General features: G+C 54.6%; 43 protein-coding genes (2 of these 43 running past the window's edge). 24 read left to right on the top strand and 19 right to left on the bottom strand.

All coding sequences use genetic code 11. The features are described from left to right. Nucleotides 1-230, top strand: the final stretch of a protein-coding gene (locus tag JO972_RS11730; RefSeq protein ID WP_309490244.1) for a hypothetical protein. It extends 469 nt beyond the left edge of the window; only the last 230 of its 699 coding nucleotides appear in the window; its start codon lies beyond the left edge, outside the window; its stop codon occupies nt 228-230. Between the two features lie 68 nt (nt 231-298). On the opposite strand, the gene JO972_RS11725 is transcribed toward JO972_RS11730, so the two are convergent. Both JO972_RS11725 and JO972_RS11720 read right to left on the bottom strand, forming a co-directional pair. Next, entirely contained in the window at nt 299-436 is a 138-nt protein-coding gene (locus tag JO972_RS11725) for a PEP-CTERM sorting domain-containing protein (protein WP_309490243.1), read from the bottom strand. 953 nt (nt 437-1,389) lie between these two features. Further along, complete coding sequence (locus tag JO972_RS11720) at nt 1,390-2,379, bottom strand: hypothetical protein (protein WP_309490242.1); 990 nt, start codon at nt 2,377-2,379, stop codon at nt 1,390-1,392. 881 nt (nt 2,380-3,260) lie between these two features. On the opposite strand from JO972_RS11720, the gene JO972_RS11715 reads away from it, so the two are divergent. Next, nucleotides 3,261-6,845 carry a Ser-Thr-rich GPI-anchored membrane family protein gene (locus JO972_RS11715; RefSeq protein ID WP_309490241.1) on the top strand — a complete coding sequence of 1,195 codons (3,585 nt, stop codon included), beginning with the start codon at nt 3,261-3,263 and terminating at the stop codon, nt 6,843-6,845. A gap of 257 nt (nt 6,846-7,102) precedes the next feature. On the opposite strand, the gene JO972_RS11710 is transcribed toward JO972_RS11715, so the two are convergent. From JO972_RS11710 to JO972_RS11675, 8 genes are all read right to left on the bottom strand, one after another. Beyond that, nucleotides 7,103-7,597, bottom strand: coding sequence for a hypothetical protein (locus tag JO972_RS11710; RefSeq protein ID WP_309490240.1), 495 nt, complete (start codon nt 7,595-7,597; stop codon nt 7,103-7,105). A gap of 566 nt (nt 7,598-8,163) precedes the next feature. Next, complete coding sequence (locus tag JO972_RS11705; RefSeq protein ID WP_309490239.1) at nt 8,164-9,753, bottom strand: hypothetical protein; 1,590 nt, start codon at nt 9,751-9,753, stop codon at nt 8,164-8,166. A 235-nt stretch (nt 9,754-9,988) separates the two neighbouring features. Continuing rightward, complete coding sequence (locus JO972_RS11700) at nt 9,989-10,606, bottom strand: PEP-CTERM sorting domain-containing protein (protein ID WP_309490238.1); 618 nt, start codon at nt 10,604-10,606, stop codon at nt 9,989-9,991. 502 nt (nt 10,607-11,108) lie between these two features. Further along, nucleotides 11,109-11,951: a hypothetical protein gene (locus JO972_RS11695; RefSeq protein WP_309490237.1), complete on the bottom strand. Its 843-nt coding sequence runs from the start codon at nt 11,949-11,951 to the stop codon at nt 11,109-11,111. 343 nt (nt 11,952-12,294) lie between these two features. Then, nucleotides 12,295-13,500, bottom strand: coding sequence for a zinc metallochaperone GTPase ZigA (gene zigA / locus JO972_RS11690; RefSeq protein ID WP_309490236.1), 1,206 nt, complete (start codon nt 13,498-13,500; stop codon nt 12,295-12,297). After that, nucleotides 13,497-14,696, bottom strand: coding sequence for an NAD(P)/FAD-dependent oxidoreductase (locus JO972_RS11685; protein ID WP_309490235.1), 1,200 nt, complete (start codon nt 14,694-14,696; stop codon nt 13,497-13,499). Before JO972_RS11685 ends, zigA begins: the two co-directional genes overlap by 4 nt. Beyond that, nucleotides 14,693-14,899, bottom strand: a complete 207-nt coding sequence (locus JO972_RS11680) for a hypothetical protein (RefSeq protein WP_309490234.1) — start codon at nt 14,897-14,899, stop codon at nt 14,693-14,695. Before JO972_RS11680 ends, JO972_RS11685 begins: the two co-directional genes overlap by 4 nt. A gap of 20 nt (nt 14,900-14,919) precedes the next feature. Further along, entirely contained in the window at nt 14,920-16,653 is a 1,734-nt protein-coding gene (locus JO972_RS11675) for a nucleoside recognition domain-containing protein (protein ID WP_309490233.1), read from the bottom strand. 296 nt (nt 16,654-16,949) lie between these two features. Between JO972_RS11675 and JO972_RS11670 the strand changes: the two genes are divergently transcribed. From JO972_RS11670 to JO972_RS11655, 4 genes are all read left to right on the top strand, one after another. Further along, the gene (locus JO972_RS11670) at nt 16,950-17,999 is read left to right on the top strand and encodes a DUF2891 domain-containing protein (protein ID WP_309490232.1); all 1,050 of its coding nucleotides are present in this window, start codon (nt 16,950-16,952) and stop codon (nt 17,997-17,999) included. Nucleotides 18,000-18,203: 204 nt separating this feature from the next. Then, complete coding sequence (locus JO972_RS11665; protein ID WP_309490231.1) at nt 18,204-18,491, top strand: ArsR/SmtB family transcription factor; 288 nt, start codon at nt 18,204-18,206, stop codon at nt 18,489-18,491. Nucleotides 18,492-18,499: 8 nt separating this feature from the next. Next, nucleotides 18,500-19,795: a permease gene (locus tag JO972_RS11660; RefSeq protein ID WP_309490230.1), complete on the top strand. Its 1,296-nt coding sequence runs from the start codon at nt 18,500-18,502 to the stop codon at nt 19,793-19,795. Between the two features lie 34 nt (nt 19,796-19,829). Further along, nucleotides 19,830-20,063, top strand: a complete 234-nt coding sequence (locus tag JO972_RS11655) for a thioredoxin family protein (protein ID WP_309490229.1) — start codon at nt 19,830-19,832, stop codon at nt 20,061-20,063. A 33-nt stretch (nt 20,064-20,096) separates the two neighbouring features. On the opposite strand, the gene JO972_RS11650 is transcribed toward JO972_RS11655, so the two are convergent. Continuing rightward, nucleotides 20,097-21,722, bottom strand: coding sequence for a cation:proton antiporter domain-containing protein (locus JO972_RS11650; RefSeq protein WP_309490228.1), 1,626 nt, complete (start codon nt 21,720-21,722; stop codon nt 20,097-20,099). Between the two features lie 144 nt (nt 21,723-21,866). On the opposite strand from JO972_RS11650, the gene JO972_RS11645 reads away from it, so the two are divergent. From JO972_RS11645 to JO972_RS11635, 3 genes are all read left to right on the top strand, one after another. After that, nucleotides 21,867-22,979 carry a GNAT family N-acetyltransferase gene (locus tag JO972_RS11645; RefSeq protein WP_309490227.1) on the top strand — a complete coding sequence of 371 codons (1,113 nt, stop codon included), beginning with the start codon at nt 21,867-21,869 and terminating at the stop codon, nt 22,977-22,979. A 172-nt stretch (nt 22,980-23,151) separates the two neighbouring features. Further along, nucleotides 23,152-23,949: a PEP-CTERM sorting domain-containing protein gene (locus JO972_RS11640; RefSeq protein ID WP_309490226.1), complete on the top strand. Its 798-nt coding sequence runs from the start codon at nt 23,152-23,154 to the stop codon at nt 23,947-23,949. A gap of 205 nt (nt 23,950-24,154) precedes the next feature. Then, a complete protein-coding gene (locus JO972_RS11635; RefSeq protein WP_309490225.1) occupies nt 24,155-25,375 on the top strand; it encodes an FKBP-type peptidyl-prolyl cis-trans isomerase in 1,221 nt (406 codons plus the stop codon). Between the two features lie 127 nt (nt 25,376-25,502). Here JO972_RS11635 and JO972_RS11630 read toward each other — a convergent pair whose 3' ends face one another. Beyond that, nucleotides 25,503-26,066 (bottom strand): DsrE family protein, encoded by a 564-nt coding sequence (locus JO972_RS11630; protein WP_309490224.1) that lies wholly within the window; start codon nt 26,064-26,066, stop codon nt 25,503-25,505. 227 nt (nt 26,067-26,293) lie between these two features. On the opposite strand from JO972_RS11630, the gene JO972_RS11625 reads away from it, so the two are divergent. Together JO972_RS11625 and JO972_RS11620 are read left to right on the top strand one after the other, a co-directional pair. Next, a complete protein-coding gene (locus JO972_RS11625; RefSeq protein WP_309490223.1) occupies nt 26,294-26,662 on the top strand; it encodes a putative quinol monooxygenase in 369 nt (122 codons plus the stop codon). Nucleotides 26,663-27,070: 408 nt separating this feature from the next. Further along, the gene (locus tag JO972_RS11620; protein ID WP_309490222.1) at nt 27,071-31,030 is read left to right on the top strand and encodes a choice-of-anchor Q domain-containing protein; all 3,960 of its coding nucleotides are present in this window, start codon (nt 27,071-27,073) and stop codon (nt 31,028-31,030) included. A 147-nt stretch (nt 31,031-31,177) separates the two neighbouring features. Here the strand turns inward: JO972_RS11620 and JO972_RS11615 are convergent, their stop codons facing one another. Then, the gene (locus tag JO972_RS11615; RefSeq protein ID WP_309490221.1) at nt 31,178-32,179 is read right to left on the bottom strand and encodes a family 43 glycosylhydrolase; all 1,002 of its coding nucleotides are present in this window, start codon (nt 32,177-32,179) and stop codon (nt 31,178-31,180) included. Nucleotides 32,180-32,409: 230 nt separating this feature from the next. Here JO972_RS11615 and JO972_RS11610 point away from each other — a divergent pair, with 230 nt between their 5' ends. From JO972_RS11610 to JO972_RS11570, 9 genes are all read left to right on the top strand, one after another. Then, nucleotides 32,410-32,955: a sigma-70 family RNA polymerase sigma factor gene (locus JO972_RS11610; RefSeq protein WP_309490220.1), complete on the top strand. Its 546-nt coding sequence runs from the start codon at nt 32,410-32,412 to the stop codon at nt 32,953-32,955. Continuing rightward, on the top strand, nt 32,952-34,295 hold the full coding sequence (locus tag JO972_RS11605) for a FecR family protein (protein ID WP_309490219.1): 1,344 nt from the start codon (nt 32,952-32,954) through the stop codon (nt 34,293-34,295). Before JO972_RS11610 ends, JO972_RS11605 begins: the two co-directional genes overlap by 4 nt. 360 nt (nt 34,296-34,655) lie before the next feature. Further along, complete coding sequence (locus JO972_RS11600; RefSeq protein WP_309490218.1) at nt 34,656-35,498, top strand: PEP-CTERM sorting domain-containing protein; 843 nt, start codon at nt 34,656-34,658, stop codon at nt 35,496-35,498. 329 nt (nt 35,499-35,827) lie between these two features. Next, complete coding sequence (locus tag JO972_RS11595) at nt 35,828-39,094, top strand: helix-hairpin-helix domain-containing protein (protein ID WP_309490217.1); 3,267 nt, start codon at nt 35,828-35,830, stop codon at nt 39,092-39,094. Between the two features lie 6 nt (nt 39,095-39,100). After that, nucleotides 39,101-39,793 carry a hypothetical protein gene (locus tag JO972_RS11590; RefSeq protein WP_309490216.1) on the top strand — a complete coding sequence of 231 codons (693 nt, stop codon included), beginning with the start codon at nt 39,101-39,103 and terminating at the stop codon, nt 39,791-39,793. A 191-nt stretch (nt 39,794-39,984) separates the two neighbouring features. Further along, nucleotides 39,985-40,758 (top strand): PEP-CTERM sorting domain-containing protein, encoded by a 774-nt coding sequence (locus tag JO972_RS11585; RefSeq protein ID WP_309490215.1) that lies wholly within the window; start codon nt 39,985-39,987, stop codon nt 40,756-40,758. 88 nt (nt 40,759-40,846) lie between these two features. Beyond that, nucleotides 40,847-41,548, top strand: coding sequence for a PEP-CTERM sorting domain-containing protein (locus JO972_RS11580; protein ID WP_309490214.1), 702 nt, complete (start codon nt 40,847-40,849; stop codon nt 41,546-41,548). Between the two features lie 137 nt (nt 41,549-41,685). Next, on the top strand, nt 41,686-44,922 hold the full coding sequence (locus tag JO972_RS11575) for a GH116 family glycosyl-hydrolase (protein ID WP_309490213.1): 3,237 nt from the start codon (nt 41,686-41,688) through the stop codon (nt 44,920-44,922). A 154-nt stretch (nt 44,923-45,076) separates the two neighbouring features. Further along, entirely contained in the window at nt 45,077-46,570 is a 1,494-nt protein-coding gene (locus tag JO972_RS11570; protein WP_309490212.1) for a hypothetical protein, read from the top strand. A gap of 168 nt (nt 46,571-46,738) precedes the next feature. On the opposite strand, the gene JO972_RS11565 is transcribed toward JO972_RS11570, so the two are convergent. Together JO972_RS11565 and JO972_RS11560 are read right to left on the bottom strand one after the other, a co-directional pair. Next, nucleotides 46,739-47,194 (bottom strand): hypothetical protein, encoded by a 456-nt coding sequence (locus JO972_RS11565; protein WP_309490211.1) that lies wholly within the window; start codon nt 47,192-47,194, stop codon nt 46,739-46,741. A gap of 159 nt (nt 47,195-47,353) precedes the next feature. Continuing rightward, on the bottom strand, nt 47,354-48,148 hold the full coding sequence (locus JO972_RS11560) for a hypothetical protein (protein WP_309490210.1): 795 nt from the start codon (nt 48,146-48,148) through the stop codon (nt 47,354-47,356). Nucleotides 48,149-48,530: 382 nt separating this feature from the next. On the opposite strand from JO972_RS11560, the gene JO972_RS11555 reads away from it, so the two are divergent. The 4 genes from JO972_RS11555 (at nt 48,531) to JO972_RS11540 (ending at nt 51,633) form a co-directional block, all read left to right on the top strand. Beyond that, nucleotides 48,531-49,130 (top strand): MerC domain-containing protein, encoded by a 600-nt coding sequence (locus JO972_RS11555; RefSeq protein ID WP_309490209.1) that lies wholly within the window; start codon nt 48,531-48,533, stop codon nt 49,128-49,130. Between the two features lie 19 nt (nt 49,131-49,149). After that, nucleotides 49,150-49,713, top strand: a complete 564-nt coding sequence (locus JO972_RS11550) for a hypothetical protein (protein ID WP_309490208.1) — start codon at nt 49,150-49,152, stop codon at nt 49,711-49,713. Next, nucleotides 49,714-50,691, top strand: coding sequence for a CobW family GTP-binding protein (locus JO972_RS11545; RefSeq protein ID WP_309490207.1), 978 nt, complete (start codon nt 49,714-49,716; stop codon nt 50,689-50,691). It abuts the gene before it with no gap. Between the two features lie 144 nt (nt 50,692-50,835). Then, nucleotides 50,836-51,633: a PEP-CTERM sorting domain-containing protein gene (locus tag JO972_RS11540; RefSeq protein WP_309490206.1), complete on the top strand. Its 798-nt coding sequence runs from the start codon at nt 50,836-50,838 to the stop codon at nt 51,631-51,633. Nucleotides 51,634-51,811: 178 nt separating this feature from the next. On the opposite strand, the gene JO972_RS11535 is transcribed toward JO972_RS11540, so the two are convergent. From JO972_RS11535 to metE, 4 genes are all read right to left on the bottom strand, one after another. Further along, nucleotides 51,812-52,603 carry a PEP-CTERM sorting domain-containing protein gene (locus JO972_RS11535; RefSeq protein ID WP_309490205.1) on the bottom strand — a complete coding sequence of 264 codons (792 nt, stop codon included), beginning with the start codon at nt 52,601-52,603 and terminating at the stop codon, nt 51,812-51,814. Nucleotides 52,604-52,976: 373 nt separating this feature from the next. Continuing rightward, the gene (locus tag JO972_RS11530; protein ID WP_309490204.1) at nt 52,977-54,266 is read right to left on the bottom strand and encodes a glutamate-5-semialdehyde dehydrogenase; all 1,290 of its coding nucleotides are present in this window, start codon (nt 54,264-54,266) and stop codon (nt 52,977-52,979) included. Between the two features lie 22 nt (nt 54,267-54,288). Further along, on the bottom strand, nt 54,289-55,068 hold the full coding sequence (proB, locus tag JO972_RS11525; RefSeq protein WP_309490203.1) for a glutamate 5-kinase: 780 nt from the start codon (nt 55,066-55,068) through the stop codon (nt 54,289-54,291). Nucleotides 55,069-55,547: 479 nt separating this feature from the next. Beyond that, nucleotides 55,548-57,671, bottom strand: partial view of a 5-methyltetrahydropteroyltriglutamate--homocysteine S-methyltransferase gene (gene metE / locus JO972_RS11520; RefSeq protein ID WP_309490202.1) — the 3' portion only. The gene runs 171 nt beyond the window's last position; the window shows 2,124 of its 2,295 coding nt (coding positions 172-2,295); its start codon lies beyond the right edge, outside the window — the gene reads right to left on this strand; it ends in the stop codon at nt 55,548-55,550.

Here is a 57,671-nt window from a genome sequence, read left to right as displayed (position 1 = left end):
AGATCATGCCTTCTGATGCCGGCTCCTCCATTCAATTTACCTTCAACGAAGACGGCCTGAACTACCTCCGCTCTGCATCTAGCTCATCCATCAGCACGCTCAAACTCATCGCCAGCATTGGAACTGCTGATTACCCGCGTATTAAGGGACAGACCCTACCGCCCCTGGACGCTACCGCGCAGACTCTACCGCGCATGCCCTTCTGGGAGGACGCGACCAGGGTCCCCTAAACAATACAGCGCAGACTCCGGAAGAGTCTGCGCTGGTCTAAGTGATCAGGATTAGCTTAGGCCTCCGGCTATTTCCTGCGGCGACGGGTGAAGAGGGCGATTGCGCTCATGCCTAACAAGGCTGTGGATGATGGCTCCGGCACAACAGTCATATTGATCCCCTGGTTCCCGGAGTCCCAGCGGATTTCGTAGCTGCCTGTGGACATCCCGAGATCTTCTAAGGTCGTATCCTCCCAAATGGAGGTGCCGGAGTAGGATACGGATTCATAGGGTAGTTCATTAATATTATCGTATGGCAGGTATAATCTAATGCTTCCACTAGTACTTAAACGAGCATGGGTTGCGCCTGTCCCGACGATACCGGTACTGTCAGCCTCCATAAAAACCACAGTGGGAGCAGAAGTTGCTATCACCGAATCGTCTATGCGATTCAGGGTGAAATCTAATACTCTTACAACGTCACCGCTTCCACCCACCGCTCCTGAGTAGAAATAAGTATCTGAACCGGCAGGGTAAGATATGGAAACGGTTGGAACGCCTCCGGTCGAAGAGATTGTGAGACCGGTCAAATTATCATAGCTTCCGGATGCGGTTAACACGACGTCATCTCCCACCTGAGCATAGGTGAACTGAACTACAGCATGGAGACTAGAGCTGCTTAAGAGCGCACAAGCAAATGAGGCGAGTAGACAGCGCGATTTTTGGATATTTAAGTGCATTGTTATTTTTGGTTGTGTGAAGAGCTACACCACAGATACCCGGCAGAATAGACAGGCATGCCTGATGTCTAAGAGCTCCAAAAAATCAATATCTCTGAAGCGAACCGTAAAAAAAACTATGGGGGGAATCAGCACAAGAGTTTTAAATGTCGGAAGCACTTGGGCCACATGCTTCTTAGTCTCTAAGACACAATGTCAAAGATGTCTGAAGGGGTTACTCATGGGAGTAGACAGAGAAAGGATTGGCGAATGAGGTTCCAAAATGGTGGACTAATGAATCGAACTAAGAGACGGACCTTTCATCTGTTCATCTGTCTGTCTTTAGCAAAAAGGGGTCAGGAAAAGATTCGCTGTATTGGCTACTTATCGCTCGTAAGGGTGTTAGACATAGATGTGACTCATAGTCTCCTTGTTACGCCAAAGACAGGTCACTGAAATCATCAATCTCGACTCCCATCTAATATTCCGCCAACAGCCTTTTCTAAATCTCGTAGCCCTTGGTCGGGGATGTTTTGTAGGTTTTGGAAGCGGTTCGGGACCGATGTTCTGGCTCCGAGCAAGTGATCGAATTGTTTGAACTTGGTTAATGAGGGGACTTTCCCTGTGATGACCGAAAAGGTCACTGTCTCAGTCATGAACCTAGGATGGTGGCCTCCAGACCATGCAGTTTGCCACATGGGGTCGAGCTGGAGGCAGGCCTCGCGCACTTCGTAGACAGGGACGATTTTCCATTGATCCAGACCTTCGATAAATCGGCGCACCTTCTTGTCTTCTTTGCTAGGAGGAACGATGACAGGTTTGGAATCATCGGGTTCTTTCTTATACAGCTCAGGTGGGTTTGTTCCGGAAGGGTGGATCATCAGAAGTTCCACGTGATGAGTTTTTGCATACGCCTCCCACTTCTTGATACGACTGAGGAAATTCTTCTTATCGTTCGCCAATTCCTTGCGAGAGTTCAAAAGATTCACGGGCGCGCACATGACCATAACGTGCTTTGACCCGGGGTGTTGTTCGAAGTGCTGTGTAATTTTTCCAATCTCGTCATCTAGACCGTGGCCAGGGTCTTTGTAAGTAGTGAGCTCGATGTGATGCATCTTCCCAAGGATCTCCAAATAACGTCGTGCGCCACCTGAGTAGATTCCCGAGGAGCCCAAGTGACGGTCATAGGCTACCAGGAGAGGTTTGGACTGTAGCGCGGTTAGATTGAGGTGGTGGAGGTCTTTTGCTGATAGCTGATTTTTCAGAACGTTGATTTCCCTGCCTTGGTCGGTTCGTAGAGTGACTGACTGACCGTTCATAGAGACCAACTGTCCCCAGATGGTAGTCCCCTTGGTGGACGTCCATGTCCTCATCTCCTTGGCTTCATTAGGCACTTCGGCAAAACAGAAAGAGGTCACTAACAGATAAATGGCGAGGCTGAGGAGTTTCATGGGATGGAGGTTATGTGAATTCTGGTCTGGGAGTGTGTCACACAGCGTCTGAGTAGAGGCACTGGAAGATATTCATGTTCAACTGGAGTCGCTTTGCAAGGCGACTTTTCTCATCCGGGTGGACGAATAGCTACGGATCAGCTTCACCCTTTGTGACTGTCAGGTGTCGGACGCCCTAGTCTAAGGATGAAGACCTTTTCCGTGGAGGTGGATCATCCTTGCCGTGATTCGGAGACGGTTGTTTTTTCACAGTGCTAGACCATTGGCTGGCTTTCCGTCCCCCTGCGCCATTGAAAATTCGCAAAAGGAAGCGCCATTTGTTTCTGCACTCATTTTCCCCTCGGCCATGTCGTTAGAAGAATCTCCTTGGAACAGCGGTGGAGGAAACTATATTAGCAGCTGTTGAATATAAATACATGAAGCATATATCATGTTCCATCATCGACTCAGGAGAGAGGTGACCCTGCATTTTTTCCTTATGCGACCAGTCATTCTCAATGAAACCCAGCACACTGCAAACCCCTAGAAATCAATCAATGAAACTGTATTCACGCCGTAACCTGTGCTTTGTCATCCTGTTTCTGATCACAGCATTCCTCTGTTTTCAGCTTACTCAGCAGACTGATTCTACTGCAGATGCTAATTCTCGAGCCGATTCCCGAGCTCGATCCCATACCGCAACGACGCGGCAAGACCGAAATGGGATGGTTGTCACCCGGCGTGCTCCCGTCCGTGCTGTTGAGAACAAAGGGGGAATTTGGAAAATCGGTCGGCCCGGCCCCAGACCAGCTGTGATCCGTGGCGCCGATCATCAGCGCCGGTTCGGCACAGCGGTTACCCGCAAAATTCCGGATGTGATCAGGTATAGTAGACCTTCCGTGATGGCGATGATTCCTGCCGATGGTCGTGAGGAGCTCCTGCCTCAGGAAATCGATGCGCACACTCTGAAAAGTAGACGCATGGTTCTCGATACAGCATCACTGGACCGTATTGTTAATGGAGAGAGCAACCATCTACTTGCACCTACTCCCGGGAATGAAGTGCTGGATCTCAAGATCGAAAAAATCCGCACTCGCACGGAGCAAACCCACTCACTGATGGGCAAGATCGCAGGGGAGGAACTGAGTATGGTCAACATCGTTTACCACGATGGCATCGTGCATGGCACCGTAGCTCGCTACGATAAGAATCAGCACTTTGAATACCGTGTCCTGCTGGACGGACACATGATGGTGCGCGAACTCGATGTAGCCAGCATCCCCTGGCGCTGTGGTAAAGCGGACGAGGGTGCGGAAGCCGCAGACAACGCTGGTGCAGATCAAGGGCATACCTGTGGTCCAAACTGCAGTCACGGAGACGAAGAAATCACCATTGTTCCGGCTCCTGAATTGGTTTCGCAGGAGACCCCTGTGGAGTCTGCTGACACCTCAGGCTGGACCACCATTGATGTAGTTGTCGGCTACGGTGCGCAAGCTAGATCCAATCAGGGTGGAGTTTCCGCGATGGAAGCTCACATCATCGCCGCCGTGGACCGGATGACCAATGCCTTCGCCAACAGCCAGGTGACCAGCACCGAGCTCATGCTTCTGGGCACGATCGAGGATCCCAGCTACGCCTTCCCCGGTGACGACGCCGGTGATATGGGCAGTGTGGACGAACTCGGAGATTTGAGCGATGGCAACGATGGGAAACTCGATGATGTCACCGACTATGCCACGACTCTTGGCGCCGACCTCATCGCCTTTGTCTGCGATGCCTCTCAGGGCAACACCGCTGGTATCGCCAATCGCCCAGGCCGCTACAGCATTTGTGCGCGCACTGCGATGTCCAGCTCCAGCTTTACCTTCAGCCATGAGCTCGGTCATAATTTGGGGGCGAGGCACAGTTGGGGGGATTCAGACGATACGACCACCAACACATCACGCTTTGGTTTACGTTTCGAGGGGAGTGGAGGAAACCGCTACCGCACGATCATGGCATACAGCAACAGCCCGTCATACTCCACCAGCCGCATCCCTCATTACGCCAATACCAATGTCTTGTATGATGGCACTCCGACAGGTCTTGCAGACGGCAGTAACCAGACCGGTAATGGCGACATCGACCCTGTTTACATTTCAGGCGGTTTTGACGGCTCAAACCCGAGTCTCGGTGCCAGAAATGGCGAAATGTTCCTGGTGCAGTCTGGAAACAACGGCGCAGTCTACGCCTCCAATCGAGCGACCCGGACAGCCTTAGACGTGACCAGCCCCACCCTCGGGTTGCAATGGGCCGCAGGCTCCACCCAGACCATCAGCTTCACTGGTGGCGACATGGACTACACGGCCGACATCGACCTCTATCAAGGTGGCGTTTTCCAATACAAGATCGCGGATGACATCGAAGCCATCGACCACAACTATTCCTGGACCATCCCACTCGCTCAGGATGGTGGTAATAATTTCACCATCCGGGTGACCCTCAACCATAAGGACGATCCGGTATCCTCTTATGCGGAAAGCTTGAACTTTGTAATTCAGGGAACGAATGATCTTATTCTGAACACCCCAATCGGTGGCGAAACCTGGACTCGCAACACCGTCCAGAACATCACCTGGTCCTCGAGTTACGGCGGCAATGTAAGCATCGAATACATCAAGGGTGGGGGCAGTCCGGTCACCATCGTCGCCAGCACTCCGGACGACGGCACTTACGAGTGGACCATTCCTTACGATTTCCCGACGGATACGGATTACATCATCCGGGTCACCAGCGATGTCTCACCTTTCGACTCAAGCCAGAGTGCCGCCAGTTTCAGTATTGTCGCACCCAGTAACACGATTCTTTCTGAAAATTTAGACACAGACCCCGGTTTCACCGCTAGTGGCGTGTTCGAGTTCGGTGCTCCCGGTGGCTCCAATGATGCAGACAGTGCCAACACCGGCACCAACATCTATGATACCGATCTCGATGACACGGCATACTCCCCAAGCACCCTGACCACTCAGGCTATAGACTGCTCCAACCACACCAATATCATGTTGGAGTTCTACGCCCACGTCTTTGTCTACTCAGGATATACCGTGTCGTTTGAAATCTCCACCGATGGCAGCAACTGGTCCACGCTTTATTCAGAAGACGGAATGGAGGCCCGGAATTGGAGTCGATACAGCTATGACATCACCTCTGTCGCATCGGGGGAATCCACTGTTTACGTCAGATGGGCCATGTCGGGCGGCGGCTCCCAGTGGACCGGTGGCGGACTTGCTATCGATGACATCACCATCACCGGAGATTTCATCCCAGCCGATGATGTCTCGCTAGTTTCACCCAATGGCAGTGAGAGCTGGGTGCGCGGAGATTCGAAGCCGATAACGTGGGTTTCCTCCATGTCCGGCAACGTCGATATCGAGCTCTTCAAAGGGGGAGTGAGTGCAGGCATGATCGCCACGGAGACCGCGAATGACGGACAGTTCAACTGGCTGCTACCCACCTCTCTGACGGCGGGCAGCGATTACAGCGTCAGGATCACCAGCACGACCCAAGCTTCACGAACGGATGAAAGTGATTCCGATTTCCAAATCGTGATTCCAGGCGGGGCTTTCTACACTGAAAACCTAGATACTGACCCGGGCTACACCGCATCGGGCGAATTCGAGTATGGTAGTCCAAGTGGCAACAATAGGCCTTCTTCAGCTCAATCAGGGAGTAATATGTATGACACCATTCTGGACAGCACCTCATATTTCACGGGCTCCCTGAGATCAGTTGCGATCGATTGTTCGAGTTACGAAAATGTGAGTCTGCAGTTTTGGTCGCACATTTATATCACAAGTAATTACCAGATTGTCTTCGAGGTTTCCAATGACAACAGCACCTGGCACAATCTTTACACCTCATCCGGAGTCATCACGAATAACTCCTGGGTGCAGCGGGATTACGACATTTCTGATTGGGCGGATGGCAAATCCGCGGTCTACATCCGCTGGTCAATGAACAATCCTACCGAGACGTATTCCCCGTACAATGGTGGAGGTCTAGCCATCGATGACATCAGTCTCAGTGGCGACTTCATTCCCAGCCAACCCACCTACGATTCCTGGGCCGCGGGGCCTGGAGTGGAAGTGGACTCTAACGGCGACGGTGTCCAGAACGGCATCGCATGGGTGTTAGGCGCCGCCAGTCCTGCTACCAGTGCAACTTCAATCCTACCCACGGTGGATAACACTTCGGAACCCGACTATATGATCTTCAATTATCGGCGCGCTGATGTAGCTCATGATGCTCTCAACACGACCATTGAAGTTGAGTATGGTAGCGATTTGTTGGGATGGACCACTGCGGTTCACGACAATGACAACGTCAAGATCAGTGTGGACGATGACTTCTACGGCACAGGAATCGATCGGGTCCAAGTCAAACTGAAGCAAAGCCTCGGCGCTGAAGACCGTTTATTCTGTCGCCTAAGAGTCACTGTAGACGAGTAATCGACCACTGGATCAGCGCTCTCATTGCGAACGAAAAAGGGACATTCAAGAAACAGGGAATAGAAATGGAGGATTGGCCGCAGTGCGCCTTCTTCTTGATGGAACGTGAAGTCGTTTAGCGGCTGTTCTGTAGCCAGAAAAAAGCCGGCGTGGACGAATCCACGACGGCTTTTTGGTTGAATGATTGTTGAGTCGTAAGATCAGTCGGAAAGCTCTGCTTGAGCCCGGTAATTTTGATAAAGACGACGTGGTAGAGTTTACTTCATCACGTAAACATCCATGTATTCCGGAAGTTGATTCGCATATTTTCTCCGCTGTGCCGGAGTGACATACACATCAAAGACGTAGTATTTGCCTTTCGAAGCAGTTTTGCGTGTCACGGCACTTCCGCGGTCTTGGACGAGAAAATTTCCGTCGCCTACGATCCCTTTCAATTTTGGAATGGATAGTTTAGTTCCGAATTTGAATTTGGGGTGGGCGGCTACGGTGACTCCGATCTTGGACCGCTTGGTTTTAGGACAGGCATTTCGTGAGCCCCATTTGTCCTGTCCAATCGAATAGTAGGTAATTCTGGCCCGGATTTTCACTCGTTTTGGCTTGGAGGCGGTATCGGATAAATCGTGCAGTGCCGGAGATGGCTGCGTGGTGCTGTTGGCTTGAGACACCTGTGTGAATACGGGGGAAAACAGCAACAAGATGATTGCTGTGATACGGCTGGATATGGGCTTCTTGGCTGAGGTATTTGAAGGCATTGTATTGGGGGTTTGGTGATAAAATGACTAGTGAGAGGAGCGACGTTTTTTCGCGTCGAGAGGCTTGGGGGAGGGGCGTGTAATCTCTTAAGTCATTGTGAGTCAACTCTCATTTCTATTTTTTTTAGTGTCGAGGGGGGCTAATGACCATGCTTGAGACGTGGTTTAGCTACCCAGAGAGGGGGCGAGCCGTGAATGGTGGCTCGATGCCAAAAGGCTCAGAAAAACACGGCCTGAACCTTGTTTTATCTACCGCTATGGCGCTTCAGCAGCGTGCGTCCAGACACGAAAAAGGATCGTGGAGACGCAAGGCATGGACAGGGTGCATTTGATCCATTTCGGTCAAATATCGACACAATGGTGCCCATCAAGGGGGATTGCAGGACGACTAGGCTAGGGATTTTTTACCGCCAAATACGCCAAAGAAGCGAAAATTTCATATCCTGATACAACATTCCTGATGATTCCCATGAAGCTTTTAGAGCAGCACAGTGACCGCGCTCTAAAAAGACCCTATTTTCGCGTAATTGGCGTATTTCGCGGTCTAATCTGTGCCTACTGTGTTTTTATTCTCCCTGGCTTGAGTGGCCTGGGGTGATGTTGTGGAATACGGTGATCGATAGCGGAGGTAGTGTTGCAGTCACGCTGCCGTCACGCACTTCGACATCTTTGCCCGCGCCCCAGGTAGGTTGTTCATCGTACGGAGACTTGCCGGCGAACGACCAGCTGGACAGTTGATCGGTCGCTTGAAAACCCGGGATGTTGAGGGTCGTTTCCTGGGCCTGCTGGGTGCGATTGACCACCCAGATGGCGAGCTTCGAGGAGTCTTTCGAGGAGCTGGCCCAGCAGCGGATGGGGCCATCGGGGCAATCGACCGCCACCATTCTGTCCTGCAAAAAACGTCCCATGATCTCGATGGCACGGCCTTGTGGTAAAATGGAGTTATCCGGAGCGAAGGCGTTGGCATAGTCGGTTGGGTTATTTTTGCCCCACGGATTGTGGGTCACCCAGAAATGCAGGAAACGCACGCGATCATCCATCGCCACACCGGTGGCTAACATTTCAAAGGTAATCATCGCGCTGGTGATGCTGTTCTTCTCACGATCAGCAGGCACGTCCTTGACCCCGGCGCAGAAACTCGAGAATTCGGTGATGAGAATCTCGGTGCTTTGCTTCCGGTCATCCGGTGCCACCTTGTCGATGATCGAGAGCACCTTAGCAGAATCCTTCATGAATGATCCCGTGCTATTCAGATAGTCTTCATAGGTCTTCATCCAGCCCATGTAGTGATGGACGACAACAAAGTCCACGAGCTCTGGAAATTGTGCGAGGGCTTCGGTGGCGTAAGCCTTGCCGCTGAAAGTTCCAAGACCGACCCGGATGCTGGGATCGACCTTCTTCATCCGTGTGGCCATTTTCTGATAGAGTTTTAAGTATTGCTCCTTGGGCATCAGCTTGCGCAGCTGGGGGAGATCCACTTCGTTTCCTATCTCCCAGTATTTGATACCGAGCTTGCGCGTGACGTTGGCGTAGCGAACCCATTCCTCGGCATTGCGGAGGATGTCTTCCTCCGTGAACTCGGCACCGGGGAAAAGGTGTCCATGGCTGGAAACGAGCACCACTGGCTCCGTGTTGCTCGCACGACACATGGTGATGAACTCATCGAAATCGAGTGTTTCTGCCTTGTAGCTTCCATCCGGGTTCACAGCCCACGACCACGGACCTGGGTATTTTTTCTTGGTGATGACCCGAGGTTGCAAAGCGACCTCCTTGGGGGCTCCCAGACGCAAGTCGTGGAACAGGTAGTTCTCGGCAAGCGTTCCCATTGGAAAGCGTAATGAGCCTGTGCGCATGGACTTGAACACCCCTGCAAACGGTTTGATGTCCGGACCTGTCGCATCGTCGTTGAGAAAACTCATGCAATAGCCAGTGGGATTGACCTCGATCCGCCGTGTGGTCTTGCTGCTATCAATGCCGATCACAACGCCTGTCGCGTCCGCTTTTTCTGACTCAACAGCCCCGAGGGGTTCAATCAGACCCGCCGAGAGCAGCACCGTCAAACAGGCAGACAAGGCCCCGGAAAGCAGTCCTCTGCGGGGTTGAACTTTCGTTCTGCTGGCAAATGCTTGAAGTGAGGTGGTAGCGCGTGCTGTCATGGGATGGGTTAATGGACGAGTGATGGGGCCGAGGGAAGCGATGTCCCAGCCTCCCTACTAAACGGTGATGAAGTGGCACTTGTATCAAAATCGATCGATTTCATTAAAAATGGGCTGCGTCCTGTTTGTTGCACCGCCATGGTGAAGTCTCTGCGCTTGGCGCATGAGAATAAAAAACGCCGCATCCCTGGTCAGGAGCGGCGCTTTGTTGAAGTCGTATTGGAAAGTCTAGAGGTTAACGACGCCGGCGAAGCAAACCAAGACCGCCGGCCAATCCGAGTAGCGCCAATGAGCTGGGCTCTGGAACTGCTTGTAGGGTAACTCCTGCGTAGCTGAAGTAGTAACTGGATTGATTATTTCCTGTCCCATCGTCCGCGAATACCTGAAGTTCACCTGCAGAGTTGGCTGTCGCTTCGCCGAGGCTTAAGTAGTAGGCTGTAACGCCTGAGGTGATGTCTAGATCGGTAAAGACGCTGCCAGTATCAGTAGGGTTCGTTACTGGAGCCTGAGTGAGTGCCGTTGGGGTCAAGCCGGCGGAAAAGTTGGTGTTGAAATAGTATAGATTCGTGTAAATGGCTCCGACATTATAAGATTGATTCGGAATCAAGTTTGTAATCGTGGTGACAGCGATTTCAGGAATAAGGCTGTGGTTGAATCCAGTTGAGGCGTCAATGGTTGTGTTTGAGATGGACCACCCATGGTCGGTTACAGCTTCGCCAGTCGATAAATCAACGGTATTACCAGTATTGGCATCGATGAATGTTCCAGCTTCAGCAAGTGTAATGGCCGATGCAGTTCCTGCTGTCATCGAGACAATGGATATGAGGGTCATCAATCTGAACGTGTTTTTCATAGTAGTGATAATAATTTTTTAAGTTTAATTTTAGAACTAGATTGGGGCCTGAAATCTAATACACATATTAGATGATAATATGTAGATTAGCTCTTTCTATACACTATTGAAAAGAAGTGATAATGCTCAGACAGTCAACGACTTTTGATAGTGTAGGATACTCATGGGAATACTTATTATTTTATAACTTGCTTATGTCGAGTCACTTGGTTGTTAGCCTTTCACTGAAACAATTTGTATGTGTATTTGATGGGTTCTGTCACGAGATGCTTGGAAAGCAGTTTTTATCATAATAGAAACTAAAAATTCACGGTGGAAGAGCGAGGTCGAGTGATGCACTATGGTTTGCGAAATTCGCTGTCACACGGTTAGTTTTTCTAACGAATTTTGAACCTGTTAGCAGAGACTCCAAAGACGGGTGTTGGATGGCTGCTCTTGTTAATTTCTTTGAGGAATTGGAGCAAGAGAGACGGCAGCTCAACATTCTGGTCAGAATGAGCTCTTAGCTTTCTCCCTTCGAGGTCGAGGCGGCGAGGACTTTGAGGAGCATAACCCAGATGGTAATGGCGAGGATGGCAAGCGGGAGCTGAAGTTCCGGCGGGAAGGAATAGACCATGAAGGCCATCGGAATCCAGAACGCCCAGTTGGCGATCAGGACAGGCAGCATCTGGGTTCCCCAAAATGTTCTGAAGGGGAAGATACGTTTGCGCACGGCCTCGAAGGAGAAGCCTTGGTTTTTCCAAAGATAGGAAAAACATTGATAGGGGTTGGCTAGGAGAACGGTCCAGACGAACTGATCAAAGGCGACCTTGGTCGCGAGCACGCCGAGGGTATTCCCCGCTCCGAACCACTCGTTCTGCAAGGGATAGCGATAGTAGGTCGAGAGCCCCATGAGACCGAAGAGAGCAAAATTGAAGACCGCGTTCAGGCTGTTCTCACGTGTCCACTGCCTCGTCTCAGAAGACATGACACTAACAAATTCCACCAAGAACCCAACAGATAAGCCCATACCGATCATGGGAAAGAGGGGCCCCATGATTTCCTGAGCCGTGACCAAACCAGCAAAGATGAAATGCGTTGCTGGCACGGTGTAATAGAGGATGGAAATAGCCGCCATCAGGGTCCAGACTATCAAGGCTGGCTTGAAGGTCATCTTAGCAGCCTGAACACCCAGACGGATGCTGCCGCTGATCATGTCATCCCAGTATGGCGGGTCGGCAGCGACCTGATGGGCGTCGTAATTCCAGACCAACGACTCCTCAGAGAGCTGATTGCGGCCACGGTAATGTCGGCGTCCGCTGCTGGATGAAGCCAGTGGCTGGTCGAGTGTCAGTTGGTAAAACATGGCAGGGAAAGGGTGAAGAATGACTGAATGAGAAGAACTTCGAAAAAGCAGAAGTGTTCTGGATAGCGATGCGTATCGGGGAGCAGGGAGTCCTGGTTCTTTTGCCGCGAAGCTAGCAGCCCATGTGCCAACGCGTATGAAAGGCACTCATCGAATGAAGCCATGTATTTAAGGTGGCAGTGAAGAGACTCAACAATCTGCCGTTATCCCCCTAGATTGATGCAGAATCTCCCCTCATCGCACAAGGGCGAGAGGGGAGATGTAAGGGGGGCTTGCGTGGGTGTTAGATCTCCATATCATGAATGCATTAGCTGTGTTCATGTGGGGAAATCGGCTCAATCAATTAGTATCCTAACATTTTCATGTCCCATTCAGGGAAGGGGTCTGTCATGTTTTCCGTCCACTTTTTTCGATCCATTGCGATCTCTGTTTCCGTGAGCAGGCATGCGTCTAACATGTCTGTCAGCGCTTTCTGATCCATGTTTCTGCCGATGAGAACGATTTCTTGTCGGCAGTCGCCGTTGTTGCCTTTCCAGACGCGCTCGATGTGTGCCCGGTCGTCCGGCCAATATTCCTCGGGGATGGCCGCCCAAAAATAGCCGGCGCATTGGTGGCGGGAGACGGCTCCCGACTGCGACCAGAAACCGGCATGCATCAGGCGAGTCGCTAACCAAAAGACACCTTTTGAACGAATCACTCCCGGCCACTCTTGTTGCAGGCAGTGGTAAAAGCGCTCGGGATGAAATGGGACGCGGCGTTCGTAGATGAAGTTAGAGATACCGTATTCCTCGGTTTCCGGAGTGTGCTCGACCAGTGAATCGAGCCAGCCTTTTTGCGCGGAAGCCTGGTCGGGATCATAGAGCCCGGTGCCGATGACGGCATCGAGTGGGATTTGAGCTTCCTGGGTATCGTAGACTTTCGCCTGTGGGTTGAGGGCGCGAATCATGCCGTGAACGGTGTTCAATTCCTCAGGGGAAACGAGGTCCGTCTTGTTGACGAGAATGACATTGGCGAAGTCCACTTGATCGGTGAGCAGGTCGACAATGCTGCGCTCGTCTTCATCGCCGACCGCTTCGCCCCGGTCATCGAGAGACTCGGTGCTGCTGTAATCGTGCAGGAAGTTAGGCGCATCCACCACGGTCACCATGGTATCGAGCCTGGCAATATCGCCGAGCGACTGACCATTTTCGTCCTCGAAGGTGAAGGTCTCGGCAACTGGCATCGGCTCGGACACACCGGTAGATTCGATGACGAGGTGATCGAAGCGGTTCTCGCGCGCGAGCTTACCCACTTCCACCAGGAGGTCTTCACGCAGGGTGCAGCAGATGCATCCATTGGACATCTCGACCATTTTTTCCTCGGTCTGGGAAAGCGAGGCGTCGCTCGAGCGAATCAGGTCGGCATCGATATTGACCTCCGACATGTCATTGACGATGACGGCAATTCGCTTGCCCTCGCGGTTGCGTAGGAGGTGGTTGAGTAGGGTGGTTTTTCCTGCTCCGAGGAAGCCGGAGAGGACGGTCACGGGTAGTTCTTTTTTCGCATTCATAACTGAGCAAAGGAGGCGGGTTCTGGAGTTTCGGCATCGTCTGGATCGATCGCGCACTCGCAGTTGGTGCAGCAGTCGAGGTCACGATTCATAAAGCCGGCATCGGCGTAGGTTTTGAGGTTTGCTTCGACTTCCGGTAGCCCCAGTCGGGTGGCAATCTCGGCGGCGATGACTCCGAAGCGTGCACGGAATTTGTAGATGAAGCAGAAGAGCGCGTTGCGATGCACGAGCGCAGGCCCGCTGTAAAAGAGTCCCGGAGTCCGTGTCGATTCATCGGCTTCCTCGGTGAAAATCGGGTTGTTTGATTCGTCATATTCGAAGTGGTCGGAGACGATTCCGAGACCATTGTGGAAGCCATTGGCGAGGATGGGTCGAGTGGTTGTTGCCAACGGTATCTCGTCCTGGTCACGCAAGGTCCAAAAGCCCGGGCCCTTTTCAATGCTCTTGATGGTGGTGTTTTTCACAAACTCGATCAGCCCAGCTTTCTCGGGCGTTTTCAGAAGCTCGCGGAGCCGATCCAGGGTGCGTGGACTGAGTGAACGTGAAGGATCAGGATCGTCCGACGCCCACGGCTCACCTCGCGAAATCAGACGCACGGATTTCCCCAGATGAACTAGGTTCAAGGCGGCATCAACACCACTTTCGTATCCTCCGATCACGGTGAACTCGTCACCCTCAAGCGCCGACCAATCTGGCACGCGCGAGCTGTGCAGGGCGTGTTCAGCTCCGGGGAAATCATGGTCGCGCGGGTGGAAGAACTGTCCGGCGGCCCAGACCACGTAGTCGGCATGAATCTCGCCTTGCTCGGACTGCACGATAAATCTAGCCGATTCCTTTTTCACACTAGTGACTTTCACCCCCGGGCGGACGGGAAGCTGAAAGTGAGAAACGATTGCTTCCAGATACTTGGCGTAGCCTTCTCCGTTAGGGTGCTGGGTATGGAGAAAATCAGCCGGGGAGGTGTCGGGATCGATGGAGTTCAGATCGGTGAGGCCGAATGCGTTCGAGTAAAACGAGGGCGTCAGCAGGGACATCGTGTTTGGCCAGGCGCGAAACGCGGCTCCGACTTCTCGCGCGTCGATGACAAGTTGGTCGGTCACTCCGGCGCGCTGCAGTGCGAGCGATACGCCCAGTCCAGCTGGGCCAGCGCCGACAATGAGGACTCGGGTGTGTGTGATGTGGAGATGTTTTTTCATGCTTCGGAGAGTGCTTGTTGGAACCAGCCGACGACCTTTTGGTGATAAGGCGCGCCGTAGAGACGGATGAAGGTTTGCGTTTCTGCGGCGTTCTCGTCCTCGAGCACGGACAGGCGTTCGCTGCAGTAATCGTGATTGAGAGTGAGCCCGGCGCGATCGATCATCGTGCTGCGCCAATCGTGGTAGTTGGTGAACAGGTTCATGGTTGTTAGGTTTGAGTTAGTTAAAAAATGAGAGCGCCGCCCCAAGCGATGATGAGGGCAAAACCGGAGGCCCAGGCCATCTGCCGAGCGCAGAGTTTTGCCGCGAATTTCCAACGCATTTCGCGGATGATGGTGAACACCGTCACCAGGCAGGGTAGGAGAACTCCGGCGAGGTAAACGGTTGTGAGCACTTGCGCCGGCGTGCTCAGCGCCACCTTCAGTGAGCCGCTGGTGCTATCCAACAGACCGATCGCGATACCGTCTTTGCGGATCGATCCGAGAATCACCGCAGGGGCGGCTTCGCCGGGAAGATGAAAGATGGCGAGCATCGGAGCGAGCAGCTTGGAGAGACCGTGAAGCACCCCCAGCCAATCCAACAACGCGGCGGCAAGGCAGATCACGATGAAGACCGGAAAGGCCATGACGACAAAGGATTTCAAGCTGCTGGCGACCTCGCGCAACACCGAGCGCCATGAGGGTGGCGCGAGCGAGTCAGGCTTCGTCAGGATGAGTTGATTGCTGGCTAACCGAAGGATCTTTGGCGTGGTGAAGCGCAAGTAAACCAAGGTGGTCAGCGCGAGCACGATGAGGTAAACCACCCCCATCCCTGTCATCCCCGCAGCCGCAAAAACGGCGAGAGTGGCGGGCAGCTGATAGGAACAGGCCGAGCCGAAGGAAATGGCGGACACACAAGCACCACGCGAGCAGCTGTGACATGACCGACTGGAAACAATGGCCGGAACCTTGCAGCCAAAACCCATCACCACCCGCACGAGGTCACGCCCGCCAATGCCAAAGGGCCGCAGCCATGGGTGCACGGCCAGCGAGATCCGATCGATCAAGCCACTCGACTTGTAGACCGCCAACATCAGCGAAAAACTCAGAATGGTCGGCACGGCATAGAGGATGAGAAACGGCAGCATCGCCAACAGTCCGTAGTTTCCTCCAAACAGGGCACTGGGCAAACTCGGCCAGGCGGCCACCATCGTGAGCCCAGGCTCTAGCAGAGTGGCGAGAGGGTCGTAGAGCCAGTTGGCAAAGCGATTGGTATAGATCATCGAAACGACCGCTGGAGCGAAGAGCAGCAAAAGTGCCACGAGAGGCTGTGAACTGGCACGCTCGAGCAGGCTCTCGCGTTGATCTTTCGAAGGGGCCGGAAGATCGAGCTGCGCAGGAAGTGATTCAGGAAAGCGGCCGAGTGTGCTCGAGGGCGCGGAAGCGACGGCGCGGATGGCATCGGCCTGCTGAGCCTGTAACTGGCGCGCATTGAGCAGGAAAACAGGCACCCCAAGTCGCTCCGAAAGTTCCTTGGTTTGAACCTGGTGCTCGGGGTCCAAGCGGTCTTGAAACGTGAGTGCGATAAAGCCTCGTTTTCCGGCAATGGACGGCAGCAGCGCCGGGAGCTCTTCGGCGGCGCGGTCGGCGCGGGCGACCAACATCACGCGATCGGAGTCGACAACCTGAGCCATGGCCGATCGACTCGCCGAGCTCTCGGACTCACGCAAAATCCCAGGGGTATCGGTCCATGCGATCTCTCCATCGCGATACGTCTCACAGGCAATCGTGGACCCTCGAAAGTTTTCAGGGAATGGCAACTTACCAGTGAGTGAGGCCAGAAGCTGAGTCTTCCCCACACTCTCCCCGCCACACACCACACAGGTGCAAGTGGGAGATGTACAAGAACCTACCTTGCGTGCCTCGGCACGATGGCGAGACGATGAGGCTAGCGGTGAATGGGGCGTGAGATTGATCATTGGGAGACGAGGAAATCGCGATGAAGCCGCCGCTGAATCAGCACGCAACGCGCATGGCTTATCGATGGAACTGCGAGACGGCGGCGAACTAGATTCTCTGCCAGAAGCGTGTGGATCAGTTGGCGTCTCGCTAACGCAACTAAGTTGCAAAAGTGGTCAGTGACAAGAACTAATGCAACAAAGTTGCGTTTGTGGATGGCCTTAGTTCGCTGAGTGCCCCTTGTGGCCGATGTTTTTTCAGTGCAAATCGGTCGTGTTGCGCTAGTTCATGGAGCAGCGCGATCGATATGTGACCGATGAAAATTTACCTAATCCTAATGATGATGTGTTCAAGTTTACTGGCTGAAAATGGAATGTCTGAGAAGCAGGCTGAAGAATTGGTGGAGCTGGCTTTGGCTGGTTTGAACCGAGAATACCCGAACAAACCAGGCCAGGTGATGAAGACGGCCGAGGATGTGATTTCGCCGCGTGAGATGTCGCCTGTATTTTTCGGACACTTCGACTGGCATTCGTCGGTGCACGGTCACTGGACCTTGGTGCGGATGCTGCGGCACTTTCCCAAGGCGGAATGGAATGCCAAGGTGAGGGCGGCATTGGATGCCAAGCTGACCAAGCAGGGGCTGCAGAAAGAGGCGGACCGACTTGCCGAGCATCCATCGTTCGAGCGCATGTATGGCTGGGCCTGGGCGCTGCGTCTGGGGCTGGAACTGCGTGCACTGGAGGACGAGCAGGGGAAACGATGGGCGGCTGCCTACCTGCCGCTGGAGCAAGTGATCGTGGGGCATGCCAAGGCTTATTTGCCGAAGCTCGACTGGCCGGTGCGCTGCGGTTTTCACCCGGAGTCCGGTTTTCCCCTGAGCCAGATGCTCGATTGGGCACGCGGCACGGGCGACGATGCATTTGAAAAATTGTTAGTTTCCAAAGCGCGCCAATTCTACGGCAAGGACAGCGCCTACCCAGTGCGCTACGAGCCGAGCGGAAACGACTTCTTTTCCCCGGGATTGAACGAAGCGGATCTGATGCGGCGCGTGCTGCCTACCGCTGAATTCCGCCAGTGGTTGGCGGCCTTTTTCCCGAACTTTGATCTGGGAAATCTCAGCCAGCCGGTATCGGTGAGTGACTTGGACGACGGGCACCTGGTGCACCTTGTCGGGCTCAACCTGAGTCGGGCGTGGACCATGCGCGGCATCGCCGGAGTGCTCGATGGACCGGAAAAAGCGACCCTGCTCGAAGCCGCCAAAAAGCACCAGGAAGCCGGCCTGAAAGACACCTTCAGCGGCAGCTACGAAGGCGAGCATTGGTTAGGATCCTTTGCGGTCTACCTGCTGACCGGTGTCGGGCAGTAAGGGGCGGACATCGCAGGGATGTCATGGTGCGATCCCCGGCAGCCTAGGGATCGCGCGTGCTGGTTAGGCCTTCTGATAGGGATACCCAACACTCCCATCAATCAGCCAAAGCTTGGCGTTTGGGCGCTTTGTGGCCGCTCCACTAACAAGAAACCTTAAAAAATCCACTTGATGTATTTAGTTATTTAGCTAATTAAAGAATAGATGGAATTGAGAAAACGAGCGATGGTATTCAAGGCCCTAGGGCATCCGGCACGATTGGCAGTGGTGGAGCGGCTTGGTCGGGGGGAATGCTGCGTGTGCGAGATTCTCGACGGCACCGAGTTCGCGAGCTTGAGTGGCGCGACGCTTTCCCAACATTTGTTAGTGTTGAAAAACGCGGGAGTGATCGGCGCAGAAAAGCGGGGCATCAAGATTTTCTATCGTCTGCTGATGCCCTGCGTGGCGCAGATTTCACTCTGTGTGGGCGATGCAACAGAGCTTCAAACCTAATCGTCACCATGAAAATTCCAACAGAAGAGCTTAAAACCGCCGGCTGGTTGGTCGGTATCTTATCGGCATTGTATTTTCTGCCGGTCGGCACCCCGCGCTTTGACAGCGCGGTGAACGAATCGCTTGAGCTCGCCAAGTGGTATGCCCGCGAGCATGTCATCCTCTGTTTGGTTCCTGCTTTTTTCATCGCTGGAGCGATCGGGGCATTCATCAGCCAGAACTCTGTGATCCGCTACCTCGGGGGCAAGGCGAAGTCGGTAGTCGCTTACTCCGTAGCTGCGGTATCAGGCACGATTCTCGCGGTGTGTTCCTGCACGGTGCTACCGCTCTTTGCTGGAATTTATCGTCTTGGGGCTGGCATTGGTCCGGCGACTGCTTTTTTGTATTCCGGTCCGGCGATCAATGCGCTCGCCATCATTCTAACGGCTCGGGTGCTGGGCTGGGAACTGGGGCTCGCTCGTGCCATCTGCGCCATCGTATTTTCCGTGGTGATTGGCGTTGCCATGGCCTGGTTGTTCCGCAAGGAGGAGGCCGAACGTCAGTCGCAGGTGGCCCAAATGCCAGAAGAAGAACCCTCTCGCCCGCTGTGGCAAACGGCGTCTTTTGTAGGCGCACTGATTGGAATTTTAGTCTTTGCCAACTGGGGTGGCGCTGGAGACCCGGGGTTTTTCGGAAAAGTTTACACGCTCAAATGGCTGATCACCTCCACCTTTGCGCTACTGCTGGGGCTGATGCTGTGGCGTTGGCATGCATGTTCGGCGCTGAAGATTGCCGTCACCGCGCTGGCCACAGCCGCCGCTGGCCTCATCTTTGGAAAACCGGAAGCCGCCTTCCTCGCTGCCACGGCTGGGCTGGCATGGATGACGGCCGGACGTGACGGCGAGATTGGCGAATGGTTCGATCAAACCTGGTCGTTTGCGAAACAAATCATCCCTTTACTTGTCGGCGGTGTGCTGGTCGCAGGACTGCTGCTCGGGCGCCCTGGCCAAGAAGGGCTGATTCCATCCGAATGGATTGCTTCCCTGCTCGGCGGCAATTCGCTTGGAGCCAATGCCTTCGCCTCTGTCGCTGGCACCTTGATGTATTTCGCCACCCTCACGGAGATTCCGGTGATCCAAGGCCTGGTGGGGAACGGCATGGGCAAAGGCCCGGCGCTGGCCCTGTTACTGGCCGGGCCTGCCCTGAGTTTGCCAAACATGTTAGTGATTCGCTCCATCCTTGGAACCCGCAAGACCCTCTCATTTGTGGCGCTCACGGTGGTTCTTTCCACGGTCACCGGCTGGGCATTCGGCATGCTTTTTTGAGCGATTTCTTACTCACCATCAACCCATTGATACCATGAAAATACAAATACTCGGCACCGGTTGTGCCAAATGCAAAGCCTTGACCTCCGCCACCCAAGCGGCTGCCGACCGTCTAGGTCTCGACTATGAACTTGAAAAGATCACCGATTTCATGCGCTTCGCCGACTTCGGCGTGATGATCACGCCGGCACTCTGCGTCGATGGCCAACTGAAGGTATCCGGAAAGGTTCCGTCGGAGAGCGAGCTGGAAAAATATCTGCAGTCTTAATCTGCACACTGACCGGCGGCTGCGCTGGAAAAATCAGCTGTCCCTGACTTCGTTGGCGGCGCGCCAGGAGGCGACGAGGTCCGGGCGCTGCTGCAGGAAGACGTTGTAGATGTGATTGGCGAAGTTCACCCCCGCCTGGGCGTAGAGGTTGAAGGCGGCGTCCACGCCTGTGTCTCGTAACTCCTGCACCTCGTAGTCCTGCTTGCCACTGACGATCACGACTCCGGAATAATGGTGCCGTTTGAGGGTTTCGATGGCGTGGAGGTGGGCTTTGTGGGACGGCATCGCCAGCACCACCATGTCGAGGTCATCGTTCGGGCAGACCCGTTCCCAGAAATCGGAGTCGGTGGCATCGGCCAGTCGGACGTTGCGCTCGGCTTCTTGGTGAATGGCGATTTTTTCCGGGCTGCGGTCGAAACCGATGATGTGTCCTGGGAAGCGATGTTCCAGTGTGTGGTAAGCGGCCAGACCGACCCGACCCATGCCAAAGATGGCGACCCGCTCCCGGCCCTTGATGGCGGCGAAATCGCCCTCGTGCTCACCGGGGCGCTCGAAGCGTTTCAGCCAATCGCTGATGGGATCGTAGAGGCTCTCGGCGCGTCGGTTCAGGGGTGCGGCGATGAGGAAACTGAGGGAGAGAGCAAGGGCCACGGCGATTAGCCACTCGGTTCCCATCCACCCCTTGGCGACACCGAGCGAGGCGACGATCAGGCCGAACTCGCTGTAGGTGGAAAGTGAAAACGAGGTCATCCACGCCGTGCGTGCGCGCATGTGAAACCGGGTCAGCAGGAAAAAGAAGCCGATGCTTTTCAGAGGCAACAGCACCAGCGCCATCAGCCCCCAGCCGAGCGCCTGCAAGGTGAGCGCCCCCTCGAGGCCGACTTGCAGGAAGAAGCCGACTAATAATAGATCGGTGACGTGGTTCAGCGACTTCTTGAGCTCGCTGGCCCGCGGATGCCAGCCGACCATCACCCCGATGAACAGCGCGCCGAGGTCTGCTTTCAGCCCTACCAGATCAAAGCCCTTGGCGCCAATGACCAGGGCGAGCATCAGTCCGCAGAGTGACAGCAGTTCGCCGTGACCCGCCCGGTTCATGATCCAGCCCAACACGGGCCGACCGATAATCAACGCAGGCACGAGGATCAGGCTCCAGGTGCTGGGGAACTTGCCGGTGGAGACGGTCAAGAACAGCACCGCGATGATATCTTGCATCACCAGGATCCCCACCGCGGCCTTGCCATGCAGCGCACCGAGGTCGCCATTTTCCACCAGGGATTTGATGGCAAAGACGGTGCTGGAAAAACTCAGCGCGAAGGCGAGCAGCAGGGCGGTCTGCCATTCCATGCCCAAGTCCGGCGTGGCCAGTGCCGCGATGCCGAGAATCACCGGGGCAAAAAGCAGCAGGACCAGCGTGGCATGTAGACTCGTGCCCGCCCAGATTTCCGGTCGGCCAAGCGACTTAACCTGCAGCTTCAAACCGATGCTGAAAAGTAAAAGTGTCACCCCGAGGTTGGCGATGACTTCCAGTCCCTCGCCGCCTTTTTGCCCCATCGCCTGGAGCACGAAGCCGGCGATCAAAAAGCCCACCATCGGCGGCAAACGGAACTGCTGGGCGATCAACCCAAAAACAAAAGCAACGGCGATAAGTAAGGAATCCATGCGACGGCACGAACTAAGCAGTAATCATACCCATTTCCAATCCACTTTCGTTTGCTTGAGCGCTTATCGGCAAAGTGCGCTTGTTGACAGAGCGAGGCTGGATGTGGCAGGGTCTGCTACGCGAAGACTGTTAGGTTCGATCCCATGCCCTCCACCCAATCCATCTCTCTGATCACTTCCTGGTCAGAAGTTCGCCAACAGCTCGCTCCACACTGGGACGAAATTCTCGAGCGCAGCGCCTACCCAAGCGTTTTCCAAACCTGGGATTATATCGATGCTTGGATGGGTCAGGCCGGTGTGGCTTTCGCTCCGCAAGTCATTGTTGTGGAGGAAAACGGGGAGCCGATCGCGATCGCGCCGATGACGCTGGGGCCGATGATGGTGATGGGAAAACCACTGCTCCGTCAGCTCACCTTCCTCGGTTGCGGTGGTTTTGGTCTCTCCGAGTACTTGGATTTCCTGATCCCCGAGGGGCGCGAGCAGGAACTGCTGCCAGCGATCTTTGCGGAGCTCAAGGGGGCGACCGGCGGGCAGTGGGACGTGATCAATTTCCCCCTGATGCGTGCAGAGGCTGCCAGCACCTCCTGGCTGCGCGAGCACCTGACCGCACACATGGGAGTCAGGCTGGAACCCGAGGACCGCTGCGACTCACCCTACCTGCCACTGCCTGCCAGCTGGGATGATTTTATGGGCTCGCGCTCGCCGAGCTTCCGCAAAGCCTTTAAGCGGAAGTGGAACAAGCTGCACCGGGAGCATGAGGTGAAGCTGCTCGAGGTTGGCGTGGATTGCTCGGTGGAGGATGGCATCGAACACATCGTGCATCTCCATAACCAACGCTGGGGCGAAGAGAGTCAGGCATTTTCAGACGCTCAATTCGCCGCCTTGCATCGCGAGCTGGCCCCACGACTGCATGCTGCGCAGCGATTGTGTATCATCTTGTTAGAAATCGATGGCGAGATCGCAGCCGGCCGCTATGACTTTGTCTATCGCGGTGTGCTGTGGAATTACCAAAGTGGCTGGCTGCCGAAATACCAGAAGCTTTCTCCGGGCGTAGTCATGTTAGGTCACTCCCTGCAATGGGCGATGCGACACGGCCTGAAGGAATATGACTTCCTGATCGGCGAGTCGGCCTACAAGGCATCGTGGTCGTCGGCCGAACGCCAGCTAGCCTCCCTCCAGGCCTTTCACCCACAGAGCATGCGCGCCAAGGCCTTTCAAGTCGTCAGAGCGTTGAAAAGAATGGCCCGACGAAATTGAGGCCTGGCGGTGCTTCTCGATGATCATTGTTCCAGAGGATGTCCGGAACTGTCATATACCAGAATCCTCTTGGCACGGCGGATGGGTGGTCTATATTAGCTAATACCTTGGTATCTTTCGTTGACCCTTCGACGTGTCGCCAAGTGAATCACACACACACAATTGAAACACTATGAAACCTCTTAATCAGCTTCTACTGGTTCCCACCCTTGGCGCCGTCAGCTTGCTTCATAGCGCCCATGCAGCCATCATTTACAATGCCTCGACCAGCAACTCAGGCATTGTTGGCAATGCTGTAAATCTGACATCGAATAGCTTTACCGGCACGACTGGGGCTCTTACTGTGACAACAGACGCCTCGGGGAACAATAACGCCTCTGGCATTGCGAGTAACGACGACATCAACACCCTCAAAGGATCTGCGTTGCTAGCCACCGATACGGTAACGATGAAGATGATTGTTACCAACACGACGGGTGTCAACAACCTGAGAGCCAACGGAATTGAGTTTGGCATGTCACCCAACGGCACTGGCTTCCGCCCAGCTGAAAATCTGATCTTTCAAATTGATGCGGATAACGACGACAGTGGAATGGCGATTGATAATTTTTACGATCCTGACCTTACTCTCAATGTTGCTGGATGGGCTGTGACGGAAGCGAGTTTGGCTGATGGTTTTACCGTGACTTTGGTGGCGGATAGTGACGGATTCACCTTTACCTTGTTTGATATTGAAGAGGTGGGGAACTTGAGCAACACGACGCTCTCTTATTCGAATACTTTCACAGGTAGCCAGTTCGTGGATAACTTTGGCGGAGGTCACATGTATTACACTCGTCAGGGAACTGCAGGCGAAGTGGATGTTAATATCAGTGAATTTAGTATTGATGTGACTCCCATTCCCGAGCCATCTGCCGCCGGGCTTCTTGGCCTTTCAGGCTTGGCATTGATTCTGCGCCGTCGTCGCTAGGCTGGGATTCCATTCTTGATTTGAAATGTTCAAACTCGCCCCCGCATTTGCCGGGTGCGAGTTTTTTTGTGGAGACGTCTGGAGGGAGTGACGTCTGGATTCGGGGCGAGGGTGTCGATTTTCCCGCACTTCCAGCGATCATTGTATGGCATTAAGGGGCTGCGGGTGGTTGACAGATGCGGTGTGGCGTGGATGCTCGTCCTCCATGAACGTCCCATCCTTCTCGAGACCACTGATGACTGCTGCTGTGATGGCAGCGCTGCCCACCATTGCGATTGCCGAGGGGGTTCCGGAAAACAACATTGCCGCCTCCTCCGAGGAAGCGGCCCAACCTAAGAATAATATGCCAGAAACACCTGCTGATGTAGCCGCCGCCCCCGCCGATGCCTTGAAGACCGAGAGCGGTCTCGCATCGAAAATTCAACAAGCCGGAACCGGCGATGCAAAACCCACCGCCGCTGACACGGTGACCGTTCACTACTCCGGCTGGACGACCGATGGGAAAATGTTCGATAGCTCGGTCAAACGCGGCGAGCCCAGCAGCTTTCCTCTCGGCCAGGTGATTGCCGGATGGACCGAAGGCCTGCAGCTGATGGTTGTCGGTGAAAAACGTCGTTTCTGGATCCCCGAGGACCTTGCTTACGGCCCTGTCGTTGAAGGCAGCGGTCGCCCGGGTGGCATGCTTTGCTTCGATGTGGAGCTGCTCGGCATCAAAGAAGCTCCCAAACCACCTGCGGACGCCGAGAAAACCGAAGGCGGAGTCGTCTACAAGGTGATCAAAGAAGGCTCCGGCGAAAAGCCAGTCCAGGATCATGTGGTGACCTTCCACTTCACCGCCAAGACAATGGAGGGCCAAATCATGCAGGATACCCGCAAAGAGCCAACACCACCAAGTATCCCACTCGACAAATTGCCGGCAGCACTCGCTGAGCTTCTTGGCGAGATGCAAGTTGGCGAGCAGCGCCAAGCGTGGCTGCCCGAGCCACAGGCACCCGGCGGATTCATCGTCGCGGACCTCGAGCTCGTTTCCTCCAAGGAAGCTCCACCAGCACCCGCCGTGCCTGAAGACGTGGCTGCCGTGCCTGCCGATGCCAAGAAAACCGCAAGCGGTCTGGCCTACAAGGTCCTCAGCGAGGGCACAGGCAAAGAGAAACCCAAGGCAAGCGACACCGTGAAGGTGCACTACTCCGGCTGGACGACCGACGGAGAAATGTTCGACAGCTCAGTCACCCGTGGTGAGCCCACTCAGTTCCCGCTCAATGGCGTGATCAAAGGATGGACCGAAGGCGTGCAGCTGATGGTCCCCGGTGAGAAGCGTCGCTTCTGGATTCCTGCTGACCTTGCCTACGGCCCAGCCGTTCCTGGTAGCGGTCGCCCCGGTGGCATGCTTGTGTTTGATATCGAGCTGCTAGAGATCGTTCGCTAGTCGCGGTTCCCACACGCATTTTTAAAAAGCCGAATATCTCACTGCGTGTGAGGTATTCGGCTTTGATTGTTATGAGGGGTGGCTTCGGTGGCTGCGACACTGAATGCTTGCCTTGGTCGCGTGGTTCTTACTCGAACTTGATATACGCGTAACCGAGTTGCTGCAGGCTGATTAACCTTGGAAAGGCACCGACGACGGTGGCGATATCCTTGGATACAAAATCCCCGGCCACGATGCCCTTTTGCTCCATTGAGCTCTCACAGACTTCGATGCTGACGCCGCGTTGCAACAGCTCTTGGATTAACTTGAGGTTGGGGTTGGCTTCACCGCCATCAGCTTTGAGTTTCTTGCGCGTTTTGGCATCCACGAGTGCCGTTAGCGAGCTACCGTGAAAAACGAGGTGGAGGTCGATTTCTTTGTCGGCCACTCCCTGCTTACTGTAAGTGTCTAACAGTTTCTTGGCGTAGGTCAGTCCACGGTTGCTGGTGCCTTTGAGTCGATCGTCGCTGATCTGGTAAACCACCTTGATGTTCGTGGTCACCTGCAGCGGGATCTTGGGATTGCCGCTGTCGTGTTGCGTGACTCCCGTGCGGGTGGCATCCTGAGCGATGGCGATCGGTGTGCCCGCGGCCAGCATCAGGATCAAGCTGGCTAGTTTAGTTTTTCTCGTCGTTGCTTTGCGTGATGTCATGCAGGTAGGATACGTCGGAAAATAGATTGTTCCAAAAAAGTTGGAAAAGCTTCCGCCTTGTTAAGATTCATTCCCGTCCAGAGCGGCTGCGGGCCACGCATTGCCTATGCCGGTCATGATGGAAAACCAACGGGGTGAAACCACGCGAGATCCTGCCCGTTTTTCGACCTAGTTGGCGTCGATTTTCCCCATTGACTTGAGCCGTTCCTTCACCAAGTTAGGAAGCCATGAGCCAATTATCCAAAGCGATCAGTATCCACCCGTATTTCAAAATCAACGAAGGCCGTCTGGAGGACTTCAAGAAGAACATCGCTGACTTCATCTCCCGCACTCAGACTGAGGACAAGTGCTTTTACTACGACTTCAGCTATTGCGAGGAGGAAAACATCGCTTACTGCCGCGAAGCCTACGAAGGTGCCGATGGCATCCTGACCCACCTTGAAAATGTCAACGGTCAGATCGAAAACGCGCTGACCATGTCGGACATGATTCGCCTGGAAATCCACGGCCCGGCTGAAGAACTCGCCAAGCTGAAAGAACCACTGTCCGAGCTCCCTGTGAGCTTCTATGAGCACGTCGACGGTGCCAAATTCTAAGACTTTTTTTGAGCGTTCGTAGATAGCCATCACGAACCAACATCCCTAGGGAGGCAGGCCATCAGTGGCTGCCTCCCTTTTTTTATCTCCACCGCCCGCTCTGCTTGACCGGTGTGGGGGAGCACGCCGGGAGGCGCCAGCAGGAGGCATCGGTGACGAAAAAGTGTCTTTGGTCTGACAGAATGATCTTGGCACGATCCCTAAGACGATTATGTTATATGGCTAAAGATCAACCAGTAAGCCCCGCCGTCGTTCATGCCCGATTACTGATATCAGCTCGCTTCAGGCCCTCCGTCCGTCTCCCATTTCGAGGCTTTTTCACAGGCAACGACACCCAGGCGGCAGGAGAAGATGCATAGGAACTGTTCATGAACGTCGGTAAGGCGAACCCTAGCCAGTCCCATCGTCATGTGTCAACAACGCCTCCTTGCTCTTGCCGCCTGTTCCCTGTTTGCCTCGGCACCCACGCTCTTCGCCGCGACCCATTTTGTAAAATCCGGTGCCTCGGGCGCGGCGGATGGCAGCTCGTGGACCGATGCCTACACCCGCATTCAGGACGCGCTGGCCGCCGCCTCCTCCGGAGATCAGATTTGGGTGGCCGCCGGGACCTACTACCCGGACGTCGCCGGCTCCGGCCCCTTGGCCGATGACCGAATGGCATCCTTCGAACTGGTGGATGGCGTCGAGCTCTACGGTGGTTTTGCCGGCACGGAGACCGCCATTATTCAGCGCGATCTCTTTGTGAATGAAACTGTGCTGTCGGGTGAAATTCAGCAAGATGGTGATCTAGAAAATAACTCCTATCACGTTGTCGATGGCAGCGCGGCGGATGCCAGCGCCATCCTCAACGGCTTTGTCATCCGCGACGGCTGCGCCAATGGCACCGGCAATGAGTCCGGCGGCGGCGCATACATCGCACTCAGTCCGCTGGTGACCGACACCTCAGGGCCCCAGCTGCTGAACTGTCGCTTCGTCAATAACTCCGCCACGGGATCCGGAGGAGCTCTTTATTTATGGCTCAGCCCATCCACGTTCATCAACTGCGTCTTTTCGGGAAACACCGCCGAGTATGGTGGGGCGATGTATCTGAGAGACTCCAATCCCACTCTGGTCAATTGCACGGCGCAGGGAAATTACGCGGGTCACTTCAGTTCCGGTGCGGTGCTCTACATGACGGGTTCCGCCCCGGCGTTTACCAACTGCCTGTTCTGGGGCAATCGCAATCAGACATCGGACCTCACTTGGGTCGACATCAGCGGCGCGGGCAATGCTCCAAGCTTTGATAACTGCATGCTTCAGGGGAAAAGCGACAGCAGTCTGAATGCCTACGGCAGCAATAACCTCGACGGCACCGACTCGGCAAACGATCCGCGATTTCTTGACCCCATCGATCCTCTCGATGCTCCCTCGGCCGCCGGCGAGCTCTTCCTCACCCCGGCATCCACGGCGGTGATTGATGCCGGTCTGAATGCCGTCAATTCCACTATCGCGGACGCCCGCAGCCGCGACCGTAAGCTCGATGGCGACGGCAATGCCTCCGCCACCATTGACCTCGGCGCCTACGAATTGATCGCGCCGATCTACGTGGACGAAAATGCCACCGGCGGCGAGGATGGGTCGTCGTGGGCCGATGCTTTCACCGATTTCCAAGATGCTCTCGATATCGCCGCTCCGGGCGACGAAATCTGGGTGGCCGAGGGGTTCTATCAACCGAGTAAGGCAACGGACATTTTGGTCGCTCGCTCACTCACCTATCTGATTCCGGATGCGGTGCGTGCGCGTGGCGGTTTTGCTACCGCTGAAACCCATCCGGACGAGCGAGATGTCCAGGCTCACCCATCCATCCTGTCCGGCAACTTCGGCGGCATTGTCTCGCATCTCGACGATGCGTTCCACGTGGTCACCCTCGACGGGGTGGGATCGCTCACCGAGTTTGATGGTTTCGAAGTCACCCGCGGCAGCGCCAATGAAAGCGCACCTTATCATCGTGGTGGCGGGATCCGAATCAATAACGGGGCGCCGCGTGTGCTCAACTGCACGTTGAGGAACAACTACGGCACCGCCGGGGCGGGTGCCCATGTTCAGGGTGCCTCGGCGGCCCGCTTCACCGGCTGCCGGTTCATCGATAATGAAGCGACATCCTCCGGTGGCGGCCTGAGCCTGACCAGTTCTTCTGTGGTGCGGGTGAACCGTTCGCATTTTGAGGACAACACGGCGCCATCCGGTGGTGGGATCGCTTGCTCGGGCTCATCGCCGCTTATTGTTAACAGCAGCTTCATTTCCAACAGCGCCGACGAGGGAGGTGGGGTATATCTGATCAACGGCTCCGATGCCCTCATCACCAACACCACCTTTCACGACAACGAGGCTACCACCAACGGCGGTGGTCTGCGGGTGGAGGACAGCGATCCGGTGATCACCAATACGATCGTGTGGGCCAATGAGATTGCGTCTTCCCTCACTTCGATCTCCGCCTCCATCGCGACCTCGAACGCCACCCCCAGCTATTCCCACTCCTTGCTGCAGCATCTCGACCTCTCAGGCTCGGGCGGGAACTTCGACGGCACCGATCCGGGAAACAATCCACGTTTCCGCAATGCGGCGGATGATTCCGGGCTGATCACCGAGGTCCGCCTGCAACCGAACTCCCCGGTGATCGACGCCGGTGACGACAGCGCATTGACCGGAGACATCGACTTCGATGCCGCACCCCGGATCGCGGACGGAAACCTCGACGGCACAGCCACCATGGATCTGGGGGCCTATGAGTTCCGCACGCCGATCTTTGTTGATCAGACTGCGCCGTCTCTTGGCGACGGAGCTTCCTGGACATCGGCGTTCAACTCCGTCACCACGGCCTTCGAGGCTGCCACACCCGGCGACACCATCTGGATCGCCGAAGGCACCTACACGCCTACCGGAGTGGCTGATCGCGACGATTACTTCAGCTTCCCTGCCGGCGTGCGAGTCTACGGAGGTTTTGCGGTGGGCGGTGGCGATTTCAGCAGTCGTGATGCATCCACTTACACCACGGCCTTGTCGGGAAAACGCGGCACCAATCCTGACGCATACCATTTTCACGCGGCCACAGCCGTCGATCTTGATCGCACCGCCTTCATCGATGGCCTGACTTTCCGTGACGGTAACGCCAATGGCCTCACCACCTCTGCGGAGGACACAGGGGGCGGGCTGCATCTTTTGAGTTGCACGCTCACGGTGCGCGATTGCCGCTTTGTGGACAACACCGGCGATAGCGGCGGTGGCATCGCGATCGCGGGGGGAGCGCCACTGATTAGCAACTGCCTGATTGAGCAAAACGACGCCACGGAAGGCGGCGGTGTCATGTTATGGAATACCGGAGCCACCCTGCTCAATTGCCGTATCCGTGGCAACACGGCGACCAACGGTGGCGGCATCCACTTCTACATCACCCCGGCCACCGCCTCGGTGATCAACCCCGTCATCAGTGGTAACTACGCGACCAGTGGCGGGGGTATGTTTTTCACCGGCGCTACTTCCTATATCGTCAACGCCACCGTCTCCGGCAACCGCGCATCAGTGGGCGGCGGCATGGCTCTCGACTACGATGCGGCACCGGTTCTGCGCGACGTCTTGATCTGGAATAACGCCATCGGGGCGGGCAACACCTCCGATCCTTCCTCGTCCGTGGCCATCATGAGCCAAACGATCGGCAGCAGCGAAGCCGAGTTCCATAACTCACTGGTGGAAAACTACAACAACGCCGGGCTGGTCGGGCTCGACTCCGATTCCTCGAACAACCTCAACGGCAACAATGCCGGCAACGACCCTGCCTTCGTCTCGCCGTCCGACGCCACCATGGCCCCCACCATCGCCGGCGACTTCCGCTTGAGCTCTGGCTCGCCAGTCATCGATATGGGGGAAAACACCGCCAATACCTCAAGCTACGACATCGCAGGAAACAGCCGCATTCTCAATGGCGTGATCGATCTCGGTGCCTACGAGGGCAGCGTCTCGGACATCAACTTTGCCTCCCTTTTCCCCGGCTTGAGCACCACCGGGGATGACAACCAGAATGGCCGATCCAATTACCTCGACTACGCCACCGGTGCCGACCCGACCGCGACCCACGATCCAGCCGGCTACCCCATTTTCACCGACGATCGATTCAGCTTCGGCGTGCGCGAGGGGGTGAGTGACGTTAAGTGGTCGCTGTGGGTATCCGAGACGCTTGAGCCCGGAACGTGGACGGAATTACTCCCGGGTAGCGGCTTCAGTGTCGAATCGGAAACCAGCTCGGCAGGGCGGCTGACAGTCGTCGTCGAGATCCTCCCGCCGGAGCCCTCTCCTGAGAAACGCTTCTTCCGGGTCGGCTATGATCAAGACTAGGCGGTGAAGATGGAAAAGGGGAAACGTTCCCCAGGAGCGCGACCGTGACCTGCAGGGAAGCGGCGCAGTAAACAGCACAAAAAAACCGTCGCCCGGTGTAGGCGACGGCTGATGGAGAGTGATGAGCTTGAGGTGCGTCCCGACTGATTAGTCGGACCACTTCGCGTCCCAGCGCTGGATGTAAGGCAGGCCTTTGACTCCTCTGGCTGGGTATTGCAGTTCCACCCCCCAGGTGGCGTGTTCTCCCTTGTTGCTGTCGGTGAATGCCTCGGGGCGATACGCGCCGGCGCCCACGGGTCCTTTGATGACATTGTGGGTTTTGACGAAGTTCAGGCCATCTTTGGCGTAGAGGATCGAGCGGGTGATATCTTTCGGGCCGGTGGTTCCGATCATCGCGGCGACGCCCTCGCCCAGTGGCCAGACGACGACTTCGTGGTTGCCGGGGATGATGGGGTTGTTGGCGTGTTTGACGTAAGGTCCTTCAGGTTTGTCGGCTATGGCGACGCCCATTTTCGTCTGGCCAGGTCCCTTGCCTTGCTGGCGCCCCTTGTAGTAGAGCCAGTATTTCCCACCGCGGATGATCAGGCAGGCGTCGTCGATGAGGTGGCTGTCGAACTCCTCATCGTTGCTGCTGTTGGTGACCACAGGTCCGTCGCCGACGCGCTCCCAGGGGCCGTCGGGGGAATCAGAAACGGCGAGGCCGATTTTTGAATCCGGGTTGAAGGGTTTCTTGGCAAATTCATTGGAGGTTCCGGTGTAGAACAGCCAGTAGCGGCCATCGGCCACCATAATGTTTGGGGTGAAGACGCTGGCGCCTTCCCAAGTGCCGGGCTTGCCCTTCGCCAGAGCCATGCCTTTTTCGTCCCAAGTGAGGCCGTCTTTCGAGGTGGCATACCAGACCGTGGCATCGTAACCGGGGGCGATGGTTCCTTTGGAATACCAGACGTAGTAAAGATCGCCCACCTTGATGATGTCGCTGGGGTCACGGCGCATCACACCTTGTTCCAATCCGATGTTGGGGAGCTCGGTGTAGCTGATCTCGACTTTGCCGTAGGACGTTTCCTTGGCGTCCTCGGCCGAGGCCGGGGTGATCAGGCAGGCATGCAGCAGCGCCAGAGAGGTGATGAGTTTGGATGAGAAATATTTCATAGGTGGATGGATTACGTGGGAAAAAACAACTTGTTTCAATCGCGGCGCTTCTCGGTCCATTGCAACGACTACCACCCGCGGCGACAAGGTTATTTCGATGGCAAAAAGGGGTGGAGGACACGCTTCCTCATTGACCCGTCAGATGAGCTTGGCGCAATTTAGTGGTATTAAATTGCGGAAAATATAAAAAATGTCGGCAGGTTTGATCTCAATGACGGATAGGTAGAAAAATGGCTGAAGATAACAAATTAGCTCGGCTCGGCGAGGCGGATTTCATGCGCCTTTTGCTGCAGCACGAGAACGCCCTGCGAGCATTCGCGCGTAGTTTGCTGCCGGACTGGAATGCCGTGGACGATGTTTTCCAGGACGCCAGCGTGATCATGTGGAAAAAATTTGACCAGCTCGACACCGGCGACGGCTTTCTGCCATGGGGTAAGGTCATCGTCCGTTTCCACTGCTACCGTTACCACGAGCAAAAGAAGAAATCCGGAGCCGTCTTTAGTAATGAATTGATCGCCATTCTCGCCGGCGAAGCTGAGAACCTCGAAGACGCCGAATACAGCCAGCGGCACACTGCCTTGGCCTCCTGCCTGGAGGGCTTGCGCGAGACAGATCGTGAATTGGTCCTGGCTCCTTACCTCGGGCATGGACGCATCAAAGAGCTCGCGGAGGCGGCGAACACCTCTGCCAATTCGCTGTATAAAAAAATAGGCCGTCTCCGTGATCGCCTGCGCCAATGTATCACAAGTAAAATGGTTTCCCCATTATCCTCATGAAAGAGTCAGACCAAGAACTGCTGAATGGTTATTTCCAGTCACGCGCCAGCGACGCTCAGATCAACGAGCTCGAGCGGCGCATGCTCGCTGACCCGGATCTTCGGCAACGGTATCTGCAGGAGGCAATGACGGAGACCTCGCTCCGAAGCATCGCCCTGCAAGAGAATGCCTTGCCCAGCAAGTATGCGGAGGAAAAGGCGGCGCCACCGAAGCATAAAAAAACATTCACTCGCATCGTCATGGCCGGCTCTCTGGCGGCATGCTTGGCGGTATTTTTCTGGATTGGGAAAGAAGAGCCGTCGGTAGGCGTGATTCTCTCGAGCGAAATGGCCGGGTGGCAAAGTGAACATTCCACCGTCGACGGTGCTGAGTTTTCCCCCGGTGTATACACCTTGCAGTCTGGGGTGGTGACACTTGGCTTCCATTCAGGCGTGGAGATGGTGATGGAGGGGCCGGCTCGTATTGAGGTGGTCTCCGAGATGGAGATCATTTTTGACTATGGCAATGCCTCGTTTCATGTGCCGGAACAAGCAGTTGGCTTCGAAGTGAACACCCGCCACGGCAAGGTGATCGATCTGGGCACCCGGTTTTCCCTGTCGATGGGCGAGGGAAACAGCGGGGCCCGACTGTCAGTGGAGGAGGGCGAGATCGCGGTGCATCACAATCGTGGCGCTGTGAAACACCTGGTCACCATGGAAAGAGCCAGCATGGATGAAAACAGCATTCATATGAACCTGGATTGGAACAAGGTGAAGGGCGCGAAAATAAGCGAGCAGCCCGTCGTCCTGAGAACGAATGGCAGGGAAAGAACCGTGGTCCGGACTGGCATTCACGGGCTCGAGAGGACTGACTTGCTGATGGTGAAACATGTCGAAACCCGGTCGCATGCTCAGTTCGACCGCAGATCATTGCTTGCCTTTGATGTTTCCGAAATCGACTTTGACCAGGTCGCTCAAGCACGATTGATTCTCAACTCCGTGCCAACCGGCATCGGCATGGGGGCCAATGACATGCCTGTAGTGAGCCACTTCGGAATTTACGGCATCCCCGACGGTGAGCACGAGAGCTGGCCTACGACTGGAGAGCTCTGGGAGAAAGCTCCCAAACCGGAGCATGGATCGTTGGTCGCCCAGTTTTCCATTCGCCGTGCCAATCTCCGCCAGACGGTGGTGCTGGATTCTCCTGAATTGCTGGCTTTCCTGAAAGCCGACCAAAGTGGTGAAGCCGGCTTCATCATTCACTGTGAAACACCGGGCAAATCCATGGTGCATGGGTTCGCCTCGAGCCGACACCGTGAAGCCGCAGGGCCAAGATTGGAATTGGTCATGAAAAAGCCGTAAATATCGGCAGCTAAGGTCACTGGGCGATTGAGCGCCCGTTCGATGAGTTCATTGGGAAATGCGACGTGCTAACACGTCGCTGGTGTCCCCGTGCGAGGGTGCGAGAACTTTTTGTGCGAAAATTGATCACTTAATCGAGGTGTGCAGGGGAGGGAGATCCCTTGGTTTTTTTTGAGTGAGCGCCATAGAATGCGCCTCTGATGGACCCGTAATAATGATGATGATTTTATCTCATTAAGTGCGGCAGGTTTTTCTCTAGATGGCGATAAGTAGCTAATATGGCGTGAAAGCCATTAAATCAATGATTTGAGATGTGAGAGTGGATGACCTGTCTCTCACGCGCCTTTTAAAGAAAAGACCATGAATACAATGAACAAAAAAATAACGAAAACAGCAATTACACTGGCAACCCTGATGGTTGCATCTGAATCTATGGCAGCGACGGTTTTCAGCGATGATTTTAATGATGGAAACCGGAATGGCTGGTATCTCCTCAATGCCACCGGGTTTAACTCATTGCCCGTTGAGACGGTCGGTGGTGAAAGCGTGATGAGTCTGAGGGATACAGACACTGCCACGGATTTTTATGGGGCTGTCACCACCTTTGCCGCTCAGGATCTGTCGGTGGTTGGTTCCAAGATTACGTTAACCTTTGATTTTTATAATGATACACGTTGGCCCAGCGGCCGACAGCTAAGCGCCGGTTTGTATAATTCTAACGGGAGCGTTGTGACAGGCGATACAACTGCAGCAGGGCTCGGCTGGGGAGCTACAGCCAATGATTCCGGTATGCTAGCGACGGCCCAACGTTTCACGGATCGATTTGAGTTAAGAGAATCGGACGGACAAGGTCTCGGCGAACTCCTAACTCGCCTACAAGACAGAACGAATAATAGTGCGTATGGTGAGGATGGATTATGGTTTGATTATACATTAGAGATTGAAAACATTGGCGGTGATCTTCAGACGACCGCGACATGGAGCGGTTCCGATATTGCGGGACAGGAATCGGTATCGCAAACTTGGCTGACGGACGCGGGAGACGTCAATAATTATACATTTGATGAGATTGGCTTAACCGCAAGAGGTAGCGTAAATACTTCGTTTGATAACGTTGAGGTTATTTATGTAGTTCCTGAGCCTTCTTCAGCCGCCCTTCTCGGACTTGGTGGGCTTGCACTGCTCCTACGCCGCCGCAAGTAAGAACGCCGGTGATGAATGTAATTGGGGCATTGGCGAAGTGGCCGGTGCCCCTTTTTTTGGGATAGTGGGTTGAATGCGCTCCAGGTGGAACGGCGACGATCGCCTGGTGTAAGTTCATTCCGCACGTCGTGTCGGTTCCTTCGCACCTGCCGCCATGGGGGCGTGACATGGTTTTTTGTTTTAAAAGCGGCAGGTTTTCCCAAGAATACTGATAGGTATATATGGCTGGGCTTCCGTCGCCTGATGAACATGTTAGTGTGTTAGTCGGGTTGCTGAAGCTTGGTTCGGATTATCATTATTTATCATCTAACCACCCAATCGACTTGATCATGACTTCCAGGCAAAAAATTTCTGAAAAAACTCCCGGTCACTCAGTTGTTCGCCCATCTGATAGATCGTTGAGCCGTGGTGCTGATGGTTTTGCTCTGATCGCGACGATTTCGGTGATGGTGCTCCTGGTGATGATTTCCTTGGCCATGTTAAGCCTGTCTTCGATTAGCGTGCGTGCAGAGTCTCAGGAGGAAGCCAGTGCCGAGGCTCGTGCCAATGCCCGCTTGGCTCTCATGCTGGCCATCGGGCAATTGCAAAGTGAGCTCGGCCCCGACCAGCGGATCAATGCCGCCGCGGATTTGCTTGATAGTAGTCTAACCGATAGCCGAAAGCGCTGGGTAGGCACCTGGGACAGCTGGCCTGGTTCGTCGGAACAGCGGCCCGATCCACAATTCCGTCGCTGGTTAGTCTCAGGTAATCCCGAGCTTCTTAACGATCCATCGTTTCCTAACACCGCTACCGATTTGATTTCATTGAACGGTGATCAATCGACGGTAGATCTTTCCGCACCCAAAGTGCTGCTTGCTCAAGGAGGGCTTGCTTATGCTGTGATTGATGAAAATGCCAAAGCTAGGCTTGGCAGCTCATTGGAGCCGGAGCTTGAGGATACGGCTGACCACCTCAGCCGCTGGCAGTCACCGCCGGCCGGTCATGGGGCTATCCCAGGTCTCGAAGCTGTGCCCCGCACGGATGCCAAGTTAGACCTGATCGCCTCTGGCCAGTCGGTCGATTTGATTCCTCTCAGTGAAACCGGAGATGTCAAGGAGCCCAGCTCCTACACCGTTTGGTCCGAAGGTCTACTTACGGATGTCCGCAATGGAGGTCTGCGTAAGGACCTGAGTCTCTACTTGCAGCAGCCGGAATCTGCCGATTCAAATATGGCGCTCTATGAGTATGGAAGTCGCCGAGGGATTAACTTCAAGGAGTTACACGTCTTCCACGAGTTGAGCACTAGGCTCAGCTACGATGCCGCTAGCTTCACGCACCCCGATGGCGGGAGCTTGAACAGCAGCATTCCCTGCTTGGTGGGAGAGGCGGATAAAACGGCTGCCGCCACCGATACATTTTTCCCCTATCTACGCCCGGTCATTCTGCGAGCATCATGGTATATATCCGCCTACACGCGCAATGAAGGTAGTGTCGAAGACCCGTCCTACCGGGTCTATGTGGTTTTAGAGCCGATCCTTTGGCTGTGGAATCCCTTCGATGCCAACCTAATCATGCAGCCCGGAGGTCACCTGACGAGTCGCTGCTGGGGGCTTCCTTATGATTTCACGATCAAAGCAGGCAATACAACCAAGACGGTGCACTTCAATGATATCAGCCCCGAGTATGGCAGCAATATCAGCATGGAAACCGGCCAGAACGAGCCTGTAGTGATGCGCCCCGGCGAGGTGCAGATTTTCAGCCGTGGCCGACAAGCGACAACACCCAGTGAGGCTTTTGGTAGCTTTGAAGGCAAGCTTGGCTGGTCGGGCACCGGTGGGTTCTCGCTGGACACTGGCATCGTGGTCGATGATTCGAGTTCCATCAGCATTGCGATGAGCCAGTCATCTGAAAGGGGTGCTAACCAATGGGGGCTGATCGAGTTTCTTAGTTATGTGGGAACCGATACGTCGAATCTGTATTGGAATGGTGGACTGATGATTGATCGGACCTCTTGGGATGACTCCTTGTCTGCTACCGACTTCCCCTCAGAAATGTTTAATGATGTTCCTGAAAAAACATTCTCATCCCCAAGTGATCTAACCGTGCCGCAGCCGCTGGCTCTGTTTTCCTACCTCGCCCGAACTGAGAAAGAAGGCTCGATCAAATCCAGATACCTCGCGCGCCTGAGCCCTGCTTCCATGGGCTTTGATCACCAGGCCACCGATCCCAATACCCTGCATTCCCTGCCCTACGAACCGATGATGCAGGCGATCAACGGCGGCTTGGATCGCGATTTCGATTACGATGGTGGTAAGGGGTATTTCGGCGCATCTTATAAGGCGGATAATGGACAATCCTACCTCATCACTCACTCGGTTCCACGGGAGCGGCCGATTTCTCTGGGCAGCTTCCAGCACGCGCTTGCCAATGGATTGGAAATTACCAAGTACAACAGTGCCAAGTTTCACAATCGGATCCTGCAGCCCAGCATTACGCATGCAATTGGCAACTCGTTCGCTCCGCCCAGTATTGCTCCGGACGAGACAACCGGCACTTTCAATGGCATGCCGGCGGTGGATCACTCGTGGCTTGCGAACGATGCCTTGTGGGACCAATGGTTTGTCTCATCCATTGCCGATCGCAATGCGCCGCATCACACCAGCGATCAGGCGGGGTCCGCCCGAACCCTACTTGCTCGTCTGGCCGGGCTGGATGGCGATCCAACGCCATTGCCAAATCGCCACTACTTGTATGCCGGTCAAGATCCAGAGTCGGATACCAATGAGGTCTTCGATGGCAGCAGTCCGAAAAGTGATGCTCATCTGAAAGTGGCATCCCTGCTGCGCGTGCACGGTGCATTCAATATCAACTCCACAGACCCCGCCGCATGGCTCGCGATGTTCCGCTCCACCCACGGCCTAGCTGTTCCCGTGGAACGTAGTGAAGATTCCAGTGTCGACTGGGAAAGTGCCAATAACCCGATCGCCGGCCTGCTAATGCCTAACGGATCTGCGGTGCGCGTGGAGGAGCTGAATGATCCCTCCATGGAGAACCAGTGGGTCGGCTTCCGTGACCCCTCCGATGATGAACTTGAGGAACTGGCAGAGGCGATGGTGGAGGAGGTGAGAAAACGTGGGCCATTTCTATCGCTTTCGGACTTCGTAAATCGTCGAGTCGTTTCTGATCCCGAACTTGCGACATCGGGTGCCCTGCAGTCGGCGCTTGATCGGACTTTGAACAAAGAGCTGGAAAGTGGCTCCCGGAGCACTGGATCAGCCTCTTCGGCCACGGCGTTCCCTGAGGCGGAATCAGGATCGCAGATGACTCATGTGCCTGGCCACGTTAAGCAGGGCGACATCTTGACCACACTCGGAACGAGATTCACCCCGCGTTCAGATACCTTCACCGTGCGTGCCTACGGTGAATCGCGCAGTGAGACAGGACAGGTCTTGGCCAGTGCCCGCTGTGAGGCCGTGATCCAACGGGTCGCCGACTACATCGACCCTGCCGACGCAAGTCACCTCAAGCCAGATGAGTTGGTCAGCCAGGTGAACCAACAGTTCGGGCGGAAGCTCAGAGTGGTCGCTTTCCGCTGGTTGGCATCGAACGAAATTTAATTTCCCATGAATTACATTATCTTAGCAATCTTCCTAGCCATTCAAGTGTCCGTTGTGGCACAGGAAAAAGTATCCGAAACATCTGAAACGTCCCAGAAGGGCGTCCTTCTCCGCTTTACCTCGTTCGGCTTAAAAGAACGAGGCGGCGAATATGTTCTCGCAACTGGCGAAACACGCACCGAGCCTTTTGCTCTGCCAGATAACTGCTTCTCCAAGCCTGTCGCCGCTCCGGCGAAAGCGAGCGAGTTCGCATTGGGCCGAAACACTGCGGATGAGTTCCGTGCTCTTGCCTCCATTAAGCTCCCGGAGACGGGCAAGCGCTTTCTGGTGTTAGTGTTTCCTGCTAGAGGAGGTTTGCTGCAGACTATCATCGTGCGTGCCGATGATCCGGCATTTAAGCCGAGCCAGATCATGCTGATCAATCTCGCTCAAGAAACGTTTGCCGGAGAGCTTGGGGATAAAAAACTGCGCTTCGAACCTGGTAGCCAAACGATTTTCAGACCGCAACGTAAAGGTGAACTCGCCAACTATCAGGTTCGTTTTTTCATGAATAAAAACGGTAAGTCAAAGATCTTTGCCGCGAGTTTGTGGCCCTATTTCGAGAACAAGCGAGCCTTCGTTTTCCTCTATAAGGACCGTGTCACCGGATCAGCCGGCTATCGTTCCATCGATGAGTTTACTGGCTGGGTGGAGAAGTGAACAGGCAGTTCTCGTGCAGCGGGGCCGTTGCCTTTGGTTAGGTGGCCGTGGTTTCGCAGCAAGCGAGAATGTTGGAAATCATAGCGTGTGCACGGCGGGAGTGGTAGCGCATTGGTGTTGTCTGATAATAATCATGATTTAATCTCATTTAACGCGGCAGGTTTTTCATCAAATGGCGATAGGTAGATACCATGGAAAACAAGTATCTCAAAAAAGGCAATTTACTCGCTACCACACTGGTGTCTTCTCTCCTTGCAGTTTCTTCTACTGAGGCTGCGATTTCAATCGTCAACACAGCGACGGGAGTGGGCGATTCCTCAACTTCCGCTCAGACGATTACCTACGCCCTCGGCGCAGGTAATGCACTAGCGATCGGTTTCTACACGGACTCCGGCAGTCACGAAATAGATTCGATTTCATTCGGTGGGGTTGCCGCCGATGTGCTCAACAATGGAGATGAAACTCAGAGCAGAACTCGGATGGCCTACTGGTTGAATCCAACAGGTAACGATTTTTCTATCACATTTACCAACGGAAGCAACGAGTTCGGATATATCTTGTATGAACTCTCGGGAGTTAACACCAGTGTCGCTCCTATCATTGATACGTCGCTTCAAGATGGTGCGGACCCCAATACTTCGATTACCACGATTGCTGACAGTTCATTTCTCATCGAATGGTATGGTTCTAACGATGATGGTATTCCTTCGATTGCGAGTGGACCTCTTGGCGATGTGGTAGCTGTCGATTTAACTGGTGACAATACAGATGGAGATACAGGAACGATTACGAGCGCGCATGCTGCTTCGGTTGGGCCAGGCACCTACGTCACAGAGTGGAATCGTATAGGTAGTAATTTAAATGACGGATCAGTTGTAGTCGCCTTCGCCGCTGTTCCAGAGCCCTCCAGCTTTGCTCTCATAGGTGCAGGCTTTGCCTTTATGCTGACCACGCGTCGTCGCTAAGTAGCTATTCATTAGAGATTTGAGAAATTAGAGCGGATGATCTGTTCTCGCAATCGTTTTAAGAACCATCAACACAATAAACAAAACTATGAATAATAACTTAATACTCGGAATGGCCCTAGGCTTTGTTGGGGCGTCTTCTGCTCAGGCAGCTTTAGTACTGGGCGAACTTCAAGCAACTGACATTAATAATGTGCCCACACCAATCAATGTGGTTAACAATGACCTGCTTCAGACGAATTTGGGATCAGTCCTAGGTTCAGCAGGCGCATGGATTGCTGATGGAGAAACGATAACGGATCCTAAAGGTGGCACTGGTGCCAATAATGTTCTCTGGCTAGACGCAGGAGGTCTTCTTCAAACTGACTTCTATCTTGATGTTTCCTCAAACACCCAGGGATACGACATCGAGGATATCCGCGTGTTTACGGCTTGGGACTCTAATCGTGCTCAGGCGGGTTACAATGTCTCCTACTCCGTCATAGGGAGTGCTGATTTTACGCTTCTCGGGACGGTTGGCTCGCCAGTCGATCAGGGAGGGACCAACAATAGTTCAGATTGGACGTTTTTGACACGCACCTATGACGATGAAGGTGGCACAATCGCCGGACTCACTGGTGTGGACGCGATTCGTTTCGATTGGGATTTTAGCGATGGCTTAGACCCGACTAGAGGTCCTGTCTTTAAGGAAATCGATGTCATTGGTGCGGTCACGGTTCCGGAACCCTCATCGTTTTTACTTGGTGTAGCAGGCATGGGTCTCATGTGTCTTCGCTGTCGCCGCAGCTAAGACCACTGATAATCAGTATCATTGGGGTATTGGCGAAGTTGCCAGTGCCCCTTTTTTAAATGTTAAAGGAATTAAGTGCCAGAGGTTAGACTTAATGGCACCGAGCTCATCAGGTCTCGATTGTAAAAATAAATATCATGAAGAAGTCGATAGTAAGAACAAGCCTGCTTGTAATGGCGGGCAGTTTATTCGCCACGCTCAACCAGGCCGCCGCAGCCGAAGCTGTGGACAATAACCAATCCGCTCTGTTCGATTTTGAAAACGGCGACCTGGAGGGCTGGAAGATAGTGAGCGGAAAATTCGGCAACATTGTCACCGATCGTGAGACTTTTCATGATTCTAACGAGCCGCATAATCGTCAGGGGAAGTGGCATCTTTCCACGCTTGATGGACCGTCGGGAACCAAGAGCGATGCCTATGTCGGAGAGTTGCGCTCTAAGACATTTAAGCTCACCACACCGCGTGTGAACTTTCTCGTCGGCGGCGGCAGTAAGGGCGTTTATGTGGCGCTTTGCACCGAAGATGGGAAAGAGGAACGTTGGGTCACCGGTGGTGATTCGCAGAAAATGAAGCGGGTTGTTTGGAGTCTGCCCGAGTTGGTGGGAGAAGATGTGTTTTTGAAAATCGTCGATCGCAACAAGGGCGGCTGGGGACACATTACCTTTGATGATTTCAGGGAAGGCGGAGACGAGCGTGATGTGGTTGAACAGGTGAAGTCGGTTCTGCCGAAGATCCCTGAGGACAAAAATCTGTCTGACGACTGGATCAAAGCACTCACTGCCCGCGGCAAACCTGAGGTGTGGAGTGGCGATGAGCTAAATTACATCGGCATGCCGATTGGTGGCATCGGTTGCGGACAGCTTTACCTGGCTGGTGATGGTCGCCTCTGGTTGTGGGATATTTTCAAGAGCAACTACACCCGTGAAAACGTCAACAGTCTGAAGCTGAGCCTGATGACAATGAATGGCCACTACACCGAACCGGTCGATTCAAAAACCGGCACGTACAGCGAGCGCAATGGCGCCGATGTCGAGCAGGGTTTTGCCATTCGGATCGTTCAGAATGATGCGGTCGAACTACGCACTCTGGACTCGGAAGGTTTTCCCGGCGTGAGCTTTCGCGGCGAGTATCCGATCGGTCGTGTCACCTATGCTGATCCCAAATCTCCCGTCAAGGTTGAGCTGGAGGCCTTTTCTCCGTTTATCCCGTTGAGCGCAAAGGATTCTTCCTTACCTGCGACGGTGATGACTTACACGGTGACCAACACCAGTAAGGATCCTCTCGAAGTCGATTTGATGGGATGGTTACAGAATGCCACCTGTCCCCATGATAACGTGGCAGATCTGGGGGAACGACGCAATACCCTGATCCAACAGCAAGGGCTTGTGACGCTCCACCAAACCGTTGAGCCCGCAGCGGGAAAAGGACTCGAGAAGCACCATGGCTACGGTTCAATGGCGCTCAGTTTGATCAAGCCTGAGCAAGGGGCACTCCTCGGAGCGGCCCAGACCAATCTTCCGTTAGATGCTGGGGCATTTGCCAATAAGTTTGAAAAAGGAAGCTCAGTTTCCCACGCACTGGACAAGCCGTTGGTGGGGACACTGGGGCAATCTCTGAAGCTGGCCGCTGGCGAGAGTCGCCAGGTGCGGTTTCTGCTGACCTGGTATTTCCCCCTGCATCAAAAGAAGGGGGAAGTGGATCGCGGTATGAATCGGATCGAGGACTTTGCTTCGATGAAACGTCATTATGCGCCGTGGTTTACCAGTGCTGCTGACGCCGCTCAGAAGATTGAAAAAGACTATGACCGATTGGCTGGTGGAACCCGCCGTTGGAACGAAACTTGGTATGACTCCACGCTTCCTTACTGGTTCCTGGACCGCGCCTTTATTCCGATCGATTGCCTGGCGACTCAGACTTTCCACTGGTTTGACTCCGGTCGGCCATGGGGCTGGGAAGGGGTGGATTCCTGCCCGGGAACTTGCACGCACGTTTGGAGCTATGCGCACGCGATGGGGAGAATTTTCCCGGAGTTCGAGCGACATATTCGCGAGCATGTGGACTACGATATCGCGATGAGTGAGAATGGAGGCATTGCCTACCGTGGGCAGCGTGGCAAAACCGCAGCGACTGATGGTCAGGCCGGCGTCATTTTGCGCACCTTGCGCGAGCACCAGATGTCCGCCGATTCCGAGTTTCTGACACGGGTCTGGCCACAGACGAAAAAGGCGGTGGAGTTCCTCCTCCGCCAAGACCCCAAGAAACAAGGGGTGCTGGAAGGCACTCAGCGGCACACGCTCGATGCCACTTGGGAGGGGCCGATGGGGTGGATGTCCTCGCTGTATTGCGCCGCCCTGCGTGCCGGAGCACAGATGGCTGAGGAGATGGGCGATGACGAGTTTGCCGAGCTTTGCACGAAAGTGGCGGATCGTGGTAAGAAGAACATCGTCGATGAAGTTTTCAACGGTGAGTATTTCATCCACAAACCGCCGAATTTCGAGCGCATCAATACCAATATAGGAAGTCATATCGACCAGGTGTTAGGGCAATCATGGGCATGGCAAGTTGGCCTGCCCCGTGTGTTGCCGAAAAAGGAGACGGACTCTGCTCTCAACGCACTTTGGAAATATAACTTCGCTCCGGATGCCGGCGGCTATGCTCGGGAACACACCTTTATCAAGGGCGCGCGTGTCTATGCTGATGTCGGAGAAGCCGGGATGATTATGACTGGCTGGCCCCAAGGTGGTAGTGAAGTTGCGGTTCCGGGGATGGCACGTCGCGTGGAGAATTTCGAGAAATGGCTCGGTGCGGGGGGCTATTTTGACGAAGTCATGTCCGGCTTCGAATACCAGGTGGCCTCGCACATGATCTACGAGGGCAAACCCGATAGCGAAGAGGTGAAACGTGGCTTGGCCGTGGCCCGTGCGATTCACGATCGCTATAACGCCGCCAAACGCAACCTCTACAACGAAATCGAGTGTGGCGACCACTATTCGCGCGCTATGGCCGCCTACGGGGCCTACCTGGCCGTGTGCGGTTATCAATACCACGGACCCAAGGGAGAGATCGGCTTTGCGCCACGTCTGCAACCGGAAGATTTCCGGGCTGCATTCACGGCAACAGAAGGATGGGGCACGTATAGCCAAAAAATCATCCGCAAGCAGATGCAAGCCAAGCTCAAGCTGAACAACGGCAGTCTGGCGATTCAAACCATCCGACTGGACCCGCAGGGGACGACGATGAGGCAGGTCTCTGTCATCGCTCATGGAAAGAAGGTAAACGCAAGTGTGAATATGGATCAGGGAACCGCCGTGGTGAGACTGACATCTCCGGTCCGAATCGCCACAGGCCAAGAGCTGGTGGTGACATTAAAATGAGCTGCAAACGTCTTCCTTTCACAATAAGATAACCTTCAATAAAACACGATACGCGGAAGGGGCTCGGACCTTGTTAGGACTTCTTCCGCTTGTGCCGTGGGACTTTCAAGCGAATATTAAACAACCTCACGCTGAACGATCAGCAAACAAAACAATGAGACATATCAATTACATCCTAGGATTACTTATGTTCCTGCCCGGCCTGTGTCAGGCTGAGGACTATCGGGTGGATTCACAAAAAAAATTCGATTACATCAGCACGATTGAACTGAAACCGGGCGATACGATTCTGCTGAAACGAGGCATGACGTTTACCGGAATGCTGGCACCGAAGGGGAGCGGCACCGAAGGCAAACCGATCCGCATTGGCGCCTACGGTTCTGGCAAGCGCCCGGTCATCCGAGCCAAAGGGAAACATCTAGCAGGTGTGCTGCTTAAAAACCTTTCCTACTGGGAGGTGCACAGTCTGGAGGTGACCAATACCGACGGCTCGGATAAGGATCAGGGCACACTTTTTGGTATCTATGTCTTGGTTGAGAAAAAGGAGGGGACTTATAGGCATGTTTATATCAACGACTGCTATGTCCACCACGTGAACGGCATGGTGGCTGGGAAGCGTCGTGGGGGAATTCATGTGCATATGAGGAAGGTCAAGAACTCGAAGTTCGACGACCTCCGCATCACTAACAACCGGGTGGAACAGATTGGTGGGGTAGGTATTGGAAACTCGTCCTCGTGCGGTGGAGTGAAGTTGTTGAGAAACGATTACGAGGCCGAGAACCTATGGACACGTGTCTATGTGGCCGGTAACCGGGTGGATACCACCGGGCGCAACAACATCATCGCCCGTGTGAGCAAGGACGCAATCTATGAGCACAACGTCCTGGCTAACAGCAGTCGCCGCGATACCGGACATAGCATCTTTTGCTTTAATACCGACGGAATCAAAATCCAATATAACGAAGCCTATGGTAACGTTGGCAATAAGAAGAACAAAGATGGCGGTGGGGAATCGGATCGCGGTGGCTTCGATGCCGACTACAACTGCATCAATACCTTCATCCAGTATAACTACAGCCACGATAACCTATGGTTCTGCGGGATCATGAAAAGGCCGACGAGAAATGTAGTCATCCGATATAACGTCAGCGAGAACGATCGCGAGGGGATTTATTTCTATGGCTTTGACCGCAACAAGCAGGCGGAAAATGTGCACATCTATAACAACACCCACTACGTCCGCAAGGGCTTGCATGTGGAGGTGTTTGCCGAAGGACGAACACCGGTGAATACCACCTTTGAAAACAACATTTTCTACTTCGAAGACAAGGGCGAATGGGGTCCAAAGGCAGAAGGAATCAATACCGTGTTCCGCAATAACGTCTATCATAACATTCTGCCACACCCATCAGACAGCCAGGCGATTGTGGCTGATCCCAAGTTTGTCAGGGCTGGTAAAGCGGGATTCCATATCAACCTGAAAACGATGGATGCACTCCGCGGCTACCGGCCAAGAGCCGGGTCGTTGTGTATTGATGCTGCGATTCCAATTCAGAACGCAGGAGGAATCGATATTCTGAAAAAGGCAGTCGATCCTGACAGCGCCGACATCGGAGCTCTGGAATTTCAAGGGATTAATCGTAGATAGAAAACATCTAACGCTTTGGTGGCGCCGTAGGTTTTCCTCATAGATGCCTGAGCAGTAGCCATGACCAAACACCTCACCCCTGTCGTCTTGATTCTAGGTCATTCAGCAAAAAAAAGGCGTGGGAGCCGAAGCTGCCACGCCTGAATGAGGAATATGGAAGGAAAACGACTACAGTTCCTTCTTAGCCGCGCGCACGGTGTTTTTGAATTCGCGGATTGTCTTCTTGTTGCTCTGCAGCTCGGTGCGGCTTCCTTTGGTCACAAGTTTCAGGTCGTTCGGATTGAAGACATAGAAATACACTGAAGCCCCGTCGGCGAGACTGCCGACCTGGGAGAGGATTTCTTCGGGGAGACCGGTCTTCTTGTTTCTGAAAGCGGAGACCCGGGTGAACAAGAGCTTGGACGAGGACTTGGTGGCCTTTTCGCCATTCTCCATGGTGGCGGCGCAGTTCGGGCAGCGGTCGTCACTGCCTTTGAACACGATGGTGAGAAGTTTCTTTTTTTCGATCGCTTCAGCCTTCACCGCCTCAAATTCGGAGGTGGGTTTGAAGCCGCGTGGCACCTTGCCGAAGACGGCGGTGGCCATGAGAAGAAGCAGGAGGGTGGGTTTGATGAGTGTTTTCATTGAGTCGGTTATTGCTGGCATCGCCGCTACTTTATCACGAAGTCGCTGGAGACGATGATTTTGACTATGAAGCTAAGTTTTATGGCGATTGTAGGTCAAATCAATAATCAAGACGCAGTTCCTTAGCGCTAGCCGAAATATCAGGGATATGCTTCGTATCTATCGACGTCTGTGTCTCAGCATTATCAAGCCGGCTAGGGAGGAAAATACCCAGCTGCTTGGCTCTGGCACAGGCAGACCGTTGGCGGACAGGATTTCACTGAATCCACCCAGATCTTCCCAGCTCGTGCTTGATGACTGGCCACCGTTGATGCCATTGAGGTCCTGGTTGAGACTGTTTGCGTTATTACTCGTGGCGGTGACATACTGCAGAGCGTTCGTTTCATCGAATGACCCGATGCCAGGAAGGTTCAGAGAATCCACAGCCGTTGCCAGTTCAATGAGTGGTAGGGAAAAGCTGACAAAATAGTCAGTGTGATCGCCACCTCCTCCAGATCCCCCGTCAAGATTGTCGTTGGTCAGAGTCGGGTCGATCGTGGTGTTGACTGATTGGAAGTCGTAATTTGCCGATGTAGCTGAGACCTCATAGTAGGGATTGGATGAGTCGATACTGGTGGTGCTCGGTGAAATGTTGGCTCCGCTTCCTGCCGGGTAGAGACCGACCTCCGACCCTTCGATTGCCGCGGCAAAAAGATCGATAGCACCGTCCAAGTTGGCATCGATGCCTACCCAGAATGCCGATTCGAAACCGCTGGGGTTTTTATCACCGGCGACGCGAAGTCTGAAACCCAAGGTTCCATCGGTGAGGACGAGGGGAGTGTCCGCATCATCAAATGCTGTGTAGAATGATGGGTTGTTGGCATCTCCGACGATGTCGGCATCACGGATGCCTGTTTGCTGGTCCTCGGAAGGGTCTGCACTAGGATCGACACCGTATTGAACCACGTTCCACATGTCAGTGGCGCTAGTGACCGATACGGCAGCACTAACCATTGTGGGAACGGTTAGCGTTAATAGAATAATACTTCTCATATTGCTGAGATGCTTAGTATCTTCACATCATAAACTAAAGTTAATCTTGTTGGCGGTAAGGGTCAAACATCAAACAGTTGTTCTATTGTGCGAGGTCTATGTTAACAGCTGGGCTTCAGAGAGGTCATGGAAACCAACGTGTTGGGATCGTGCATTACAAATCTTCAAAAGTTGGTATCTGTGGCTATTCCTTGATACTTCCTCGGTTGTAGGAGAGTGAACGCAAAAATACCGCATTATTAACGCAAGTGTGTTGCGTTAGTGGGTTTTTAGGTTATAATTCGTCCAACAAAAGATCTGACTGATGGAATTAACTGCTGAACCTATCTCCCTTGAAAGCCGTGCGAATGCCGACCGCATCGGTATCTTTGCCTCTATTCTCTGCGCCATTCACTGCGCGGTTACACCGGTCTTGCTACTGGTGATGCCGGCTTTTGGTAAAGCGTGGTCACACCCGGCGACTCACTGGGGCATGGCCGTGGTGGTGATTCCCATCGCAGTCTATATGATGGTCAAAGGCTTCCGTCGCCATGGCCAGAAGTGGGTGCTCGGTCTGGGCAGTCTGGGTGCCGTTCTGATTGTCATCGGTGCGATGCTACCTTACGCGGAGGCGGACGCATCTGGGCCTGAGGGGACATCTGCCATGAGCATGGAGCAGGCTCCGCTTGCTGAATCGAGCTGCTGCAGTGCTTGTGATGAATGTGTGGAGGCTCCGGTGGAGACTCCCATGGCGGCACAATGTGTCGATAACTGCTGCCCGTCGATCGTGGTCGACGAGGCTGGCGAAAAGTCGCTCCACATCCCCCCGGCGAGTATCGTGACCACCTTGGGTGGCTTGTGTTTAATCGCGGTTCACGCGGCGAACTTATGCTGCTCTGGCTGCGGATGTTGTAGCAAAAAATAACAGCCAGCGCTGTGTCCTGATGAGCGATTCCCGAAGGTTGGCCTGTCTGCTGAAAGATTGCGCCAACGGATTCTACCAGCAGATGTATTTTCTCGGTAAGGATGTCGTGCATCCAACGGGCAACCAGCTGTCAGCCTACGGATTTGAGAAATCACCATCACGTGGATTGAAGGGGACAAGCTGCTACGCCTACGATGCGGGAGATCATCGGATCGAGCTCTACGGCTCTTGCGCCGGTGTCTATTCGGCGAGTTCACAGCTCGTTTATTTACGGAAGAAAGGCCGCTTTTACCACTGGCTTCCAGAGCACCGCTTGGTGGCCGGTTGTTGGTCCCAGGAGGACTTGGACGCCGGGAAACCTGAGAGCCTGATGACGGCTCTGCGCCCTTTACTGCAGTGGTGGCTGGATTATGAGCGCTGGATCGAGAAGCGTCATGGCCAAGCCTACCGCGAACGTTGTTATCATGAGTGGAGTAAAATCAAGAGCCAGAGCCCGTGGCTTCCTCCTGCGGCGGCGATGGCTTGGGTCGCGGAATTTCTGGAAAAGCGCGCCCAGACAACGAGACCGAAACAATTTGTCTGAATGACTCTGGCAGCCATAAAAAGCCTCACGCGTGTCCGCCCCGTCATCCTCCTTACCGGTTTTCTGGGCGCTGGCAAAACTACCTTACTGAAGCGGCTTCTGACCGCCTGTCAGGAGGAAGCATTGCATACCGATGTGATTCTGAACGACTTTGCCGATGCCAATCTGGATTGCGCCACCATTGAAGGGATGGCGGGAAGCATCGAAGCTCTATCGGCAGGTTGTGCCTGCTGTGAGGGCTTGGATTTTCTGCTCAAACTTAGCTTGAAAACCAATGCGCTGGAGTCGGACCTGCTATTCGTCGAGCTCAATGGAACGGCCGACCCTGTGCCGATTATTGAAGCGTTCACCTTGTTGGAAGAGAGGCTGCAACTGCATCCGCGATGGCAAGTCTGCGTGATCGATACCCGCCACTTTGGCGAGCGCGGCTTCTATCGTGACATTGAAGAGCTCCAGCTGCAAACCGCCAGCCATCTCTACCTTTCCCACACCGGAGGAGGGCGCAGCGTCGAAGAGATTCTGGCAGAAGTCAGAAAGGTCAATGCCCACGCCCCCGTGCTGAGTGATGAGGAGCTGGTCCGCGAGGTGCTTGCACTGGGACGGGCTCGACGACAGCGACTGCTTACCGCTCCGGCGCAGGGTGAGCTGGAACTTGCCACGCTGAAAAAATCCGCCCAGCACGAGCAGACCCATGACTTTCACTCCGCCAAGATCGTGCTGCCGGCACAGGCAGAAGAGCAGAAGATTCTGAACTGGCTGAACTCCCTCCCAGCCTCGGTGCTCAGGGTGAAAATGTTGATGGGCGTGCAGGGCAAGCCGGGAGCGCGTTATCTCTACGAGCGTGTGGGCATGGAGGTGAGTCGCTACCCACAACGCGTGGAACTCGGCCCCGGGGTGGAAAACTCCGTCATTTTGATTGGCCCTAATCTCCCGCTCGCTGAACTTGAACAGTCGGCGCGTGAGTATTTTGGCAAGTAAACTCGGTGGACCGGAGGAGGCCTGTGGATGATTCTTGACAGCAAATTGGCTCCCTCTTAGGTTAAAAAAAATCGGGTGTCCTTGCGGATACTTATCCTGAGTCCGTCACAACGACTCGTAGCCAATCTTAAATAGACAAGCACTATGATGAAAACAGAAAGTAAACTGGCCCTCTGGGTCACCACATTGGGGTTACAGGCAGTCGCTCTTTCGTCACTTCATGCCGTGACATTGCAAATGAATGATTTCGGTGCCGGGGCTGATGTGGGGCCTTCTTTGCAACAAGCAACCAATAGCTTGGGCACCGGTGGTTCAGCAGACCCTGCGACAGGAGTGATCACCACCGGGACCAATAATAACAGCACCTATGGACTTAACTCAAGCAGCCTGGTGGATGTCACATCCGTCGCCGGCGCAACTGGCTTCACTGTGGAGTGGGTGATCAGCGGAATTTCTCAAAACGTGGGTGCCATTCAGTCGAACGACATGTTCTTCGGAGTCACTGGAAACTCAAGCACAGCCACAAATGGAGATCCAAGTTTGTTTAACAACAGTGGCAATGCCATTGGGATCAAGCTGGATGTGATTGGTTCGGTATCGAGCTTCTTTGAAGTGGGTTCTTCGAGCACTGGAGCTCAGCAAACAACGGCACTGACCACAGATTCGATGGAGGACGGTTTCACTCTCAGCTTCACTGTGAACGATGACAATACCTGGTCGGCCACTTCCACCGGCTTGTCTTCGGAGATCAATACATCCGGAACACTCGCCCATGCGACCTATGCGGGCATCGCCTCCAACCTCGGCGCTTACACGAGCGTGCAGGGAAATAGCATCGTCTACACCGTGGATAGCGTCAGCATCTCCACCGTCCCAGAGCCGTCCTCCGCAGCCCTTCTCGGTCTCGGAGCCATGGCTCTTGTGTTCCGACGGAAGAAGTAGAGCCCAATTTTCGAAGCCTTATTTGATAGCAACCCGACCAGCCTCCTGGTCGGGTTTTTTTATTCCGAGAGCATGCCTCCGTGTGACTTGTGCGAAGTGCCATCCATGCGTGCAAAAAAAAGCCCTCCACGGCATGGACCGAGGAAGGCTGATGGAAGAGCGGTATGTCCGTGGATGCCTATCTGCGACGACGCAGAATCAGAGCAAGTCCACCGAGGCCAAGAAGGGCTGCGGAGGATGGCTCAGGCACGGCATCGATGGTGATTTCATAGATGTTCATGCCGGAATTGCCTTGGGTATAAGCGGCGAAGAAGTACTCACCATCTGCGGAGTTGGTGAAAAGGTCGGAAAATGTGCCGGCGCCGAGACTAGCGGAGGTGCCGTCGAGGTCGAAATCAGCGCTGCCGTCCGCATTCACTGTCAGGGTGAATGTTTGACGGGTTCCCAGATCGATCGCGCTGTTCAATGCGGTGGATGCAGATGTCAATGCACCGCCGGTGGTGTCGGAGTTGAGACCTTGAAAACCGTTTCTTGTGGTGGCGGAAAATCCGACTGCATTCAAATCAGCATCGGTCTGCATGAAGGCATTCAGGTTGCCCAGATCGGTTCCGGAAGCAGTGATTTCGTCAACAATACCGAAGGATGAGGTGAAAGACGCAAAGCTGCTTGAAGCCGCCGTTTGGAAGTCCACGGTCAGGGTGAAACCTCCAGACAGATCAAATTGATTTTCGGTATGCAAGTAAGCGACTTTAAAGCCTTGAACTGGATTCTGGTTTGAAGTCAATACTCCTTCATCGATGAATGGGTCTGCTAGGTCCAAGTAGGTGTCGCTAATGAGTCCACCACCAACATAGTTATTGTTGATGAGAAAATCACCGTCGAATTCATCATGATAGACGATAACGGCTTGGGAAGTTCCACAGGCTGCAAGCAGGGAGAGTGTGGTAAGTGCAATGGATTGATATTTCATAGTAGTAGTTCTGCGTATGACTGGTTGCGCAGGTGAGCGAAACTTGAAGCAATCATTAGGCCATCACTTACGTTACGGAGGGTTTGTTTTCGTAGGAAAGGGGTCAAAAAAAGAACTTTTTGAGCGATCCTATGTCACGAAAACAGCTTGTTTTCAAACGTATGTTACGTAGGGTTTAATGTTCTGTTTGAAGGAGAAGGATGTTTGTTGGGGCTCAATAGGGTGGCTCGTTACGTTGGCTCTGCCTGACGTCGCGGGCGAAAAAAAAAGGCGCCCTACTGGGAGCCATCGACAAAAAAAGCCCCGCCTCGGCTCAATGTCTGAGCTGAAACGGGGCGGTGGAGGGTTTCCGTTTTTTTGGAGTGCGGGATGCTTAGTCGAGCGCGTCTTGTCTCGCCTTGTCCTTGATCTGGCCGTCGCCAGTGATGCGGTATTGGTAGCTGGTCAGCTCTTTCAGCCCCATCGGGCCTCGGGCGTGAAGTTTGTCGGTGCTGATGCCGATTTCCGCACCAAATCCAAACTCTTCGCCGTCGGAGAAGCGGGTGGAGACGTTGTGGTAGACACAGGCACTGTCGATGGCCGTTAGGAAATGTTGGGCCGCTGCGTCGTCGGTGGTGATGATCACTTCGCTGTGCTGAGAGCTGTGGGTATTGATGTGCTCAATGGCGGCTTCAGTGGAATCGACCACTTTGACCGCGATGATGAGATCGAGATACTCGGTGACCCAGTCGGCGTCCTCGGCAGGGGTGGTGCCGTCGATGATTTTTTGGGTCGCTTCATCGGCGCGGATTTCCACACCACGTTGATCGAGCCGGGCTTTCAGCTTGGGTAGAAACTCATCGGCAATGTCCTTGTGCACCAGGACGGTTTCCAGGGCGTTGCAGACCGAGGGTTTCTGGGTTTTGCCATCGTCGATGATGGCGACCGCGAGATCTTGGTCGGCTGCACGATCGACGTAGGCGTGGCAGATGCCATCATAGTGCTTGATCACCGGCATGCGTGCCAGGCTGACCACGGTTTCGATCAGCCCCTTGCCTCCGCGTGGGATAATCAGGTCGAGATATTTGTCCATGCCCGCGAGCACCGCGACGCTTTCACGATCGGTGAAGGGGATGAGCTGGATGGCGCCAGCGGGTAATCCGGCCGGTTCGCCGCCGGACTGAAGAGCTTTGGCGATGGCTTTGTTCGAGTGGATCGCTTCACTGCCGCCACGCAGGATGGTGGCATTGCCCGATTTGAGGCAGAGCACGGCGGCGTCCGAGGTCACGTTCGGGCGACTCTCGAAGATAATACCAATCACCCCGATGGGCACCCGCACCTTGTTGATCTCAATGCCGTTCGGGCGGGAGATTTTTTCCAGGTGCTCACCCACGGGGTCTGGAAGGTCGGCGACTTGTTCGATGCCCGCGGCGATGGCGTCGACGCGGTCGGCATCGAGCTTCAAGCGATCTAACATCGCTCCGGTGAGACCTTTGGTTTCGGCGGCGTCGATGTCTTTGGCATTCGCCTCGAGGATGGCAGCGGTGTCCGCACGCAGGGACGTGGCCATGGCGCGCAGGATGTCGGATTTTTTCTCTGCCGTGAGCTGGGCCAGTTGGTGCGCGGCAGTGCGCGCGTTGTGACCAAGCTGATAGATGGCGTCTTTGATTTCGTCTGAATTCATGAAATGAAAATGGGTCGGGGGATTATTTCGTGGCGGGTTTTTTGGCGAGGAAGCGGGTGCAGATGCCTCGGCCGTTGATGATGTCCCTGAGGCGTTCTGGTTCGCGACCGTTGGCGATGCAGGTTTCGATCCCGCCGTCGACAGCGCGTTTCACCGCTGTGAGTTTGGCTTTCATGCCACCCATGGACATCCGGGCTTTTTTTTCTTCGGCAAAATCGAAGACCGAATCAACGTCTTCCACCACCGGGATGATTTCACCACCGATGCCGCCTTCGCCGTAAAGTCCGTCGATGCTGGAGAAGATCACCAGCTTGTCGGCTTTGACCAGTTCGGCCACGCGGACGGCGAGCATGTCGTTATCACCTACGCAGTAATCGCTGTAGGCCACGGTATCGTTCTGGTTCACGATGGGCACCACGGCTGGCTCGTGCAGCAGTCGCAGCAGGGTGGCCTTGGTGTTGGCGCGGCGTTCGGTATCGCGGAAATCATCGGCGGTCCGGAGCAGCTGGGCCACGTTGACGCGGAAGTGCGCGAAGAGGTTTTCGTATGCGTGCATCAGGCGAGTCTGACCGACAGCGGAGACCGCTTGTTTGGTGGCCAGCTCTTTGGGATACTCGGTGAGGCCGAATGCGGTGATGCCAGCTCCTACAGCTCCACTGGAGACAAGGATGCATTTACCGTGCGGGCCCACGCATTGGGCGATTGCATTGACGAGACGTAACAGGGAAGCTCCATCGAGGGTGGCATCTTCCGCTCTGGTGAGCACTCCTGTTCCTACTTTGACGACGATTATTTGGTCCACGTATATAATAATGTTAGTTAAGTCCCGCAATTGTCGTGGGTGCAGATGAACTTAATATAAAGGTAGGGTTTGAATCTTCCTAGGTTGGTTGCCTGTTCAGGGCACCGCATTCGATTTACTCAAAAGATGCGATTTATTGTCTGCGGCCATACTACGGCTGGGACGAGGGTATCATTAACTCGAATCTAGAAATGACAAAAGGAAATCCTCGTTCATTTTGACATCAGAGTGGAAATGGCAGCAGCGCTAGAGGTTCATCAATGATGTTGCAAAGCCGATATGTTGGCGCGAAAAAATATCTGCGAGGCAAGGCCCCTCCTTCCTTTCCGCAGATAGCTGAGTTATATCATTGTGTTCTGTTAGTATGCTTGTGAGGGGGGGCTGTAATTAGGTGAAAAAATAACCGGTGTGTGCTATGGAATCCACCCGATCCCCGCATCGGTAACCGACCGATACGGGGAGGAGGTGGGTTTCCGTGCTTAGCTCAATGTCGTGCAAGCACGGAGTTGTTCGGCGGCGACGACGAGGTTTCGCAGTGATGCCTCACTCTCTTTCCATTGGCGGGTTTTTAGTCCGCAGTCCGGATTTACCCAGAGGTTTTCCCGTGGGATGATGCCCGTTGCTTTGGTCAGCAGGGAGGTCATGCTTTCCACACTTGGCACCCAGGGGGAGTGGATGTCCCAGATGCCTGGGCCGATCTGGTTCGGGTAGCCGTGGTTTCGGAAAGTCTCTAGCAGCTTGAGCCGATTGCGCGTGGTTTCGATGGAGATGACATCGGCATCCAGATCGATGATGGTCTGGAAAATATCCTCGAACTCGGAGTAACACATATGCGTGTGAATCTGCGTTTCCGGCGCCACTGCGGAGGTGGAGATTTTAAACGCGTCTGCGGCCCAGGAGAGGTAGGCGGCTTGTTCATTTTGGCGCAGTGGCAGCCCTTCGCGCAGCGCCGGTTCGTCCACCTGAATGATGGCGGTTCCGGCACGTTCGAGATCGAGCACTTCTGCGCGGATGGCGCAGGCGATTTGTTTGGCGACTTGTTCCCGCGGCAAATCATCACGCACAAAACTCCATTGCAGAATGGTGATGGGGCCGGTGAGCATGCCTTTGACGGGTCGATTGGTAAGGCTCTGAGCATAGGAAATCCACGGCACGGTGATCGCCTTGGGGCGTTCGATGTCGCCCCAGATGATCGGAGGTTTGACACAGCGGGTGCCGTAACTTTGCACCCATCCGAACTGTGAACTGGCGACCCCTTTCAGTCCTTCGGCAAAGTATTCGACCATGTCGTTGCGCTCGAACTCACCGTGCACCAGCACGTCCAGGCCGATGTCTTCCTGTTTGCGGATGCAGTTGCGGATCTGGTCTTTGACAAATACACGATACTGCTCGGCGGTGAGCTTGCGGCGCCGGAAGGCAGCTCGCTGGCTTCGGACTTCTTGGGTTTGCGGAAAGGATCCGATGGTGGTGGTGGGGAACTCGGGGAGCTGGAGCAGCTGCTGTTGCCGTGGGATGCGTTGGGGAAATGGCAGCCGCCTTTTGTGTTCGTCACGGTCCAGAGCCTGGTAGCTTTCGCGTAAACTGCCGACCTCGACCCCCGGGGTGAGTGCGCGACGGCGGTGGATTTCCTCATTGGCAGCAAACACAGCCTCATCGGCGGAACCGGCCAAGGCCTGGGAGAGGTGGCGCAGTTCCACGAGCTTTTCCTTGGCGAAGGCGAGCCAAGGGCGCAGCGGAGAGGGGAGCTCGCTTTCATGTTCCAGGGTGTGAGGCATGTGTTGCAGAGAACAGGACGATGCGAGCCAGAGACGCTCTGCATCGATGTGTTCTAACACTTCCTCGCCGATCTCGCGCAGCTCTGCCAGTTTCGCGGCCCAGATTTCTCTGCCTTGCACCAGCCCCAGCGAGAGGATTTTGTCATCCGGGAGGTAACGCGCTGCCGTCACCGCGTCCTCGGGCTGCTCGGTGATATCGAGATGGACGCCATCGATTGGTAGGGTGAACAGCGTATTCAGCTTGCCCCGGACGCTGCCGTAGTAGCTAGCCAGCAGCAGTCGGCTGCCACCTTTGTGCTGCCCGAGCTTCATGTAGGTGCGGACAATCGCTGCGTGCTGGGCCGCGCTGAGGTCGTCGGCGAGGACCGGCTCTTCGAGCTGAATCCATTCGGCCCCGGCGGCGGAGAGTTGTTCCAGAAGTTCTCCGTAGAGGGGGAGTAGCTGCTCTAAATGTTGCAGCGGATCGCCATGCTTGGGGTCGCTGGCGCGACTGAGTGACAGCAGACTAACAGGCCCTAACAAAGTTGGCTTGGCGCGGTAGCCAGCCGAGATCGCCTCCTCGAGTTCCCCCAGGATTTTCTCTGGATGGAGGGTGAATTTCAGGTCGTCGTCGATTTCCGGAACGAGGTAGTGGTAATTGGTGTCGAACCACTTGGTCATCGCCAGTGGCTCACGGCCCTCGGCGCCACGGGCGAAGCTGAAGTAGTCGCTCAGTCCCCGGTCGGCATCGGATGCGCCAAATCTCTTCGGCACGATGCCGAACATCAAGGCGGTATCGAGGGTGGTGTCGTAGAAGCTGAAATCGTTCACCGTGACAAAATCCAGTCC

The organism is Oceaniferula flava (assembly GCF_016811075.1).
Lineage (GTDB): Bacteria > Verrucomicrobiota > Verrucomicrobiia > Verrucomicrobiales > Akkermansiaceae > Oceaniferula > Oceaniferula flava.
The sequence above is the reverse complement of the archived record's forward strand: the minus strand, read 5'-3'. Positions and strand labels throughout refer to the sequence as shown.

What these genes read in the sequence shown, in the direction of transcription:
- JO972_RS11625 (WP_309490223.1), top strand. Translation starts at nt 26,294, where the DNA reads ATGAGCCAATTATCCAAAGCGATCAGTATCCACCCGTATTTCAAAATC.
- JO972_RS11580 (WP_309490214.1), top strand. Translation starts at nt 40,847, where the DNA reads ATGAATAATAACTTAATACTCGGAATGGCCCTAGGCTTTGTTGGGGCG.
- JO972_RS11725 (WP_309490243.1), bottom strand. Translation starts at nt 436, where the DNA reads ATGTCCACAGGCAGCTACGAAATCCGCTGGGACTCCGGGAACCAGGGG.
- JO972_RS11630 (WP_309490224.1), bottom strand. Translation starts at nt 26,066, where the DNA reads ATGACATCACGCAAAGCAACGACGAGAAAAACTAAACTAGCCAGCTTG.
- JO972_RS11605 (WP_309490219.1), top strand. Translation starts at nt 32,952, where the DNA reads ATGAAAGAGTCAGACCAAGAACTGCTGAATGGTTATTTCCAGTCACGC.
- JO972_RS11645 (WP_309490227.1), top strand. Translation starts at nt 21,867, where the DNA reads ATGCCCTCCACCCAATCCATCTCTCTGATCACTTCCTGGTCAGAAGTT.
- zigA (WP_309490236.1), bottom strand. Translation starts at nt 13,500, where the DNA reads ATGAATGCGAAAAAAGAACTACCCGTGACCGTCCTCTCCGGCTTCCTC.
- JO972_RS11610 (WP_309490220.1), top strand. Translation starts at nt 32,410, where the DNA reads ATGGCTGAAGATAACAAATTAGCTCGGCTCGGCGAGGCGGATTTCATG.
- JO972_RS11675 (WP_309490233.1), bottom strand. Translation starts at nt 16,653, where the DNA reads ATGATCAATCTCACGCCCCATTCACCGCTAGCCTCATCGTCTCGCCAT.
- JO972_RS11710 (WP_309490240.1), bottom strand. Translation starts at nt 7,597, where the DNA reads ATGCCTTCAAATACCTCAGCCAAGAAGCCCATATCCAGCCGTATCACA.
- JO972_RS11590 (WP_309490216.1), top strand. Translation starts at nt 39,101, where the DNA reads ATGAATTACATTATCTTAGCAATCTTCCTAGCCATTCAAGTGTCCGTT.
- JO972_RS11585 (WP_309490215.1), top strand. Translation starts at nt 39,985, where the DNA reads ATGGAAAACAAGTATCTCAAAAAAGGCAATTTACTCGCTACCACACTG.
- JO972_RS11570 (WP_309490212.1), top strand. Translation starts at nt 45,077, where the DNA reads ATGAGACATATCAATTACATCCTAGGATTACTTATGTTCCTGCCCGGC.
- JO972_RS11655 (WP_309490229.1), top strand. Translation starts at nt 19,830, where the DNA reads ATGAAAATACAAATACTCGGCACCGGTTGTGCCAAATGCAAAGCCTTG.
- JO972_RS11620 (WP_309490222.1), top strand. Translation starts at nt 27,071, where the DNA reads ATGTGTCAACAACGCCTCCTTGCTCTTGCCGCCTGTTCCCTGTTTGCC.
- JO972_RS11560 (WP_309490210.1), bottom strand. Translation starts at nt 48,148, where the DNA reads ATGTGGAACGTGGTTCAATACGGTGTCGATCCTAGTGCAGACCCTTCC.
- JO972_RS11595 (WP_309490217.1), top strand. Translation starts at nt 35,828, where the DNA reads ATGACTTCCAGGCAAAAAATTTCTGAAAAAACTCCCGGTCACTCAGTT.
- JO972_RS11685 (WP_309490235.1), bottom strand. Translation starts at nt 14,696, where the DNA reads ATGAAAAAACATCTCCACATCACACACACCCGAGTCCTCATTGTCGGC.
- JO972_RS11695 (WP_309490237.1), bottom strand. Translation starts at nt 11,951, where the DNA reads ATGTTTTACCAACTGACACTCGACCAGCCACTGGCTTCATCCAGCAGC.
- JO972_RS11705 (WP_309490239.1), bottom strand. Translation starts at nt 9,753, where the DNA reads ATGACAGCACGCGCTACCACCTCACTTCAAGCATTTGCCAGCAGAACG.
- JO972_RS11700 (WP_309490238.1), bottom strand. Translation starts at nt 10,606, where the DNA reads ATGAAAAACACGTTCAGATTGATGACCCTCATATCCATTGTCTCGATG.
- JO972_RS11550 (WP_309490208.1), top strand. Translation starts at nt 49,150, where the DNA reads ATGAGCGATTCCCGAAGGTTGGCCTGTCTGCTGAAAGATTGCGCCAAC.
- JO972_RS11650 (WP_309490228.1), bottom strand. Translation starts at nt 21,722, where the DNA reads ATGGATTCCTTACTTATCGCCGTTGCTTTTGTTTTTGGGTTGATCGCC.
- JO972_RS11575 (WP_309490213.1), top strand. Translation starts at nt 41,686, where the DNA reads ATGAAGAAGTCGATAGTAAGAACAAGCCTGCTTGTAATGGCGGGCAGT.
- JO972_RS11530 (WP_309490204.1), bottom strand. Translation starts at nt 54,266, where the DNA reads ATGAATTCAGACGAAATCAAAGACGCCATCTATCAGCTTGGTCACAAC.
- JO972_RS11640 (WP_309490226.1), top strand. Translation starts at nt 23,152, where the DNA reads ATGAAACCTCTTAATCAGCTTCTACTGGTTCCCACCCTTGGCGCCGTC.
- JO972_RS11615 (WP_309490221.1), bottom strand. Translation starts at nt 32,179, where the DNA reads ATGAAATATTTCTCATCCAAACTCATCACCTCTCTGGCGCTGCTGCAT.
- JO972_RS11565 (WP_309490211.1), bottom strand. Translation starts at nt 47,194, where the DNA reads ATGAAAACACTCATCAAACCCACCCTCCTGCTTCTTCTCATGGCCACC.
- JO972_RS11535 (WP_309490205.1), bottom strand. Translation starts at nt 52,603, where the DNA reads ATGAAATATCAATCCATTGCACTTACCACACTCTCCCTGCTTGCAGCC.
- JO972_RS11545 (WP_309490207.1), top strand. Translation starts at nt 49,714, where the DNA reads ATGACTCTGGCAGCCATAAAAAGCCTCACGCGTGTCCGCCCCGTCATC.
- JO972_RS11635 (WP_309490225.1), top strand. Translation starts at nt 24,155, where the DNA reads ATGAACGTCCCATCCTTCTCGAGACCACTGATGACTGCTGCTGTGATG.
- JO972_RS11680 (WP_309490234.1), bottom strand. Translation starts at nt 14,899, where the DNA reads ATGAACCTGTTCACCAACTACCACGATTGGCGCAGCACGATGATCGAT.
- JO972_RS11555 (WP_309490209.1), top strand. Translation starts at nt 48,531, where the DNA reads ATGGAATTAACTGCTGAACCTATCTCCCTTGAAAGCCGTGCGAATGCC.
- JO972_RS11665 (WP_309490231.1), top strand. Translation starts at nt 18,204, where the DNA reads ATGGAATTGAGAAAACGAGCGATGGTATTCAAGGCCCTAGGGCATCCG.
- JO972_RS11715 (WP_309490241.1), top strand. Translation starts at nt 3,261, where the DNA reads ATGGCGATGATTCCTGCCGATGGTCGTGAGGAGCTCCTGCCTCAGGAA.
- JO972_RS11670 (WP_309490232.1), top strand. Translation starts at nt 16,950, where the DNA reads ATGAAAATTTACCTAATCCTAATGATGATGTGTTCAAGTTTACTGGCT.
- JO972_RS11660 (WP_309490230.1), top strand. Translation starts at nt 18,500, where the DNA reads ATGAAAATTCCAACAGAAGAGCTTAAAACCGCCGGCTGGTTGGTCGGT.
- JO972_RS11600 (WP_309490218.1), top strand. Translation starts at nt 34,656, where the DNA reads ATGAATACAATGAACAAAAAAATAACGAAAACAGCAATTACACTGGCA.
- JO972_RS11540 (WP_309490206.1), top strand. Translation starts at nt 50,836, where the DNA reads ATGATGAAAACAGAAAGTAAACTGGCCCTCTGGGTCACCACATTGGGG.
- JO972_RS11720 (WP_309490242.1), bottom strand. Translation starts at nt 2,379, where the DNA reads ATGAAACTCCTCAGCCTCGCCATTTATCTGTTAGTGACCTCTTTCTGT.